Below are 57,671 nucleotides of genomic sequence, written 5' to 3'. Positions count from 1 at the left end.
CACGGCCCACACGGCGCCCCGCGGCCTCCTGCCCGACGACGAAGCTCGCGTTCGCCACGTGGGCACCCGCACCGGGATGGTTGGGCAGGTACTTCGCGATGCCGAGCACCTCACCGGTGACGTCGTCGACCGCGACGAGGACCCGGGCGGGCACGGGCAGCATCCAGGCCGTCCGCGCCTCGTCCTCGGTGATGTCGCGCGGGTAGGTATAGGTCTCCCCCGCCCGCAACGCCGGTTCCAGCACCCGCCAGATGCCGGACCAGTCGTCCGCAGTCGCCTCACGGACCCGGGTCGAGGTGCTCACACCGGGAGACTACCCGCGTCGAGAACCCGTGCCGTGGGACGCCGCCGTTCGGCAGGCGCCGCGGACCTCACCATTCCTCAGCCGCCGCTCGCACCCGCTCCGCGTCCGCTCGGTAGGTGCTCATCAGGTCCCCGGTCACCCGGCGGTGCCAGTCGTAGAACCACAGAGCGTGCTCCGCGAGCTGGAGGAGGAAGGCTCGACGCTCGACCCGCACCGTGGTGTCCCTGACCGTGAGGAGAACCCGTCCCGGCTCACGCCGGGGCACGCGAGCACAGATCGGCATCGATTGGTCCGGGAAGATGTGTTCGGCGCCTCCCTCGTCCACCAGGTCCAGACCGACCTGTACGAGCGTGTGCCAGAGCTGGTCGACATAGTCCCACTCGCGCGGACCGAACAGCGGCGTACCGCCGATCGACAGCTCCAGGTACCCCTCGGTCCAGATCCTCTCGTCCACCGGGAGCCCGAGGAAGTAATCCCGAGCCTCCGCCTCCTGCGTCACGAGGTCGATCCCGTAGTGCGCGGGACGAGCGACGAGATCCTCGAGATCGAGGACCGGCCGTCGCAGGTAGAAGGTACGCACGACCCACCGCTCCCACGCGGGGACGGCGTTCACCCCCGCCCGCTCGAGGGAGTCAGCGCGCTCAGGCGGCCGCACGCTCGGCGAGCGACTCCGCGACCCGGCCCAGGTTGGCGATCCCGGCCCGGTGGGCATCGACGCTCGCCGGTTCCGTGCGGGGCGCCGCGAGCAGCGTGAGAGCCCCCAGGCCTGCGGCCGGCAACCCGATCCGACGCCACGGCTCGGCCACGAGCTGGGCCAGCTCACCGAGCTGAGCACCTGCACACTGCGAGACCGTGGCGGGCGGCAGGCCGGCCCAGAGCGCCACCTCCCGCTCGGTCGCTCGGGCGACCAGCTCCCACGCCCGCTCGTTCCAGCCGCCCGGACCGACCGCCGACAGGTCCAGCCCGATCCCGTCGGCCCCGGCCAGCACGACGGGTGGGATGCCCACCCAGGTGCCGCCGAGGTGCACCACGGCCGTCGCGCCGACGTCGTGCACGGCCTGGATCACCGGGCGCAGGCCCTCGACCACCTCGGGTCCGTCGACTCCGCGGATCCGCGAGTAGCCGGAGAACGTGGGCAGCACGCCCGCATGCACCTGCCCCAGCAGGGGCTCGGCGAGCTGGACCACGACCTCGGCGCCGGGCACCTGGCCAAGCACCTCGGCCACGTGCTCGCGCAGGCCCGTCGCGAGCGCCAGCGCCAGGTCGGCTCGCGCACCGGCGTCGGCCAGCACCCGGTCGCCGCGGGCCGACCACAGCTCGGCGGCGAGGGTCCACGGTCCCGTGACCTCGACGGCCAACGGACCCGCGTACCCGTAGGCGGCGATGGCCAGCGCCCCGAGGTCCTCGCGGAGGAAGGCCCGCGCACGACGTTCGTCCGCACCCGGGCGGTCGGTGAGCTTCCAGCCGTGCGGACCGAGCTCGGCGGGCATCTCGGCCAGGAGGGTCGCGGTGCGACCTGTCGAGGCGGCCCCGGGACCGCGCTCCGTGAGCTGGGCGAGGAACGGGACGGCGTCGACGCCGGTCGGCAGGTCCGCCAGGTCCCCGAGGACGGTCTGCTGCGCCTCGAGCACGTCCCGCTCGCCACCCGGCCACGGTCCGTGGCCGCTGACCGCCGTCACGCCTGCCCCACCCGGAAGGTCGGTCCGAGGGCGCGCCCGCTGCGGGGGCTGTCGGGCGCCGATGTCTCACGGAACGTGGTCGAGGTGCTCACATCGGGAGACTACCTGCGATACCGACCCGCACCGTCGGTCACCTCGGTGCCGCTCACCATGCCAGCGCTGCCGCGCGGACTCGCTCCGCGTCTTCCCGATAGGTGGTCATCGGGTCACCCGTGACCCGACGGTGCCACTCGTAGAACCACAGGGCGCTCTCCGCGAGCTGGAACAGGAAGAGTTTGCGCTCCAGACGAACCGTGGTGTCCACCACCGTGAAGAGAACCTGTTTCGGGTCGCCCTCAGGAACACGAGCACAGATCGGCATCGACTGGTCGGGAAACACGTGATCGGCCGATCCCTCGTCGATCAGATCGAGACCGACCTGCACCAGAATGTGCCAGATCTGGTCCACATAGTCCCACTCCCGCGGCCCGAACAGGCGGGTGCCACCGATCGAGAGCTCAAGATACCCCTCGGCCCAGATCCGTTCGTCGGCCGGCAGGCTGAGGAAGTAGTCCCGAGCCTCCTCCTCCTGCGTCACGAGATCGATCCCGTAGGCGGCCGGACGGGCCACGAGATCCTCAAGGTCATAGACCATCCGCCGAAGGTAGAAGGTGCGCACCTCCCACCGCTCCCACTCAGGGACGACGATCGCGGCCCGTTCAGCACCGGGCCTGGGGCCCTGACTGCTGACCGCCGTCATGCGCGGACCGGCGCACCGGCCGGCGCGTCACGCCAGGCACGGGTGACGGTGGCCTGGCCGAGCACCTGCGTCCCGCGGTAGACGACGACCGACTGCCCCGCCGCGACGCCACGCAACGACTCGCCGAGACGGACCTCCAGGCCGTCCGTGCCGCCGTCGGCCCCTGAGGCAGCCGCGGCCCGAACCTGTGCCGGGACCGCCCGGCCGTGGGCCCTGATCTGTACCTCGCACGTGGTCCAGTCGACCGTGGGCGGAGCGAGCCAGACGGCTTTGTCCCCCGCGATGCGGTCCACGCTCAACAGCTCGGCAGGGCCGACGACGACGGTGTTCGAGCCCGTGTCCACGTCGACGACGTACCGGGCCTTGCCGTCCGCTGCCGGCCGGCCGAGGCCGAGGCCCTTGCGCTGGCCGACCGTGTAGGCGTACGCCCCCTGGTGCTCCCCCACGACGTTGCCGTCGGTGTCGCGCACCTGCCCGGGCTGCTCCCCGAGGCGTGAGCGCAGGAATCCGCGGGTGTCGCCGTCGGCCACGAAGCAGATGTCGTAGGAGTCCGGCTTCGCGCTGACCGAGAGCCCACGCCGTTCGGCCTCCGCCCGCACCTCGTCCTTGGTGGCGAACCCTCCGAGCGGGAACAGCGACCGCTCCAGGCGCTCCGGCCCCATGACCGCCAGCACGTAGGACTGGTCCTTGGCATCGTTCGGCGAGCGGTGCAGCTCACGGGTGCCGTCCCCGGCGGTCTCGATCCGCGCGTAGTGACCGGTGGCGACGGCGTCGAAGCCGAGCGCGGTCGCCTTGTCCAGCAGCGCCTCGAACTTGATGTGCTCGTTGCAGCGCACGCACGGGTTCGGGGTGCGGCCCGCGGAGTACTCGGACAGGAAGTCTGCGACGACCGTCTCCTCGAAGGTCTCGGACAGGTCCCACACGTAGTACGGGATGCCGAGCACGTCGGCGGCGCGGCGCGCGTCCCCCGCGTCCTCGATGGAGCAGCAGCCGCGCGAGCCGGTGCGGAACTGGTCGCGGTTGCGGCTCAGGGCCATGTGGACGCCGACGACGTCGTGGCCCGCCTCGACGGCGAGCGCTGCGGCGACGGCGGAGTCGACCCCGCCGGACATGGCGGCGAGCACCCTCATGCGACACCTCCTGGTCGTGCCGCGACGAGACCCGCGGCCCGGGCGCGGTCGGCCACCACGGGCAGCGCCGCGAGGAGCCGGTCGACGTCGTCGCGGGTGGACGTGGCTCCGAGCGAGAACCGCAGCGCCCCGCGGGCGTCCGTCTCACTGACCCCCATGGCCAGCAGCACGTGGCTGGGCTGTGGCACACCGGCCTGGCACGCCGACCCGGTGGACGCCTGGACCCCGGCGGAGTCCAGCAGATAGAGCAGCGAGTCGCCCTCGGCGCCCGGGAACGTGAAGTGCGCGTTGGCGGGTAGGCGAGCGGGTGGGTCGGACGGCCCGCCGGCCGCCGGGTCGGGGCCACGCAGCACGGCGTCGGGCACCACGCGGCGCACACCGGCGACGAGCTCGTCGCGCAGCGTGGACAGGACGGCGGCGCGCTCCTCGCGGGACGCGACCGCCTCGCGCAGGGCGACGGCGAACGCGCGGATCGCGGCGACGTCGAGCGTGCCGGACCGCACGCCACGCTCCTGGCCGCCGCCGTGCGAGACGGCCTCGAGCGGCAGGTCGCGCCGGGCGAGCAGCGCGCCGACGCCCACCGGCCCGCCCAGCTTGTGGCCGGTCACGGTCAGGGCGTCGACGCCGGAGGCGGCGAAGTCGACCTCGACCTGCCCCACGGCCTGGACAGCGTCCGTGTGCACGGGCACGCCGTGCTTGTGAGCGATCCGGGCCACGTCGCGGACGGGCTGGACGGTGCCGACCTCGTTGTTGGCCCACATGACGGAGACCAGCGCGACCTCGTCCGCGTGGGCGGCCAGCTCGGCACGCAGGGCGTCGAGGTCGACCCGACCCTCGCCGTCGACCGGCAGCAGGGTGATCTCCGCCCCGGCGTGGCCGGCCAGCCAGAAGGCCGGGTCCAGCACGGCGTGGTGCTCCACGGCGGAGACCAGCACACGGGTCCGCTGCGGGTTCTGCGTGCGACGCCCCCAGAAGATGCCCTTGACCGCCAGGTTGTCCGCCTCGGTACCCCCGCCGGTGAAGATCACCTCGCTGGGGCGGGCGCCGAGCGCGGCCGCGACCGTCTCCCTGGACTCCTCCACGGTGCGGCGCGCGGCCCGGCCCGCCGAGTGCAGGGACGAGGCGTTCCCGGTCCGGCCGGCCTCGGCGACGAAAGCCTCGAGCGCCGCCGACGACATGGGTGTCGTGGCGGCATGATCGAGGTAGGCGCCGGGCGCCTCGGCGGGTGTCACGGTCATCAAGTCTACGAACCACGCCGAGTGCGGTTCTCATCCCGCCCGTCGACACCCGGCTACCTCGGTGGGCTGTCAGCTGCGGAACTGCTCACCCGGCTCGGGGAGGAAGGAAGCGTGGTTCTTCGAGCCCTTGCCCCTGCCGCCGCGGCCAGGAGGGAACGGCCCCGGTCCGGAGTGCTTGCCGCCCTTGCCCGGCTTCTCGCCGGCGCCGGCGGGGAACACCTGGACGGTCGACGGACGGGGTCCGCGCCATGCGCCGGCCGGCACCTCCTCACCCTCGGCGAGGTAGTCGGGGAAGTACGACGTCTGGGCGGCGAAGGACCCGTCGTCGCCCGGGTGCTGGACGTTGACGTACGCCATCGAGTCGCGGACGTCGACGAGCGGACCGCAGGTCTCCGCGCTGCGGGGCACCGAGAGGAACTGCTCCACCCGACCGCGCTGCCTCCCGTCGAGCGTGACCTTGAACAACCCGTCGCACTTCTGGATGCTCGACGGCTGGCCGTCGGTGGAGATCCACAGGTTGCCGTCGGTGTCGAAGGCGACGTTGTCCGGGCAGGAGATCGGCGAGACCTTGTCGGCCGGGAAGCCCGAGAAGTAGGCCGTGTCGTCGACCTCGGGGTCACCGCACACGATGAGCAGGTTCCACGTGAAGGTCGTCGCCGTCTGGTCGCCGCCGTCCTCGATCATCTCGACGATGTGACCGTGCCGGTTGGAGCCGCGCGGGTTGGCCTCGTCCGCCGGGGCGTTCGTGCCGGTACCGCGGTCGGAGTTGTTGGTGCACGCCACGTAGACGCGTCCGGTGAAGGGGTTCGGCTCGACGTCCTCGGGACGGTCCATCTTGGTGGCTCCGACGGCGTCCGCCGCCAGGCGGGTGAACACCAGCACCTCGGCGAGCGACATGCCGTCCACCTGCGACTCGCCGTCGAGCACGAGCGGCAGCCACTCGCCGGTGCCGTCGAACGCGCCGTCGGAGGGCAGCGCACCGGAGCCGTCGATCTCCCCGGCGGAGTTTCCCTCGAAGCGTGCGACGTACAGGTCGCCCTCGCTGAGCAGCGTCTTGTTGAACGCCCGGGCCTCGGCGCTGTTGCCGGGACGCATCGCGTGCTTCGAGACGAACTTGTACACGTAGTCGAACCGCTCGTCGTCGCCCATGTACGCGACCACTTGCTTGTTCTTCGCGAGGATGACGTTCGCACCCTCGTGCTTGAACCGGCCCATCGCCGTGTGCTTCACGGGCGCCGCGTCCGGGTCGTACGGGTCGAGCTCGACCATCCAGCCGAAGCGGTGGTTCTCGTTCTCGTAGCCGGGGTTGTTGCCGTCGAAGCGCGGGTCGTCGTTCTCCCAGCCGTACCTCGTGGCGGCATCGCGCAGGCCGTAGCGTGCGTCGCGCGGGTCTGCCCCGTTGACGCGCAGGTAGCCGTGGAAGTTCTCCTCGCCGGAGAGCACCGTGCCCCACGGCGTGGTGCCTCCCGCACAGTTGTTCAGGGTGCCCCGCACGCGGGTCCCGGTCGGGTCCTCCACCGTGCGCATCAGCTCGTGCCCCGCGGCAGGTCCGTCGATGACGAACTCGGTGTCCATGTGCACCCGGCGGTTCCGGGACGCGATCCGCTCGTAGGTCCAGGGCGTCCCCTCCTTGCGGCGCGTGACCTCCACGATCGACATGCCGTGTGCCGCACGCTCGATCGCCCGGCGCGTCGCGGCGTCGTAGGACCCGTCGAACATGATGCCGGGGTTGGTGTACTCGTGGTTGGCGACCAGCAGCCCGCGGGTCCCGCGACGGGTCTCCACCATCGAGGTGATGTGCTTCGGGTCGTCGGGGAGGATGTCGAGGTAGTCGCAGTTGTAGCCGAACTGCTTGGCCTGCTTCTCCGGGGTCTGGGCCGCGGCGTCGAAGGCCCGCCCTCCCGGCAGGATCGGGTCGCCCCAGCGGATGATGGGCGACCACTCGTACCCCTCGGGCACGACGAGGTCGTCGATCGCCATCGGCTGCGGCTGGATCGCGCCGAAGGCCAGTCCCTTGCCCGGCTTGCCGGGCTTGCCGGCTGCGGTCGCAGGCTGGGCGCCGACCACCTCGGCGCCCGCGACGACGACGGCCGCGGCGGCGGCCATCCCGCCCAGCATCACGCGGCGGCTCAGCGCCTTGGACGCGACGTCGCGGAAGTACTCGTTGGCGCTGAGGTTCGGCGCGGGGTGGGCGCAGGCATCGGCGCACTTGTAGCGGCAGGTCGCGGCCGCGCGCTTGCCGCGCGCATAGTGCGGGCCGACGGTGAGCGGCAGGGTCGGGCGGGACTCGGGGGCGATCGTCATCGGGCACTCCAGGATCGGGACCGGGGGGCGCGACCGATGCTAGGAACGTTCGATGGACGCCGCGCGTCGTGGGGCCGTCGCCTCGGTAAACACCCGATGACCGGCGGGCTCGCCAGTCAGCCGAGCGACCCGACCCACTCGCTGGAGCCGTCCGTGAAGCCCTGCTCCTTCCAGATCGGCACCTCGGCCTTGAGCTCCTCGATCAGCTCGCTCGCGCACGTGAACGCGGCCTGGCGGTGGCCGGAGGCGACGGCGACGACGACGGCGACGTCACCGATGGCGAGGTCACCCACCCGGTGCACGACGGCGGCACGCACGGTGTCGCCGGTCGCGGCGGCCGTGCGTCGGGCCACCCGTTCGGCGACCGCGGCCAGCACGGCGGCGGCGTCCGGGTGCGACTCGTAGCGCAGCGTGGTCACCCCGCGGCCCTCGTCGTGGTCGCGGACGTGACCGACGAACGTGGCGACGGCCCCGCACGCGTCGTCGCGGACTTCGTCGCTGAGCCGTGCCAGGGCGTCGTCGAGCGAGGCCTCAACCACGTCAGCACGCACGACCGTGACGTGCCCCGCTCGCGCGGTAGTACCTCCGGTCGCGTGGTCGTGCCCCGCGGGTACTTCCTCGAGTCCCGAGGTACTACCGCGCGGGCCGGGGTGGGGGTGGTCGCCGCCGCGGAGCTGGTCGACGGCGTGCGGCAGGACGTCGACGAGCGCGTCGAGCCCGTCGATCACACCCCCGACGGAGCCCGGCAGGTTGACGATGAGCGTGCCCCCCGCCACCCCGGCGGTTCCCCGTGACAGCGCGGCCCCGGGAACGGCCTTCTTCCCCGGGTCCGTGGGGGCCAGCGACCGGGCCCGTACCAGCTCGGCGATCCCCGGCACCTCGCGCTCCAGCACGGCGCGCGTCGCCTCGGGGGTCGCGTCCGACGGCGCGAGCCCGGTCCCGCCGGAGGTGACGATCACGTCCGGGGCGACGCCGTCGTCCCCGTCGAGCAGGTCGAGCAACGCCTCGCGGACGGGTTCGCCGTCGGGCACCACGCGCACCGGCAGCACCTCCCAGCCGCGGTCGGTGAACCACGCAGCGGCGGCCGGCCCGGAGCGGTCCGGGTAGACGCCCGCGGCGGCGCGGTCGGAGGCGACGACGACGACGGCCCTCACGCGCGCTCCTCGCCGCGGACCCAGTCGCCGGACTTGCCGCCCGACTTCGCGACGACCTCGATGTCCGTGAGCACCGCAGCCTTGTCGACGGCCTTGATCATGTCGTAGAGCGTCAGCCCCGCGACCGTGACGGCCGTGAGCGCCTCCATCTCGACGCCGGTGCGACCCGTCGTGCGGACGGTCGCGACGATCTCGACGGCCTCGCGACCCGGAATGATCTCGAGGTCCACGCCGGACAGCGGCAGGGGGTGGCACAGCGGCACGAGGTCCGGGGTGCGCTTGGCGCCCATGATCCCGGCGATCCGGGCCGTGGCGATCGCCTCGCCCTTCGGCAGGTCGCCGGACGCGATCCGCTCGACGACGTCGGTGCGGGTGCGCAGCACACCGCGGGCGGTGGCCTGGCGCTTGGTGACATCCTTGGCGGAGACGTCGACCATGTGGGCCGCGCCGTCGTCGCGGTAGTGGGACAGGTCGCTCATCGGATCTCCCAGTAGTCGATGTCGTCGCCCTCTTCGAGGTGCGCGACACCGGGTGGCACGTGCACGAGGAGCGTAGCCGCCGCGAGGTGGGCCAGGAGGTGGGACCCGGGACCGCCCACCATGACGACGCGGCCGCGATCGTCGAGACGGCCGCGGCGCACCTGGTGCAACGCGGGCGGAGAGTCGAGGGGCTCTGCGAGAGGGGCGCGGCCACCTGCCCGGTGGGCCGGGGCGGCTCCCGTGGCCGCCGCGAGCGCAGGCCGCAGGAACAGCTCGAAGGAGACCAACGCGCTGACCGGGTTGCCGGGGAACGCGACGAGCGGCGCCTCGCGCGGTGCCGCCGGGTCACCGAGTGCGACGGTGCCGAGACCCTGGGGCCCGCCGGGCTGGACGGCGACGTGCCCGAACCAGGCGTCGGTGAGGGTCTGGCGCACCACCTCGTAGGCGCCGGCGGAGACCCCGCCGCTGGTGACCACGAGCGCGACGTCGTCGGGCGCCTCGGCCAGGACTCGGCGGAGTGCCGCCGGATCGTCCGGCACCACCCGGTGGGTGACGCGGGCCCCGACCGTCGCGAGGCCGGCCGCCAGCGCGGCGCCGTTGGCGTCATAGACCTGAGCGTCCCCGAGCGGGCCACCGGCAGGCACGAGCTCGGAGCCGGTCGAGAGCAGCAGCACATGCGGCGGCGCGGCCAGCTCGATCGTGTCCACGCCTGCCGCGACGAGTACACCGAGCTGGGCCGCGCCGAGCGGCGTCCCGGCATGGACCACAACATCGCCCGTGCCCACGTCGGACCCGCGGCGGCGCACGAAGGACCCGGGTACGACAGAGGCGTGGAACCGCACGGTGGCTCGCGAGTCCTCGAAGGAGGGGAACTGCGGCGGGTCGGCGTCCTCGATCTTCACCACCGCGTCCGCGCCGGCGGGGATCGGCGCTCCCGTCATCACCGGTGCGGCGGAGCCCGGAGGCAGCGGAGGCGGCTGCGTTCCGGCGGGCACCGGGGCGACGACGCGCAGCTCGGCAGGTGCACCGGCGACGGCGGCGACGAGGTCCGCCGCCCGCACTGCGTACCCGTCCATCTGGGAGTTGTCGAAGCCGGGCAGGTCGACAACTGCCGTCGCGTCACGCGCCAGGACCCGCGGCGCCCACCGCGCTCCGGCGGCGGCGGTCAGCAACACCGCCGGCTCGGCCGTCGTCCTGCGCCGCCGACCCACCGCCAGTGCGCGCCCCACCAGGGCGGCGACCATCTCCGCGTGTTCGGCCACAGGCCGTCGGGTCGTCTCGTGGTGCACGCGAGTCAGCCTACGGGGGCCCGCGAGAGCGGCGGGAGGACTCCCGGCCGGCTCGCTCCACCTCATCCGTGCGGAATCGAGGTGAGGCCCTCGGCGTACGCACCGCTACGCCGTCGAGGAACGCCGTCGTGACCCGCAGGAACGCCTCGGGCGCGTCGCGACGCACGAAGTAACGCGGCTCCCTCGACGACGGCGACCCGCGCGCCGTGCGTGGCGAGCATGCGCCGATGCTCAGGCGTCGTTCCCACGTCCGGCCGGTCGCCGGTCACCACGTGGACGGGAGTCCCGGCCTCCGAGAGCGCGGCGAGGAGGTCGGGCCACGGCGAGGTGGGGATGACGTGGTTCAGGGCACTCATTCGGCCCCCGCATGGTGCGTCGTCGTCATCGACCCCCATGATCCTCGCCCCTCGGGCGAGGACCGTCCTGAAAGCGGTGTCATCTTCGTTCAGCCGACCAGGCGGTTCCGACCGGACCCGGAGCCGACCGTACCAGTGGAGAGTCAGGGATGCCAGACCTCAGAAGATAACGGAACGCGCTTTCATTTCTTTCTTGACAGCGTTCCGTGGAGGTTCTAGCGTGCGGTGCGCAACGTCAGCACAACCCGTCTTCGACGAAGAAGAGAGGTTGACCGTGAGATCCCGTGAGCACCCCAGGGCGTCGGCGCCCTGTCTCCGGAACGGAGGTGCGCCCTGATGAGCACCTCTGTCGAGCCTCCGCGCGAGGTCGCGGCGACGGCGGCCGCGAGCCGGGCGACCCAGCGCGGGGCCCGCGGCTCTCGAGCCTCGAACCGCAGCTCCATCCGGGGCCGCGACTACGGGCTGGTCATCCTGGCCGCCCCCGCGGTCATCCTGCTCGCGGTCTTCGCCTACGGCCCGATGGCCGGGCTCGTGGTCGCCTTCCAGGACTTCAACGTGGCGGACGGGGTCTTCGGATCCCCCTGGACCGGACTCGACAACTTCGAGTTCTTCTTCACCTCGGGCAACGCGGGCCGGATCATGTGGAACACGCTGTTCCTCAACATCCTCTTCCTGGGCGCGACGCTCGGCTCGGGCGTCCTGCTCGCACTCATGCTCAACGAGATCCGCGGCCGGGTGACGAAGCGCCTGTTCCAGTCGGTGATCTTCATCCCCTACTTCGTCTCGCCGATCGTCGTGAGCATCTTCCTGCAGGCCTTCCTCGCCGGGCCGGGCGGCCGGGGCGGGCTGGTCAACGACTTCTTCGCCGTCTTCTCGCTGCCTGAGGTGTCGTGGTACACCCAGCCCGGCCCCTGGCCGTGGATACTCACGTTCGTCAAGGTCTGGCAGCTCGGCGGCTACATGAGCGTGATCTTCCTCGCGGCCATCACGGCGATCCCCGAAGAGGTCTACGAGGCCGGGGTCATCGACGGCGCGAGCCGAGCGCAGATGGCGCTGCGGATCACGACGCCGTTGCTCAAGCCCACGGCTGCCATCCTGCTCGTCCTCGGCGTGGGACGGATCTTCTACGGCGACATCGGCACCATCTACGCGATCGTCGGCGACAACGGAACCCTCTTCGAGACCACCGACGTCATCGACACCTACGTGTTCCGCGCGCTGCGCACCTACGGCGACTTCGGCACGACGGCCGCGATCGGGTTGTTCCAGTCGATCGTCGGGTTCGTGCTCGTCGTGATCGCCACCCTTGTCCAGCGGCGCTACGCGAGAGAGACGGCGATCCTGTGACCAGCATCGATGCCCCGGTCGCGCCAGCACTACGGCCTGCGACCCTCCCCGCAGCACCCGTCGGCCGACGACGACGGCGCACGCGGCCCGAACCGTTCACCGTCGCCAGCTACGTCGGTGTGAGCTTCTTCGGCCTGATCTGCGCCGTCCCGTTCTGGATGGTCATCGCCGGCTCACTCACAGACGAGAGCGTGCTGTCCCAGACGGGGTACTCGTTCTGGCCGTCCCCGTTCTCCCTCGCCGCCTACGAGACGATCTTCGCCGGTTCGCGAGTATGGCTCTCCTACGGCGCCACGCTCTTCATCACGGTGGTGGGCACCACCATCGCCGTCGCCGCGACGTCAGGCATCGCCTGGGTCATCGCCAGGGGACTGCCGTGGGCCAGCCGCTCCCTGGCCGTCTACGCCTACATCCCGATGCTCTTCACGGGCGGCCTCGTGCCGATGTACATCCTCATCACGCAGGTCCTGCAGCTCCGCAACTCATGGTTCTCGGTCATCCTGCCGCTCGTCATCGCGCCGTTCCTCGTGTTCGTCCAGGTGAGCTTCTTCCGCGGCACACCGCAGGAGATCCTCGACGCCGCCCGGATCGACGGCGCCGGAGAGCTTCGCGTCTTCTTCCAGATCGTGCTGCCTCTGTCGAAGCCGGTGATCGCGGTCATCGCGCTCTTCTACGCGGTGACCTTCTGGAACGAGTGGTTCCACGCCTTGCTGTTCATCAGCGAGCCGGACAAGTACCCCCTCCAGCTGGTGCTGCAGAACCTCATCACCAGCGTCGCGAACGCCGCTGATCTCGGCAGCACGGCGTCCGCTCCCGTCTACCAGATCCGCCTGGCCATGACGGTCATCACGATCGGTCCGATCCTCCTGGCCTATCCCTTCGCCCAGCGCTACTTCGTCAAGGGCCTGACGCTCGGCGCCACCAAGGGCTGAGCCCGTTCGACCGTCTGTCCCACCCATGAGAGGAAGCATCATGACTCCGATCCTCGACGGCGCCGCACCGGCGCGGCCCGTCTCTCGGCGCTCGTTCCTGGCAGGCTCCGGCGGTGTGCTGGCCGCCGCCGCCCTCGCAGCATGCAGCCCGGGCGCCGGCAGCGCCGGCACGACCTACGACCTGCTGCTGCCCGGCGACGTCCCCGCCCAGTGGGACCGCGTCCGCGGCCTGGTGAACGCCAAGCTCAAGGCCGACCTCGGTTTCGAGTTCTCCCCCGAGTTCATCAACTGGACCAACTACTCATCGCAGGCCCTGCTGAAGTTCACGGCCGGCGAGGACTTCCAGACGGCGTTGTCGGCACGCTGGCTCAACATCGCCCAGCTCATCGAGTCCCAGGCGCTGGAGCCGCTGGACGATGCCCTGGCGAGCGGCGACTACCCCCACCTCGTGGCGAGCGTCAACCAGGACGCCTTCGACGCCAACCGGTGGCCCGACGGCGCGATCTACGGCATCCCCGCCGTGAACAGTGCGGCCCGGATCCACCACCACATCGCCCGCGGAGACCTCGTCGACAAGTACGCGGGCGGGAGCATCGAGAACTTCGACCAGCTCGAGAAGTTCTGGTACGACGTCGTGCAGAAGGAAGGCATCCCCGGCTACATCAACCGGAACTCGCCGTTCGACGTCCTCGGCGCGCCGACCGGTGCGCTCTACGCCCAGGGGTGGGAGACACCCGACCTCCTGCCGCTGTACTTCTCGAGCGACTCGCTCATGTTCGTGCCCGCGCAGGACGCCGCGACGACAGGGTCGACGAACGCGGTCCCGTTCTGGGAGCACGCCCCGTACCGCGAGTCGCTGCACCGGGTCCGCAAGTACTACCAGGACGGCATCATCAACGCCGACCGGCTCAACGCCGACCCGGCCACCCTCAAGTCGCAGTTCGACGGCGGCGGGGCAGCGACCACGTGGGGGATCACGGACGGCCTCGACACCGCGGGCCACCTCGACCAGCTCGAGAAGGCGGTGCCGGGCGCCACGCTCATGACCCTGCTGCCGTTCCGGGACGGCCAGTCCACCAGGCCCCACCAGACGTTCCAGGCCGACAATCTCGTGGTGGTCAACGCCGCCGGCGCGGACACCGCGGCCGCGCTGCAGCTCCTGGACTGGGTGTCCATCCAGGAGAACCACGACCTGCTGCAGTACGGCGAGGAGGGTACCGACTGGGAGCCTGTCGGTGACGACGCCTACGAGCCCATCGGCGACTACGCGAACTTCCCCGGCTTCGCGCTGAGCTGGCGCATCCCGCTCGAGCGCAAGTACTCCCGGATGTCGGAGTCGGAGTCGAGCTGGTTCGAGTGGTCGAAGGACTACAACAACTTCACGCTCGACCCGTTCGCCTCCTTCATCCCGGACCTCACGGAGATCGAGACGGAGCACGCCCAGATCACCGCGGCCGTCGCGGAGTTCGGCAACCCGCTGTTCGCCGGCGCCGTCGAGGTGGACAAGGGGCTCGACAAGCTCAAGAAGGCCGTCGACCAGGCGGGGCTCGCCAAGGTCCAGGACGAGCTGAACAGGCAGGCGGACGCCCACCTGGCCGGTTCCTAGCACGTCCACCAGAGCGTTCCCGGGGCCGCCGTCAAGCTCGCCGGCCCTGGGAACGTCCGTCCCTCCCGTGAAAGGAAAAGTGTGTTCGAGTACGCAGTCGCCGTCGGGTCCGACCGTCTGGCCGAGCGCCTCTTCGGCGCGTCGTGCAAGGCCCTGGGCCGGGTGCCCGCACGTCGGCTCGGCGGCGTCCTGACCGAGCTCGACTCGGACCTCGCCCGCCGGGTGCTGTCCCGCGCCGAGGTCCTGCTCACGGGGTGGGACACCCCGCAGCTGCCCGCGAGCGTCCTCCGCCACGCGCCCAGACTGCGGCAGGTGATCCATGCGGGCGGTTCGGCCGCCGGCCTGTTCCCCGACGGTGCGCCGGGCATCGAGCTCGCGGACATGGGCGAGACCAACGCCATACCCGTGGCCGAGTACACGCTCGCGATGGTCCTCCTCGCCAACAAGGACGCGATGCGAGCCGTCAACCTGTATCGCGAGCGCCGCGCGCACATCGACCGCGAGCACGAGTTCGAGCTGTCCGGGAACTACGAGCGGACCGTCGGGATCGTCAGCGCATCCCGCACCGGCCGAGCGCTCATCGAGCTGCTGCGCTCTTTCCCCTCGTTGCGCCCGCTCGTCCACGACCCGTACCTGAGCGCTCGCGAGGCGTCTGCGCTCGGCGTCGAGGTGGCGAGCCTGTCTGACGTCATGCGGCGCAGCGACGTCGTCACGTTGCACGCCCCCGTCCTGCCGGAGACGATCGGACTCATCGACGCTGAGATGCTCGCTCTGATGCGGGATGGCTCGACGCTGATCAACACCGCGCGCGGCGCGATCGTCGACCACGCGGCGCTCGAGCGCGAGCTGTACACCGGGCGGATCAGCGCGGTGCTCGATGTCACCGAGCCTGAACCGTTGCCGGCCGACGCGCCGCTGTACGAGCTGCCGAACGTCGTCCTGACCCCGCACATCGCCGGGTCCATGGGTTCCGAGCTGCGGCGGATGGGCAACAATGTCGTTGCGGAGCTCTGCCGCTACGCCCAAGGCGCGGGCCGGTCCGGTCCGGCCCCCGCGATGGACGGCTGACCGGCCCATGTTGCGGATACGATCTGCACCGACGCACCAGGGAGGTGTGACACGACGATGACCGACCCGGGGCCGGTGCGAGCCGCGCGTCTCGCCGACGTGGCTCGCCTCGCCGGCGTCTCGGCGGCGACGGCGTCCCGCGCGCTCAACGGCAGCGACCGTGGCGTGCGGGAGGCGAACCGCGCCAAGGTTCTCGAGGCGGCACGGTCGCTGGGGTACACGACGAACATCGCCGCGCAGGCCGTCGCGCGCGGCCGGGCACGTGGAGTCACCCTGGTGGTCAAGGGCATGCCGGACGACTTCGCGAACCCCATCACTGCCGGAGTCGTCTCCGCCGCCGAGCGCCGCGGGCTACCGTTCACGCTGATCTCGGCAGGGACGGACCCTGCCGACCTGGTCGAGGCCGTCAGTCTTGCGAGGGGCCACCGTCCCGAGATCCTCGTGATCACCGGAGGCAGAGCGTCGCACGACGCGACCATCCCCGCGCTGGTCGAAGCGTTGCGGCACTACGAGGAGGAGGGCGGGCGCGTCGTCCTGATCTCCCAGGAGGGCCTGCCGTTCGATACCGTCGCCTACGCCAACCGGCGTGGCGGCTACGACATGGCCAATGCCCTCGTGGGTCTCGGCTACCGAAATTTTGCGGTCATCTCCGGGATGAAGCACGGGCGCACCCAACGCGACCGTACCGAGGGTTTCGTCGCCGGACTGGCGGACAACGGCATCGAGCTCTCGGCCGACCGGATCCTCATCGGAGACTTCTCCCGCGACGCCGCCTACGCACTGACCGGGGAGCTGCTGCGCCGCAACATCGAGGTCGATGCCGTGTTCGCCGTGAACGACTCGATGGCGCTCGGCGTGCTGACGTTCCTGCGGGACACCGGTGACGCGCGTCGCGTCGCGGTCGCGGGCTTCGACGACATCAAGGCTCTGCGTGATGTGACGCCATCCCTGACCACGGTGCACCTGCCGTGGGACCAGGTCGCCGAGGAGGCCCTGGCGATGGCCGTCGCACCCCGCCACGACACTCCTCGGACGACGATCATCGAGGGGCACGTCATCGTGCGCGAGAGCACACCCCCGATCGCCCACTGACCTTCGGCCCGTCGCGCTGCACGCACCTGGAACGGGCATGCCTCGGCTATAGCACGTGCTGCAAGCGCATTCCGTTATCCCCTTCTCATCGCCGACATGGCCTGTTAAGTTGGACGGCAATCGCTTTCCATCACTGAATACTCTGGGAGATCGCAATGTCGCGACCCGTCATGAGTGCCCCTTCCCCGAGACGAGAGCCAGCCACCCGCACGAGACCACGCCGACGGTCCGTCGTGCTCGGCGCCGGGCTCGCGCTCGCCGTCCTGTCCGGTGGCCTCGCGCCGGCTGCGGGCGCCGACCAGACCAGCAGCGCTCCCTCGCCGGCCACAGCGGCGCTCACAGCCGGCGAGGCCCCGGCGGGGGCCCTCGACCACCTGGTCCTCGGCGACCCGGCATCGGAGGCCGGGCACGAGTTCACCGGCGACGGGTCATCGATCGTCGACGGCGAGGACGGGCACACCGCACGCACCGCAGAGCCCACCGACCCGCCCTCGCGGAACCTGACCGACCTCACGTTCGAGATGGCGGTGGACCCGGCCGAGCAGAACTACTTCTCCCTGACCCTGTTCGGCGGGGACGCCTCGGCGTTCAAGACCGCTGTGCTCGTGGACGGCGAGCTGGTCCAGTACCTCAACGGCGGCGACTACCAGGCGCTTGACGTCGCCACGCAGGGCGGGCTGCCGGGCCGGTTCTTCCGCGCGACGGCGATGCTGCCGCTGGTCTCCACCCAATCTCACGAGCGGGTGCAGGTGACGCTGCGGACGTACCACCCGAGTACCGCCGGGACGGCGACGGCGTCGTCCCGGCCGTACTACGCGGTGACGACGCACCTGGAGCCCGCGCTCCTCCCCTCGGCGTCCGACGGGTTCGACACCGATCACGCCGTCACCACCCAGGCACGCGAGCCGCTCGAGCCGGCGCAACAGCAGGCGAAGATCGACGCCTACCGGACCCAGCAGGTCACGGACTTCGAGGACCTGACCGCCAAGGCGGACTCCGCCGAGACGGCGGTGCTCTCGATCACCAGGTACTCCGACGAGCTGCGGTTCTACGCCGAGTGCCTGCACCAGGACTGGTGCCCGGCCAGCACGTCGTCCGAGAAGCGTGCGGCGATCGACCGCATCCTGCGCTCGATCGACAACTACACCCGGCAGTACTACGGCGACGTCCGCAGCCTCGCCTCGGGAGGCCACCAGTCCGACTGGGGTGGGTATTACGGTGCGCTGGGCGAGGCCCTGTACATCGTCGAGCCGCTGCTCGCCGACCCTGACGTCATGGGCACCGACGTGTTCGAGGCCTTCCTGGACGAGCCCTTCACCACCGGCACCGCCGACAGCCCGAACAGCATCGTCGGCCTCGACCTCGACGGCGGCGAGCTGACCCGGCGCGAGGCCTACGAGCGGGTCCTCAAGGCCAACTTTGACTTTGCACGGTCGCGCCTGTCATACATCTCCAACCAGGTCTACTACACCTACGAGGGTGCCTGGAAGGCGCACGAGGGCCTGCGGGTCATCGGTTCGGACCACTTCGAGGGGACCGCGCGCAGCCACCAGATTCTCGGCGAGGCGCTCGGCCTGCGCCCCTTCCTGGGCGAGGAGGTGCTCGTCGGTCCGGACGGCGGGGACCTCGACCTCTATCACTCGCTCTTCTATCACGACGGTTCGGCTCAGCTCACCGACGACTACCTCCAGGTCGTGATGCGCGGCCTCGCCACCAGCAAGCGGGACGCCGACGGCGACGTGGTGCGCCGCCTTCCCTACGGCACCCACTATCCGTCGATCACCCCGGCCGGCATGTACCGCGAGAACGGGTACGTGGGAAGCTACGGGGAGACGCCGAACTACTATCCGTCCTGGTTCTGGCGACTGGCCGGTCACCCCGCCGACGCCGAGATCCGCGACGAGCTGCTGAAGCTGGCGCTGCGCAACCTGCACGCCCGCGGGCAGACCCGGTACCAGGGCACCGACGCCGACGGGAACCGGGTCATGACGATGGACCAGGTGGTCGACTGGCGGAACAACGCCTACCCGGGGAAGGTCGCGTACTCCACCGAGCCGAACACGCCCCAGATCTTCGCCTACGCCGGCCTCGAGAAGTACCTCGCGGAGCACGCGAAGGACTACGCGGGCGACGAGTGGGAGCCGTACTGGGAGTACGCGCGGGAGGCCACCGGCTGGCTCCAGCAGGCGCTGGTCGACAACCAGGTCTTTCCCTCCTTCGACAAGATCCTCTCCCAGCGCAACTACGACCTGCGTCTGAGCGAGGAGTACGCCTTCGTCACCGGCGGCCGCGCAGAGTATGAGTCGCTCGGGAAGGCGGCCGCGGGCCGTGTGCTCCCGCACACCGACCTCGCGCGGTACAGGGACGATGAGCTCGCCGCGCTCGGTGTCGAACGGGACGCGACGCCGGACTTCGCGTGGGTCGACGTCGACAACCTGTTCGTCACCTTCCGCGACGGCGACACCCAGGTCACCGGCACGCTGAACTACCGGAACATGGGCGTGACGTCGGCGGCGCGGCTGCACGCCCGCACACCCCACGCGGCACAGCACGCGCAGGTGCGCACCGAGTCCGTCGTGACGTCCTCCGAGACGTTCCTGCGCCCGCACTCGGTCGAGATGGACATCATCCAGGACCGCTACACGGTCCCCGGTGAGCAGATCCTGGCCATGACCGGCGAGCTGTCGCCGGTCAGCCTCCAGCCTGGCGTCGGGCCGATGAACCGCGACAACTTCGCCGTCGACACACCGTTCTCGAGCTACCCCGACCTCGTGACCGCCCGATACGGCGACTACCTGATCGCCGTGAACACCACCCGGGACGCCTACGAGAACGCCGCGTCGCACACGGTCGAGCTCCCGGCGGCCGTGACGGGCCGGGTCCGCGACCTGGTCTCCGGCAAGGCCGTCAAGGTGCGCGGCGGCACGGTCACCCTCAAGCCGTCGTCGGCCGTCGTCCTCGACCTGGGCACCCCGGCCAGCACCTCGCGGCCGAGCCAGGTCCTGGCGATCGACGCGACGGTCGGTGCCGGCGCCGGGGGTACCGACGCCGCAGCGCTCACCTGGGGACGGTCCGCGGGCGCGACATCATTCGACGTCGTGCGGGGAACCAGCTCCGACCTGGACGACGGCGTCGTGGTCGCCGAGGGTGTGACGGGGCAGTCGGTCGTGGACGAGGTGCCCGCCCCCGGCACCTACTACTACAGCGTCGTCGCACGGAACGATGCGGGTGCGGCTCCGGCCGCCCAGCCCGTCATCGTCGAGGTCCGCCCTGCCTCCGCCGGGCTGTCCGGTGCGGGCTGGCGGGGCGACCAGGTCGGCGAGACCGGCGGCACCGTGACGCGGGAGGGTGACTCGATCACCGTGTCCGGCGCCTCGGGCGCCGGCTTCGCCGGCGGCGACGAGGCGATCACCGAGCGCTGGAACGGCATCGGCCGCTACCAGCCCGACTCCCTGGTGCTCGCGTCCCGGTTGGTGACCGGCGACGCGCTGGTCTCCGCGGACCTGGGTGCCGACCCCGCGGACGGCGCCGGCGTCACCCTCCGGCAAGGCGCGTCCGACGTCAGCGAGTACATCTGGCTGGGTGCCGAGGACGGCCGGATCGTGCTGCGCACGCGGTCGCTCGACACCCGGGCGTACATCGGCCACGGCATCCCCGGGCACAACGCCGGCGGAGAGACGAGGAGCCCCTACCTGGTGCCGACGCGCACGCTGGACGCGGCCGACTACCGGCACGTCCGGCTCGTACGGACCGCGCACTCGCACCAGGTGGTGGCCTACGCGTCGACCGACGGCACCGACTGGGTGACGCTCGGCAGCGAGATCGTGCCCATGCTCGATGCCACGCTCGCGGGCGTGAGCCTGGCGGACGGCTCGGCCACGTTCACGGACGTCACCGTCACGGACCTGCCCGAGACGACGCAGGCGACCTGGGTCGTCGAGGGAGACCAGGGTGCGCACACCGTGCGCTGGACCAAGCCGGCGCGCGCCGTCTCGTTCGACGTCTACCGGTCGGCCGACCCCCAGGGAGCGACCACGGACCCGCAGGACTCGCCGTCCGGGTGGGAGCACCTGACCACGACGCGCGACCTGCGGCACGACGACGTCGTCCTGGCCGGCAGCGCCACCTATGCCGTGGTCGCGCGGACACTCGACGGGACGACCACGACCTCGATGACCGCGCGGGTCGACGCCGAGGGGATCGAGGCCGTCATCGATCAGGCGCGTGCGCTCGAACCCAGCGACTACACGGAACGGAGCTGGGCGTCGTTCGTCGCCGAGGTCGACGCGGTGGAGGCACTTCGGGACACCGACGGAGCAGACGAGGCGGACCTGGTGCAGCGGGTCTACGACGCCTACACCCTGCTCAAGCCCGTCTTCCGGCACTCGTTCGAGGACGACGAGCCCGACGTCTGGCTGCACGGCGGCCGTGCCCCGGGGACGTACTCCGCCGGCGTGGTCGACGACGGCGCATGGACCGGCGAGCGGTCGCTGCTGTTCACCAGCACCGACACCACGGGCGACGCCGGGCACAACGTGTGGGTGAAGTCCCGCAAACAGGGCGGCGTCTCCCCGGTGGTGGCCGAACCCGTGACCGAGTACCGGATCTCGTTCTGGTACCAGCTGACGGACTACACGCCGGGCGAACAGGTCGGGGCGTATGCGTTCTTCCGATCGTTCGCACAGGGCGCGGGCCTCGGGACCGAGCAACGCAACTGGCTGCCGGTCTCGGCAGCGACCGAACCCGGCGAGTGGGCGAGGTTCGAGCAGACCTACACGACCCTCGACGGCAACGTCGACAACATCGAGGTGTGGCTCGGACTGCGCGGCTCGGAGGGCACCTTCCGCGTCGACGACGTCACGGTCGAGCCGGTCGAGCCGCCGACGCTCGGTGAGCTCCTCGAGCAAGCCCGCGCCGAGGACCCGGCCTCGTACACGGACGAGAGCTGGGCCGCGTTCGTGGCCGAGCTGGACCGCATCGCGACCGCCGCGGACGAGCCCGGGGCCGACGAGGAGGATCTGCTGACCGAGCTCCACGACGCCTACGCCCTGCTCATGAGCACCTGGTCGCACGGGTTCGAGGCCGCCGACGCCGACGTGTGGCAGCTCGGCAGCACCCCGAGCACGCCCGGGACCTACACCGGTGAGGTGGTCGACGACGCCGCGGCCTCGGGCGAACGGTCCCTGCTGTTCACGAGCACCGACACGACCGGCGACGCCGCATTCCAGCACTGGGCACACACCCGCAAGCAGGCGGGCGTGTCGGCCGTCCGGGCAGAACCCGCCACCACGTACCGGATCTCCTTCCGGTACCAGCTGACGGACTATGCGCACGGCGACCAGGTGGGCGCCTTCGCGTTCTTCCGCTCGTTCCGCGGTTCGTCCGGCGTCGGGACCGAGCAACGCAACTGGCTGCCGGTCTCGGCAGCGACCGAACCCGGCGAGTGGGCGACGTTCGAGCGGGAGTACACCACGGTGGACGGCGACATCGACTCGATCGAGGTGCTCCTCGGGTTCCGCGGGTCCCAGGGTGCGTTCCGCGTCGACGACGTCCGCGTCGTCGAGGTGGCCGGCTAGGGCCGCCGAAGGCCCGGGCCTGCGGGAGCGTCGGCCCTGGCGCCGCACCCGCCGTCGATCTGGAACGGCGGGTGCGGTGTCCTCTGCGGAGGCCTTCCTCTCTTGTTCATCCGCATGTGCGGAGCTAGATTCACTTCTATGCCGCAGATGCGAATCAGTGAGGCTGCCGTCTACCTCGGCGTCAGCGACGACACCGTCCGCCGCTGGATCGACCGCGGCATGCTGCGGGCCACGACGGGCGCGTCGGGCCGCACGGTCGTCGACGGGTACGAGGTGGCCATGGTCGCCCGGGAGCACGCCACGCCGCCCGGTCTGCCGCCCGGGATGAAGAGCTCCGCACGCAACCGGTTCGTCGGACTCGTCACCGAGCTCCAGGTCGATACCGTGATGGCCCAGGTCGAGCTGCAGTGCGGCCCGTTCCGGGTGGTGTCGCTCATGAGCAGCGAGGCGGTCCGCGACCTCGGGCTCGAGCGCGGTTCCGTCGCGGTCGCCGTCATCAAGTCCACGAACGTCGTCGTCGAGACACCTGACCAAGGCGACGCATGACGGCGCAGCCTCACCGCGCGCGGGCCACCGCCGCGCTGCTGGCCGCGAGCGCCGCCGTCGGGCTCGCCGGTTGCAGCACCGACCCCGGAGCCGAGACCACCGTCACCGTCTTCGCCGCCGCGTCCCTGACGGAGGCGTTCGAGCAGATCGCCCACGACTTCGAGACCGCGCACGACGGCGTGGACGTACGGCTCAGCCTTGCCGGCTCGTCCGACCTCGTGGCACAGATCCAGCAGGGCGCACCCGCCGACGTCGTCGCCTCGGCCGATACCGCGAGCATGGACAGGCTCGTCGCGGACGGCCTCGTCGGCACCCCGCAGGACTTTGCGACCAACAGCCTCGAGATCGCCGTCCCGCCCGGCAACCCGGCCGGCATCGCGTCCCTGGAGGACCTGACCGATCCCGACCTGCACCTGGTCGTCTGCGCACCGCAGGTGCCGTGCGGCGCCGCCACGACCGCCGTCGTCAGCGACTCCGGCCTGACGCTGCACCCGGTGAGCGAGGAGCAGAGCGTCACCGACGTGCTCCACAAGGTGGTCGTCGGCGAGGCGGATGCCGGGATCGTCTACGTCACCGACGTCGCCCGCGCCGGTCCCGGCGTCGAGGGCGTCTCGTTCCCCCAGGCCGGCGCCGCGGTGAACACCTATCCCATCGCTGCCGTGACACAGACCGACGCGGATACCGACCACGCCGCGCTCGTCCAGCAGTTCATCGACGCCGTGCAGGGTCCGGAGGGTCAGCGTCTGCTCGCCGACCTCGGGTTCGTCGCGCCATGACCACCACCCGCGCCCCCGCCACCAGCAGGCGCACCACTCGCGACCCGGCCGAGGTCCCTGCCGGGCTCCCCCGGTGGGCCTACGTGCCCGCTGCCGCCGGCGGACTGTTCGTCCTGCTGCCGCTGGTCGCCCTGGGCACGCGGGTCGACTGGGCCGGCTACTGGAGCCTCGTCACCAGCGAGTCCTCCCGCGCCGCCCTGGCCCTGAGCCTGCAGACCGCCACCACCAGCACGCTGCTCTGCCTGATCCTCGGCGTCCCGATGGCGCTCGTGCTGGCCCGCGGACGGTTCCCCGGGCGGGACCTCCTACGGTCCCTGGTCCTCGTGCCGCTCGTCCTGCCTCCGGTGGTGGGCGGCATCGCGCTGCTGTCCGCGTTCGGCCGGCGAGGCCTCCTCGGGGAGTCGATGGAGGTGCTCGGCCTGCAGGTCGCGTTCTCCACGACGGCGGTGGTGCTCGCGCAGAGCTTCGTCGCCCTGCCGTTCCTCGTCGTCAGCCTCGAGGGGGCGCTGCGCACCGCCGGCGAGCGGTACGACGTCGTGGCCGCGTCCCTCGGTGCGAGCCCCACGACGGTGCTGCGCCGGGTCACGCTGCCACTGGTGTGGCCGGGGCTCGTCTCCGGCACGGTGCTGGCCTTCGCCCGCGCGCTCGGCGAGTTCGGTGCGACCATCACGTTCGCGGGCAGCCTGCAGGGCGTCACCCGCACGCTTCCGCTGGAGGTCTACCTGCAGCGGGAGACCGATCCCGACGCCGCCGTCGCGCTCTCCCTGCTGCTGGTCGCCGTCGCCGTCGCCGTCATCGGCCTCACCCACCGCCGAGGAGCGTCCCGATGACGTTCGAGCTGACCGCCGTGGTGCCGTCACGCGGGTTCGACGTCACGCTCGACGTGGACGAGGGCAGCACCCTCGCCCTGCTCGGTCCCAACGGCGCCGGCAAGTCCACGGCCCTGGGTCTGGCCGCGGGGACGCTGCGCCCGCACGACGGCGAGATCACCCTCGACGGGACCAGGCTCGCCCACGCCCGGGCCGGGCGCACCGAGGCCTGGGTCGCGCCGCATCGCCGCCGGGTCGCTCTGCTCGCCCAGGACCCCCTGCTGTTCCCGCACCTGAGCATCCGCGACAACATCTCCTTCGGCCCGCGTGCCCAGGGCCGTCCCCGCCGGGAGGCCGCCGCCGCGGCCGCCCGGTGGCTGGACGCCATGGACCTCGTCCACCTCGCCGACCGCCGCCCGGGGGCGTTGTCCGGCGGCCAGGGGCAGCGCGTCGCGATCGCCCGCGCGCTGGCCGCGGCACCCCGGCTGCTGCTCCTGGACGAGCCCCTGGCCGCCCTCGACGTCGACGTCACGCCCGCGCTGCGCCAGACGTTGCGGCGCCTGCTGGTCGGGCAGACCACGATCATCGCCACCCACGAGGTGCTCGACGCCCTGCTGCTGGCGGACGAGGTCGCCGTCGTCGACGACGGCCGTGTCGTCGAGCGAGGGCCGACGGCGGAGGTCCTGTCACGGCCCCGCAGCGCCTTCGCCGCGTCGATCGCCGGCCTCAACCTGGTGTCCGGGACGTGGACCGGCGACGGCGTGGTCACGGCGAGCGGCGGCGTCGTGCACGGGTACGCGTCGCATCCCGAGGTACCGGTGGGAGCCGCGATGACCGCGGTGTTCCGCCCCGCCGCCGTCGCCCTGCACCTGACCGACCCGCACGGCTCGCCGCGGAACACCTTCCGCGGGACGGTGCGGTCGGTGGAGCCGCGCGGCGACCTGCTGCGGGTGCGCACCGACCAGCTGGCCGCCGACGTCACGCCGCAGGCCGTGGCGGAGCTGTCCCTGGTGCCCGGGCGCGCCGTCGTCGGGACCGTCAAGGCGGCGGAGGTCGACGTCTACCCGGTGTGACCCTCAGGCCGCGCCCTGTCGGCGGCCGGGTCGCCCTCCACGTAGGCGACGAGCCGGTCGATGACGGCCTGCGCACGGTCCTGGGTGAGAGGTCCGCTGAGGTAGCACGTCGCACGGTCGCCCCGGGCGTGCACGCTGGGGACCTTCCGGCTCTTCGGCGCGATCATGTCCTCCTCCCCGCGCTCGCGCAGGTGCGTCGCCGCCACGGTCAGCGTGCCGTGCGCAGGCGCCTCCGGGCGCGGGTCGGCGGACACGGTGAGCTGCAGGACGACAAGCTCGTGCCCGGCGTACGACCCTCGAAAGACGTGGAGCGCACGGCCGAACGCCCCCGGGGTGGCGAAGTCCCGGAACGGCGCGTACGTCTCCCAGCCCTCGACGGCACCGTTGTCGATCAGCGCGTAGGTCAGCCCCCGCTCCCTGCCCCACGCCGGGAACGACGCGAGCTCCTGCTGCTGCGTGGCGGTCTCCCTGCGCATCGTCCACCGTGCCCACAGGAGGAAGCCCGCTATCACGAGGACGACGAGCGCGACGACCGCGCCGAGGACAGCCAGCACCGTGACGAGAACGTTCATGCCGAACGACGCTACCGCAGGTCACAGGCCGTGGCCCACCACGGCACCGGCCTCAGTCGTGGGTGTCACCCCCGGTGCGCGAGCTCCAGCCGGTACCCCCGCTTGACGACCGTCTTGATCAGGTCGCGGCGGCCCGCGGCCTCGCGCAGCCGCGCCACGGCCACCTCGACGGCGTGCCCGTCGCGGGAGACGCCGGGCAGCACGTCCAGCACCTGCTCGCGCGAGACGACGTCACCGCCGGCGGCGGCGAGCAGCCGCAGCACCTCGACGCCGGTGGGCGACAGGGGCAGCACCTGGCCGTCCAGCACCGCCACGCGGGCACGGATCAGGAGCGGTCCCGCGACGGTGCTCAGCGCGACGGACTCGATGTGCTCGTAGTGCCCCACCAGGGCGCGCACGAGTGCACCGAGGCGGCCCCGCTCGGGCTCGAGCGGCGTGATGCCGCGGGCAGCCAGCGGCCGGGAGGTGACCGGTCCGACGGACGCCACCACCATCTCCCCCGTCTGGCACCGGGACACCACCTCGTCGCGCACCCCGGCGGTCTCGACCGCTTCCATCCAGGCCTCCGCCCCGGGAGCGGAGGTGAAGACGACGGCGTCGATCTCGCCGGCTGCCGCCGCCCGGACCGAGGCCTGCACCGCGTCCGGGTCGGGCGCGGGGCCCCAGCGGTAGACGACGAGCGGGGAGACCTGGGCACCGGCCTTGGCGAACACCTCGTCGAGACCGTCGGCTCCGGCGCCGTGGTGCTGGATCGCCACGTGCAGCCCGCTCACGCCCTCGCTGAGCAGCACCTCGGCGACCTCGGCGGACGTCTCGGACTCCGCGACCCAGTCCGCGGCCAACCCGGCCGCCTGGACCGCGCCCCGAGCCTTGGGGCCGCGGGCCACGATGCGGGCGTCGCCGAGCACGCGCAGCAGGTCGTCCGCGAAGCCGTGGGCGTCGGCCGCCTCGATCCAGGCCCGGAAGCCGACGCCGGTCGTGGCGACGACGACGTCCGGTGGGTCCTCGATGAGGGCGGCCGTGGCCGCGACGAGAGCGTCGTCGTCCACGTGCGGGATCATGCTCAGCGCGGGAGCGTGCCGGATCGCGGCGCCGCGACGCTTGAGGGCGGCGGCGAGCTCACCGGAGCGACGGTCCGCGGTGACCAGCACGGTGCACCCCGCCATGACCTGCCCCAGGGCAGGCCTCGCCGAGGTGTCAGCCACGCGCGTCCCCCAGGACGACGTCTCGTCGATCACTCACACCCTCCAGCAGGCCCGGCGCCGCCACGTCTCCGACCACGATCACGGCGGGAGCACGGACCCCGAGCTCGTCGGCACGCTTGGCCGCCAGGTCGAGCCCGACGCGCGTCACCCGTTGCTCGGGGGTCGACCCCCGTTCCACGATCGCCACGGGAGTGTCCGGGTCCGCGCCGGCGTCGAGCAACCGGGTCACGATCGCCGGCAGCGAGGACACCCCCATGAGGACCACCAGCGTAGCCGCATGCTGCGTGACGCAGGCCACGGCGACGTCGTCGAGATCCTGCTCGCCGGTCCGGGTGTGCGCGGTGACGACGTGGAACGCCGTCGTCGTCCCGCGGTGCGTGAGCGGGATGCCCGCGAGCGCCGGTACCGACAGGGCCGAGGAGACGCCGGGCACGACGTCGACGGCGACCCCCGCCGCCGCGCAGGCCGCGTACTCCTCGCCGCCGCGCCCGAAGACGAACGGGTCGCCGCCCTTGAGCCGCACCACGTGCCGGCCGGCGCGGGCGTGGCGCACCAGCAGCGCGTTGATCTCGTCCTGCGGCACCTTGTGCGCCCCGGGCGCCTTGCCGACGTCGATCACCTCGACGTCGTCCCCGAGGTCCTCGAGGACCTCCGAGGGCACGAGTCGGTCGTGGACGACGACGTCGGCCCGGGCGATCGCGCGCCAGGCCCGGTAGGTGAGCAGGTCGGCCGCGCCGGGGCCGGCCCCGACGAGCGTGACGTGCCCCGGGGCGCTCATGTCAGGCCAGCCCCACGTGCACGACGCCGTTGCGCACCTCGGCGGCGAAGGACTCCAGGTGCACGCCCAGGCCCGGCTTCGGGGTCTTGCCGCCGGACTCGAGGCACGCTCCGGTGGCCAGGGCGAAGACCTGCTTGTAGATCGGCGAGGCGACCGTGGGCTCCTCGCCCCGGCTGCCGACGATGCCGCGGGACATGACGTTCGCCCCGGAGTACGGGTCGAGCTGCTGGACCGCCCACACGGTGTCGTCGAGCAGTCGGTAGACCGCAACCTGCACGGTGGAGCCGTCCCCGCGCTCCAGCAGGGCGGCGGCCCCGCGCTCGGGGACGAGCGCGTCGAGCCGGCACACGGCGACCCACCGGGAGACGGGGGCGGTCCCCTGGTCGGCGACGCTCACGGGGGCCTCCATGTCGGTCGAGATGGTCGGGGTGTCGGTGACGGCGCTCATGCGCGGACCTCCAGCGTGGCGCCGGCCACGAGGACCGGACCGGTGAGCGACGGGTCGACGGGGCCGTCCGGCCCTGCGGCGATCTCCTCGGCGGTGGCCGGGCGCTTCTGCCCGCGCTCGGCGACGTACGCGAGGGCAGGGTCCGGCGTCGTCGGCGCGTTGACGAACGAGCCGAAGCGGGCGAGCTTCTCCGGGTCCTCGAGGACGGCCTTCCACTCGTCCTCGTAGGCCTCGACGTGCCGGTCCATCGCGGCGTCGAGGTCGGCGCAGATGCCGAGCGAGTCCTCGAGGATGACCTCACGGATGGCGTCCAGGCCGCCCTCGTACTCCTCGACCCACGGCGCGGTGCGCTGCAGGCGGTCGGCCGTGCGGATGTAGAGCATGAGGAAACGGTCGATCGCGCGGAGGAGCTCGTCGGTGCTCAGGTCCTCGGCGAGGAGCTGGGCGTGCTTGGGCGTCTGGCCGCCGTTGCCGCCGACGTAGACGTTCCAGCCCTTGTCGGTCGCGATGACGCCCACGTCCTTGCCGCGGGCCTCGGCGCACTCGCGAGCGCAGCCGGAGACGCCGAGCTTGAGCTTGTGCGGGGAGCGCAGGCCGCGGTAGCGCAGCTCGAGCTCGACCGCCATGCCCACCGAGTCCTGCACGCCGTAGCGGCACCACGTGGAGCCCACGCACGACTTCACCGTGCGCAGCGACTTGCCATACGCGTGGCCGGACTCGAAGCCGGCGTCGACCAGGCGCTTCCAGATCTCGGGGAGCTGCTCGACGCGGGCGCCGAACATGTCGATGCGCTGGCCGCCGGTGATCTTCGTGTAGAGGCCGAAGTCCTTGGCCACCTGCCCGACGACGATCAGGCCCTCGGGCGTGACCTCACCACCGGGCATGCGCGGCACCACGGAGTAGGTGCCGTCCTTCTGCATGTTGGCGAGCATGTGGTCGTTGGTGTCCTGCAGCGCGGCCTGCTCGCCGGCGAGGATGTGCCCGTTGCCCTGGCTGGCCAGGATGGACGCGACGACCGGCTTGCAGATGTCGCAGCCGCGGCCCGGGCTCGACGCGCCGTCGGGCACGACACCGAAGCGCTCGATGATCTCCGTGAACGAGTGCAGGTCGGCCACCCGCACGGCGTCGAAGAGCTGCGCGCGGGACATCTCAAAGTGCTCGCACAGCGCGGTGCTGACCTCGATGCCGGCCTTGGCCATCTCGGTCTCGGTGATCTTCTTGACCAGGGGCAGGCAGGCGCCGCAGGTGGTGCCGGCGCGTGTGCAGCTCTTGACGTCTCCCACGGACGTGCAGTCGTGCTCGGTCACGGCACCACGGATGGCGCCGGCCGAGACGTTGTTGCAGGAGCAGACGTTCGCCTCGTCGGGCAGCTCGAGGTCGGGGGCTCCGCCACCCTCGGGCAGCAGGAACGCCGCCGGGTCACCGGGCAGCTCGGCGCCCAGCATCGGGCGCAGCGAGGCGTAGGGCGCGGCGTCGCCGACGAACACGCCGCCGAGCAGCGTCTTCGCGTCGTCGGACATGACGAGCTTCTTGTAGACGCCCGCGGTCGGGTCGGCCCACACGATCTCGATGCAGTCCTCGGTGCGGCCGTGCGCGTCCCCGAAGGACGCGACGTCGACGCCCGACAGCTTGAGCTTGGTCGCGGTGTCCGCGCCCGGGAACTCGGCCTCGCCCCCGAGGAGCTGGTCCACGACGACCTCGGCCATCGTGTTGCCCGGCGCGACCAGGCCGATGCAACGACCCTCGATGCAGGCGACCTCCCCGATCGCCCACACGTGCGGGTCCTCGGTGCGGCAGGTCAGGTCGACGACGGCGCCGCCGCGCTCGCCGATCGCCAGCCCGGCCTCGCGGGCCAGCTCGTCGCGCGGTCGCACGCCGGTGGCCATCACCACGACGTCGACGTCGAGACGACCGCCGTCGGCGAAGTCCATGCGGCCCACGTGACCGGTGCGGCGGTGCGGCTTCATCTCCTTGGTGGCGGTCTCGGCGCGCACCGCGATGCCCTTGTCGTTGATGAGGCGCTTGAGCGCCTGGCCACCGCCGAGGTCGACCTGGACGCCCATCAGGTGCGTACCGAACTCGATGACGGTCGCCTGGGCGCCGAGCGCCTTGAGGGCGCCGGCGGCCTCCAGGCCGAGCAGGCCACCGCCGATCACGGCGCCGCGGACGGGCTTCTCGACGACGCCACCCCGGGTCTCGACCGTGTTGGCCTCGCGCTTGGCCTCGACCCAGCCGCGCAGCTCGGCGACGTCGTCGATGGTGCGGTAGACGAAGACGCCGGGCAGGTCGTTGCCGGGGATCGGCGGGCGCGCCGCGTTCGACCCGGTCGCCAGGACCAGCTCGTCGTAGGCGTGGACGGTGCCGAGCCGGTCGGTGACCGTCCGGGCCTCGCGATCGATGGCGACGACCTTGCAGTCGCGGTGCAGCTCGACGAGCGGGTCGTCCCAGAGCGCGGGGTCGCCGAGAGTGAGCTCCTCGGCGTCGCGGACCTCGAAGTAGCGGGTCAGCCCGACGCGGTCGTACGGCTTGCGCGGCTCCTCGGCGAAGAGGCTGACGCGCCACTCACCGGCTGTGTCGCGGGCGCGCAGGGCCTCGACGAAGCGCTGCGCGACCATGCCGCCGCCGACGACGACGACGTGGCGCCGGCCGTCGGCCTGAGCTGAGGTGGGGGGCTCACTGGTCATGTCCCGAACCTAGGCAGCCGCCGTGACCGCACCGTCAGGGGGTGGTTACCCCACGGGAACATCTTGCTCACGCGTGCGCCGTGGTCCGTGAGAGGAGCCGGACACAGTCGTCGCGCGACGGTGGGCCCAGGCGCACTTAAACGCTTCAGCACCTTCCGCCTGCGGGCATCTTCCGGCACGGTGGCCCGTGCCAGGGACCCCGACCGGAAGGACCCACCCATGACCCGCCTGAGGACCCGCACCATCGCGGGGATCGCAGCCGCCACGCTCGCCGCCGGCGGCGTGAGCGCGCTCGCCGCCCACAGCGCAGCCGCCGACGACGCGCCCGGCATCCATGTCTCGGACGGTCGCATCGTCGAGGCCGACGGCACCGACCTGGTGCTGCGCGGTGTCAACCACCCGCACGCCTGGTACGCCCAACAGACCGGCTCGTACGCCGACATCAAGTCGGTCGGCGCCAACTCCGTGCGGGTCGTGCTCGCCAGCGGCGACCGCTGGCCCCGCACCGACGCCGCGCAGGTCGCCGACATCATCGACGAGTGCGAGACCCACCGCCTGATCTGCCTGTTCGAGGTGCACGACACCACCGGCTACGGCGAGCCCGAGCACGCGCCGGGCGCCGCCAGCCTCGACCAGGCCGTCGACTACTGGGAGTACCTCTACCCGACGCTCGCCGGCTCCGAGGACAAGGTGCTGGTCAACATCGGCAACGAGCCCTACGGCAACGACGCCGCGACGAACGCCGGCTGGGCGGACGACACCTCCGCCGCGATCCAACGCATGCGGAGCATCGGCTACGACCACGCCCTCGTCGTCGACGCCCCGAACTGGGGCCAGGACTGGCAGCGCATCATGTACGAGCAGGCGCCCACGGTGGCGGCGGCGGACCCGCAGGACAACACGATCTTCTCGATCCACATGTACGGCGTGTACTCCCAGGCGGCCACGGTCACGGACTACCTCGAGCACATGGTCGGCCTCGGCGTGCCCACCATCGTCGGTGAGTTCGGCTGGGACCACTCCGACGGTTCTGTGGCCCTCGACGCCATCCTGTCCGAGACGCGTCGGCTCGGGCTCGGCTGGTTGGCCTGGTCCTGGAGCGGCAACAGCGGGGGCGTGGACTACCTCGACCTCGTGGAGAACTTCGACGTGAGCACTCCCTCGCCCTGGGGCGAGCGGATCTTCACCGGGCCGGACGGGCTGTCCGAGACCTCGGTGGAGGCATCGGTCTTCGGTGGCGGCGGACCCACGCCGACCCCGACCCCGACGCCCACCCCGACCGAGGACCCGGTGGAGGGCGCCTGCACGGCCGCGCTGACGGTCGCCAACTCCTGGCAGGGCGGGTACCAGGCCCAGGTCACCGTGACCGCCGGGGACTCCGCCGTCGACGGCTGGAGCACCACCCTGCCCGGCGGCGTCGTCGTCGACCAGCTCTGGGGCGGAACGCTGGGAGCTGACGGCACGACCGTGACCCACGCCGCCTGGAACGGCTCGCTCGGTGCCGGGGCGACGGCGTCGTACGGGTTCATCGGGTCGGGCGCACCGCCGTCCGACGGCGAGGTCGGCTGCGAGGCCTGAGCCTGCTGCCGGGAGGATCCCGGTGCGCCCGACGGCGAGGGGACCGCGTCGGGCGCACCGGAGCATGAGAGCTACACGACCGCGAGGCCGGCCGGCTCGGGCTCGGCGTCCGACGCGTCGTCGGCGCCGCGCGTCGCGCCCAGCCAGTCGGCCAGCCCGCACACGGCCTCGCGGCATGTGCCGCAACCCGTCGTCGCGCGTGTAGCGGCCGCGATGTCGTCGGGCGTCCGGGCGCCGTCGTCCCAGCACCGGGTGATGTCGTGCTTGCTGACGCCGTTGCACCGGCAGACCGTCGCGTCGTCGGGCATGTGCTCGGGGGACGTCGCAGGCTCCGCGCTCGGCATGACCGGGGTCAGGAGCAGGAACGCCGGATCGACCGGCACCGGGGTACGGCGTGTGTAGGCCGCGGTGAGGTCGGCCGCGACCCGGGCGTCTCCGACGCAGGTGGCGCCCACGAGGATCCCGTCGGCGACGACGGCCTCGATGTAGCGGCCACCCGAGGCGTCGTGCAGCGTGACCGACCGTTCCCCGGCCGCCGGTTCGCGGGTGCCGCTCACGCCCATCGCGACGATGCTGAGCGCACCGGCCTTGACCTTGACGACGTCGGTGCCGCGGGTGTCGACACCCTGGTCCGTGGCCGCCCGGGAGGCCAGCAGCGTCCCCAGCCGCACCGCCATGGACGGCCGGGCACCCTCGTGCGGGAACCGCAGGTGTTCACGGGGCGTGTTGTCCCGCTTGGACTGCTCGGCCCGGACCGCCACCAGGGAGGTCAGATGCTCCGCCAGACGCCGCGCCTGGTCCCAGCCCTCGGCCACGAGGCCGCGAGAACCCTGCGGCGGCTGTGCGCAGTCACCGATCGCGTACACGTGCGCATCGTCCGGGCTCGCCAGATCGTGCCCGACGACGATTCCCCGATCCGTGGTCAGACCCGCGTCGCGGGCGATGCCGGTCTCCGGCACGGTGCCGGTGGTCAGCACCACCAGCCCGGCAGCGATGACCTCGCCCTCGCCGCCGTCCCCGGTGTCCAGCCGCACACCCACCACGCGGCCGCCCGCCACGAGGACCTCGCTCGGCAGGGTCTCGCAGCGCAGCGTGATCCCGGCGTCCCGCAGCCCCGCGGCCACGACCGCCCCGGCGGCGGAGTCGAGCTGCCGGGACATCGGGGCGGGCGACAGGTCCACGAGCGTGACCTGCAGTCCGCGCCCCGCGAGCCCGTGGGCCGCCTCCACCCCGAGCACCCCGCCCCCGACGACGACCGCCCGCGGGGTGTTGACGCTCGCGGCCACGATCTCGCGGGCGTCGTCGAGGGTGCGCAGCGCGTGCGCCCCGCCCGGCAGGTTCACCGATCCGGCGTCGTCGACCAGGCCGGGCAGGGGGAAGACGCGCGCCTGCGAACCGGTGGCGAGCACCAGATGGTCGTAGGCGTGCACCGCCCCGGCCGAGTCCGTGACGGTACGGGCGTCGCGGTCGACCGCCACGGCGGTCACCCCGCGCAACGTGGTCACGTGGTCGCCGGTCGGCTCAGGCATCGAGATCGCCGCGACGTCGGTCCGGCCGGCGACGACGTCGCTGAGGAGCACGCGGTTGTACGGCTCGTACGGCTCGGCCCCCAGCACGGTGATGTCAAACGACTCGGCGCTGCGACGCACCAGCTCGTCGACCAGTCGTGAACCGACCATGCCGTTGCCCACGACGACGATCTTCAGCGGAACGTGGAGAGTCATACCGAAACCTCCTGGGTGACGGGGGTGTCCTGCGCGGCGGGCGTGGCAGGGCTGATGCTGACCGCGCACACCTTGAACTCGGGCATCGAGGAGATCGGGTCGACGGCGTCGGACGTGAGCCGGTTGACGCTGCCGATCCCGCTCCAGTGGAAGGCCATGAAGACCGTGTCGGGACGCACGACGTCGGTCCATCGGGCGATGGCCTCCACCACGCCGCGTGCGGACTCGACCCGAACCAGAGCGCCGTCGGCCACCCCGAGGCGCAGCCCGAGCTGCGGGTGCATCTCGACAAAGGGTTCGGGCGCGATCCGGTCGAGCTCCGGCACCCGCCGGGTCTGCGCGCCCGACTGGTAGTGCTGCAGCACCCGGCCGGTCACGAGATACGTCGGGGCGTCCGTGCGGACGTCGTCCGTGGGGCCGCCGTGGTCGACCGGGACCATGCGTGCGCGACCGTCCGGCGTCGCGAACTTCTCCAGGAACATCCGGGGCGTGCCCGGATGGTCCTGACTCCCGGAGGCGGTGGGGGTCGCCGGGCAGGGCCAGAACAGCCCGTCGCCGCCAGCCTCCTCGTGGGCGTCCAGTCGCGCGTGCGACAGCCCCGAGTAGTCCGCCGGACCGCCCGCCGAGGCTCGCGCGAGCTCGTCGAAGACCACTGCCGGGTCCGTCGGGAACGCCACCGGCGAGCCGAGCCGCCGGGCGAGCTCGGCGAGCAACCACAGCTCCGAGCGCGCCTCACCCGGTGCCTGCGTCGCCTGCCGGCGCCGGATGATCCGGCCCTCCAGCGACGTCATCGTGCCCTCCTCCTCCGCCCACTGCGTCACGGGGAGGACGACGTCGGCCAGCCGCGCGGTCTCCGACGGCACGAAGTCGCACACGACCAGCAGGTCGAGCGCCTCGAGCCGCTCACGGATCCGGTCGGCGTTCGGGGCAGAGACCAGGATGTTCGACCCGTGCACGAACAGGACACGCGGACCGCCCGGCGTCGCCAGGGAGTTGAGCAGCGCGACGGCCGGCAGGCCCGGTCCCGGCAGGCTCGCCGGGTCCACGCCCCACACGCCGGCGACGTGCTCACGGGCAGCCGGGTCGTCGATCTTGCGGTAACCGGGGAGCTGGTCGTTCTTCTGGCCGTGCTCGCGCCCGCCCTGGCCGTTGCCCTGACCGGTCAGGCAGCCGTAGCCCGAGCCGTGGCGACCGACCAGGCCGAGCGCCAGGGCGAGATTGATCGCCGCGGTCACGGTCGCCGTGCCCTGGGCAGACTGCTCGACGCCACGTCCCGTGAGCACGTAGGCGCCGCGCCCACCGTGCGACGGCGCAGCTGCGGCAAGGCGGCGGGCGGTGACACGCAGCTCCTCGGCCGGGATGCCGCACACGGTCTCCGCACGCTCGGGCCACCAGGCCGCGACCGACCTGACGACGTCGTCCCACCCGGAGGTGCGCTGCGCCAGGTAGTCGCGGTCCACGAGACCCTCGGCGACCACGATGTGGAGCAGTGCGAGCAGCACCACCATGTCGGTCCCCGGCACGGGCTGCAGGTGGATTCCCTGACCGTCGTCGGCGAGCCGGGCCGTGGCCGAGCGTCGCGGGTCCACGACGACCAGACCGGCACGCTCGCGCGCCCCGGCGAGGTGCTGGACGAACGGCGGCATCGTCTCGGCCGGGTTGGAACCGAGCAGCAGCACCACCTCGGCACCGCCCAGGTCGGTCAGCGGGAACGGCAGCCCCCGGTCCGCACCGAACGCCCGGTTGCCGGCCGCTGCCGCCGAGGACATGCAGAACCGGCCGTTGTAGTCGATGCTCGGCGTGCGCAGGACGGTCCGGGCGAACTTTCCGAGCGCGTACGCCTTCTCGTTGGTCAGGCCCCCGCCACCGAAGATCGCTACACCCTGCGGACCGTGCTCCGCCTGGACCGCGCGCACCCGGGACACGATGAGGTCGAGCGCCTCGTCCCAGGTCGCGGCAGCCAGGTCTCCGTCGGCGCCGCGCACCAACGGGGTAGTGATGCGGTCCGGCACACCGAGCACCGTGGCACTGGTCCAGCCCTTCTGGCACAGCCCCCCGGCATTGGTCGGGAAGTCACGCGGCGCGACGGTCACCGGCAGGGGCTCACGCCCGCCGGTGCCCGGCCGTCCGTCCGCACCAGCGGACGACGTCGGGGCCCCGGCGGGCGTGAGCTCCATGCCACACTGCAGCGCGCAGTACGGACAGTGCGTCTTGGCAGACGTGGCAGGGATCGAGCTCATACTCGGGCAGCTCCCATGACGCTGCTGCGGCGGCAGTACACGAACCAGGTCGTGGCAGCCATCACCACGTAGGCACCGATGAACACCCACAGGGCGGGCACCAGGGATCCGGTCGCGTTGGTGGACATCGCGAACCCACGCGGGATGAGGAACCCACCGAAGGCTCCCACGGCCCCGGCGATACCGATGCACCCGGCTGCGGCCCTCGCCGTCGCTGCGCCGCCACCTCCCGCACTGGCGACCCGGAACGCCGCCGGGATCATCCGGTAGACCGACCCGTTGCCGATGCCCGTCGCGATGAACAGCAGCATGAACGAACCGAAGAACAGGGCGAACGAGCCGGTGCCGAGCGCCTGGATCGCGCCGATCGCGCCGACGATCATCACGGCGAAGCTGGCGATCGTCACGATCGCGCCGCCGAGCTTGTCGGAGATGATGCCGCCGACCGGCCGTGCGACCGATCCGACGAGTGCCCCCATGAACGCCAGCGAGAGGGTGACCTCCGGGAACTGCCCGGCCAGCAGCGTCGGGAACGCCCCGGCGAAGCCGACGAAGCTGCCGAAGGTGCCGATGTAGATGAACGAGATGATCCAGGTGTGCTTCTCCCGCAGGGCGACGCCGAACGACCGCGGGTCCGCCTTGGCCGTGCCCAGGTTGTCCATGAGCCGCCACGAGAGCACGACCGCGAGCAGGATGAACGGGATGAACACCAGTCCGGCCCGCTGCAGCGAGACCCCGGCGGCAGTGACGATCACCAGCGGCACCACGAACTGCACGACGGCGGTCCCGAGGTTGCCACCGGCCGCGTTCCAGCCCAGCGCCGCCCCCTTCTCCTTCTCCGGGTAGAAGAACGAGATGTTCGCCATCGAGGAGGCGAAGTTCCCGCCGCCGAGTCCGGCGAGCGCCGCGACCAGCAGCAGGACACCGAACGACGACTCTGGACGCTGCACGATGAACGCCAGGGCCAGCGTCGGGATGAGCAGCAGCGCCGCGGAGATGATGGTCCAGTTGCGCCCGCCGAACACCGGCACGGCCAGCGTGTACGGGATGCGCAGCGTCGCACCCACGAGCGCCGGGACACCGATGAGCCAGAACATCTGGTCGGCGGTGAGCTCGAAGCCGGCGGCGGGGAGCTGCGGGACCACGATGGACCAGATCGCCCACACGCAGAAGCCTAGGAACTCGGCGAAGATCGACACCACGAGGTTGCGGCGGGCGATGCTGCGCCCGCCGTTGCGCCAGAAGACGGGGTCTTCCGGGTCCCAGTGGTCGATCCATCGGCCGGACCGGTGGACCGGTCCGCGTGGTGGCGCGTCGACCGCTGCCACATCACTGACATCGGGGGTGGTGGCGGTACCTGTCGGCACCGCCTCGGACGAGGTGGTCCCACTAGTCGGAGCGACCATCGTCGTTCTCCCATCCGTGCTCGTGCCCGACGACGCCGGGCGGGGCCACGGCACCCGGCGGGTGCCGGGTGCCGGACCGGCTCGACGTCGGGCCGGTGAGGACGACAGTAGGAACAGGGTGTTTCGCTGTGCGGTGTAGGGGCGTGAATTCTCGATGAGGCGAATCTCTCAGCCGAGGGTACCTGGCTGTGAGTTCCGGGTTCGGCATGCAGGAGGGTCGGCCCTGCGCTTGACTTCCAACTGTCGGAACACCGAGTGCTCCCACCAGGAAGGTCGCGATGACGCACGCCTCCGCAGGCAGGCCCCGGACCTCGGATCGCGCCGCGGCCCCCGAGACCGACCCGCTCCTGCGGCTCGGACGGCACCTGCGCAGGGGTGAGACGAGCGAGGACCTGCGGCAGCTCTTCCTGACCGGCGGGCGCGGCGGTGACGTCTTCTACCGCGACCGCTGGTCCCACGACAAGGTGGTCCGCTCGACGCACGGCGTCAACTGCACCGGATCCTGCTCGTGGAAGGTGTACGTCAAGGACGGCATCATCACCTGGGAGACGCAGCAGACCGACTACCCGTCGGTGGGGCCGGACTCCCCTGAGTACGAACCCCGCGGCTGCCCTCGCGGGGCCGCCTTCAGCTGGTACACCTACTCCCCCACGCGCGTGCGCTACCCGTACGTGCGAGGAGTCCTCCTCGAGGCCTACCGGGCGGCGAAGGCCCGCACGGGCGACCCCGTCCTGGCCTGGGCCGAGGTCACCGGCGACGAGCAGGTCGCACGACTCTACAAGTCCGCCCGGGGCAAGGGTGGGCTGGTGCGCGCCACCTGGGACGAGGCGGCCGAGATCGTCGCCGCCGCCCACGTGCACACGATCAAGACGTGGGGCCCGGACCGGGTGGCCGGGTTCTCCCCCATCCCGGCGATGTCGATGGTGTCCCACGGTGTCGGCGCAAGGTTCGTGCAGATGCTCGGCGGCACCATGCTGTCCTTCTACGACTGGTACGCGGACCTGCCGGTGGCCAGCCCCCAGGTCTTCGGCGACCAGACCGACGTCCCGGAGTCCGCCGACTGGTGGAACGCCGCCTACCTGATCATGTGGGGCTCCAACGTCCCGGTGACGCGCACCCCCGACGCCCACTTCATGGCCGAGGCCCGCTACCGCGGTCAGAAGGTCGTCAACGTCTCGCCGGACTACACCGACAGCACCAAGTTCGCCGACGAGTGGCTCTCCGCCCACCCCGGCACCGACGGCGCGCTCGCCTTCGCGATGGGGCACGTCGTCCTGCGCGAGTTCCTCGTCGAGCGACGCACCGAGCGGTTCGAGAGCTACCTCAAGCAGTACGCGGACGCCCCGTTCCTCGTGCGGTTGGAGCGAGCGTCCGGAGCGAGCCTGCGAGGGCAGGACGATCGCGACCACGAGCACGGCGCGGCGTCCGGAGCGAGCCTGCGAGGGCAGGACGATCGCGACCACGAGCACGACGAGGCGCCACCAGCGAGCGCGTCCGGCACCACCCCCGCCGTCGTGCCCGGCAAGTTCCTCACGGCCGCCGACCTCCCCGACGACGTCGTGCCTGGCGCGGCCTCGCTGGCCAACGCGCACTTCAAGACCGTCCTGCTGGACGCCGACGGCGCCCCGGTGGTCCCGAACGGGACGCTCGGGCACCGCTACGGGGACGCCGACGAGGGCCGCTGGAACCTCGACCTCGGCGACGTCGACCCGCTGCTCAGCGTCGCGGACGGCGCCGAAGCGCCCGAGACCGTTCCCGTGCTGCTGCCGCGCTTCGACCTGGTGCCTGACGGCGACGCCGAGGTGCACCTCGGCGGCTCCGGCGTCGTCGTCCGCGGCGTCCCGGTGCGACGGGTCGGCGGTCACCTCGTGACGACCGTCTTCGACCTGCTGCTGGCCCAGTACGGCGTCGAGCGTCCCGACCTCGACCTGCCCGGTACCTGGCCCTCCGGCTACGACGACCCGAGCACGCCCGGCACGCCCGCGTGGCAGGAGGAGATCACCGGCGTACCGGCGGCGGCCGCGGAGCGGATCGGGCGCGAGTTCGCCCAGAACGCCGTGGACTCCGGCGGCCGCTCGATGATCATCATGGGTGCCGGGGCCAACCAGTGGTTCCACGGCGACGCGACCTATCGCGCGTTCCTCACCCTGACCACCGTGACGGGCTGCCAGGGTGTCAACGGCGGCGGCTGGGCCCACTACGTGGGCCAGGAGAAGTGCCGCCCGATCACCGGGTGGGCCCAGTACGCCGGCGGGCTGGACTGGGTGCGTCCCCCGCGTCAGACGATCGGTACGGGCTTCCTCTACCTGGCCACCGACCAGTGGCGCTACGACGGGCTGCCTGCCGACGCGCTCGCATCCCCGCTGGCGAAGGGCCTGCTGGCGGGGCGCACGACGGCGGACGCGCTCGTCGAGTCCGTCCAGCGCGGCTGGATGCCCGCGTACCCGACGTTCGACCGCAACCCGCTCGACCTCGTCGACGAGGCCCGGGCCGCCGGCAAGGATCCCGCCGCACACCTCGTGGACGAGCTGCGGGCCGGGCGCCTGCGGTTCGCCGTGGAGGACCCGGACGCGCCGGAGAACTTCCCCCGGGTGCTGAACGTGTGGCGGTCCAACATCCTCGGATCCTCCGCCAAGGGCAACGAGTACTTCCTGAAGCACCTGCTGGGTACCGACTCCTCCGTGCGCGCCGAGGAGTCGCCACCGGACCGCCGTCCCGCGTCGATGGTGTGGCGCGACGAGGCACCCCGCGGCAAGCTCGACCTGCTGGTGACCACCGACTTCCGCATGACGAGCACCACGCTGTTCTCCGACGTCGTGCTGCCCGCGGCGACCTGGTACGAGAAGCACGACCTCTCCAGCACGGACATGCATCCCTTCATCCATGCGTTCAGCCCGGCGATCGACCCGCCCTGGCAGTGCCGCACCGACTTCGCGATGTTCCACACCATCGCCCGCGCGTTCTCCACCATGGCGGCCCAGCACCTCGGCGTACGACAGGACCTGGTCGCGACACCCCTGGCGCACGACACGCCGGACGAGATGGCGATGCCGCACGGCACGGTGCCCGACGCAGGCAGGCCACCGACCGAGCGCGACCTCGTACCCGGCGTGACGATGCCCCGGTTGACGGTGGTCGAGCGCGACTACCCGGCGTTCGCCGCTCGGATGGCGGCACTCGGACCGCTGACCGAGACGGCCGGCATGGTCACCAAGGGAGTGAAGTTCTCCCCGCTCGAGGAGGTGGCCGCGCTCGGGCGGCGCAACGGGCTGGTGCGCTCCGGCCCCGCCGCCGGCCGCCCCCGCCTCGACCAGGACACGCACGCGTGCGAGATGATCCTGGCTCTGTCCGGGACGTCCAACGGCCGGCTCGCCGTGCAGGGGTTCGAGCACCTGGAGCAGCGCACCGGCCGGCAGCTCGCGGACCTGGCGCGCGACGAGGCCGGCAAGCGCATCACGTTCGCCGACACCCAGGCACGGCCGGTGCCGGTCATCACCTCGCCCGAGTGGTCGGGCTCCGAGCACGGCGGACGCCGCTACACGGCGTTCGCCGTCAACGTCGACCGGCTCAAGCCGTGGCACACCCTGACGGGCCGCCAGCACTTCTACCTGGACCACGACTGGATGGTCGAGCTCGGCGAGCAGCTGCCCGTCTACCGGCCACCGCTGGACCTGCACCGGCTGTTCGGCGACCCCGAGCTGAGCCGCACGCAGGGCGCCGGGAGCACAGGTGGCACCGGGCACGACGACGGCACGGCCGAGGTGACGGTCCGGTACCTGACACCGCACTCCAAGTGGTCGATCCACTCCGAGTACCAGGACAACCTCTTCATGCTCTCGCTCTCGCGCGGCGGGCCGAACATCTGGATGAGCCCGGCCGACGCGACGAAGATCGGCGTCGTCGACAACGAGTGGATCGAGGCGGTCAACCGCAACGGCGTCGTCGTGGCCCGCGCCGTCGTGAGCCACCGCATGCCCGAGGGCACCGTCTTCATGTACCACGCGACCGAACGCACCGTCGACGTCCCGATCGCCGAGGCCTCCGGGCGACGGGGCGGCATCCACAACTCGCTGACGCGCATCCTGCTCAAGCCGACGCACCTCGCCGGCGGCTACGCCCAGCTCTCCTACGCCTTCAACTACCTGGGCCCCACAGGCAACCAGCGCGACGAGATCACGGTGATCCGGCGGCGCTCGCAGGAGGTGCGGTACTGATGTCCCCACGCCGTGCGACCACGGGGGTGCAGCCATGAGGGTCATGGGCCAGATGACGATGGTGATGAACCTCGACAAGTGCATCGGGTGCCACACCTGCTCCGTCACCTGCAAGCAGGCGTGGACGAACCGGACCGGCACCGAGTACGTCTGGTTCAACAACGTCGAGACGCGCCCCGGGCTCGGCTACCCCCGCACCTACCAGGACCAGGAGAGGTGGCAGGGCGGCTGGACGCTCAACCGGCGCGGCAAGCTCACCCTGCGCGCCGGCGGACGCTGGAAGAAGCTCGCCTCGATCTTCTTCAACCCGAAGATGCCCGACATCCATGACTACTACGAGCCGTGGACGTACGAGTACGACATGCTGCTCAGCGCTCCTGCGCAGGAGCACACCCCGGTGGCACGGCCGAAGTCCCTGCTCAGCGGCGAGAACATGAAGATCTCGTGGTCGGCCAACTGGGACGACAACCTCGGCGGATCCACGGCCACCATGCAGGACGATCCCGTGCTGCAGCACATGAGCTCCCACGTCGCCGAGGAGTTCGAGCAGACCTTCATGTTCTACCTGCCGCGCATCTGCGAGCACTGCCTCAACCCGGCGTGCGTGGCCTCCTGCCCGTCCGGGGCGATGTACAAGCGCGCCGAGGACGGCATCGTGCTGGTCGACCAGGACCAGTGCCGCGGCTGGCGGATGTGCGTGACCGGCTGCCCGTACAAGAAGGTCTACTTCAACCACAAGACCGGCAAGGCCGAGAAGTGCACGCTGTGCTACCCGCGCATCGAGGTCGGGATGCCCACCGTCTGCTCCGAGACGTGCGTGGGGCGCCTGCGCTACCTCGGGCTCGTGCTCTACGACGCCGACCGGGTCGGCGAGGCCGCAGCGACGCCCGACGAGCAGGACCTGTTCGCCGCCCAGCGCTCGGTGCTCCTCGACCCGCACGACCCGGACGTCGTCGCCGCCGCACGCCGCGACGGGATCCCCGACGACTGGATCGACGCGGCGCAACGCTCCCCCGCGTGGCGGCTCATCCACGACTACGAGGTCGCGCTGCCCCTGCACCCCGAGTACCGCACCCTGCCGATGGTCTGGTACATCCCCCCGCTGTCGCCCGTGGTGGACGTCGTGACGTCGTCCGGCAACGACGGCGAGGACGGGCGCACGCTGTTCGCGGCGATCTCGAGGATGCGGATCCCCCTGGAGTACCTGGCCGGGCTCTTCACCGCGGGCGACACCCGGCCCGTGGAGCGCGTGCTGCGCCGGCTCGCCGCGATGCGCTCCTACATGCGCGACGTCAACCTCGGCCGGGAGCCGGTCGAGGCCACCGCGAGCGCCGTCGGGATGACCGGGGACGAGGTGCGCGAGATGTACCGGCTGCTGGCCATCGCCAAGTACGACGAACGCTACGTGATCCCCACCGCGCACGCCGAGATCGCCGACGACCTGGAGGAGATGGCCTGCTCGCTGGACTTCGAGGGCGGACCCGGCATGGGCGGGCAGGGGATGCAGGGCGCCGGCCCCTTCGGCTCCTCCTCGGGGCAGCCGACCCCGGTGGCCGTCGAGAACTTCCACGCGCTCGCCTCCCGGCAGACCGCGGACTCGCCCTACGGCCCCACGACTCCTGGGCGGGTCAACCTGCTCAACTGGGACGGCAACGGACGCCCCGACGGGCTCTTCCCGCCGGGTGACGGAACCGGCGACGGCACCGGCGGGTCGGCCAACGGCGCACCCCGGGGAGCGTCGTGAGACTCGCCTTCCTGCCGCGTCCCGGCGTGCGCGCCCGCAGGCTCGACGACCTGGCACCCGTCCGGCTCGACGACGGCGCCCGCGCCACCGCGCACATGGCCGCGTCGCTGCTGCTCGCCTATCCCGACGACGCGACGCTCGCCGCGGCGCAGGAGGTGCGCGCCGCCGTCGGTCACCTGCCCGCACCCGTGCGCGACCGGCTCGACGGGCTGGCCGCGACGCTGCTGACCGAGGACCAGCGTGACCTACAGGCGCGGTACGTGGCGACGTTCGACCTCAAGCGGCGCTGCTCCATGTACCTGTCGTACTACGCGGCCGGGGACACCCGACGGCGGGGGGCGGCACTGGTCCGGTTCGTCGAGGCCTACCGGGCGGCAGGGTTCGAGACCACCGGCACCGAGCTGCCGGACTACCTGCCCACGGTGCTCGAGCTCTCGGCGCGCGGCGGACCGGACGGCGCCCGGATCGCCGGTGCGCTGCTCGACGCGCACCGTGAGGGCATCGAGGTGCTGCGTTCCGCGCTCGCCGCGCTGGCGGTGCCGTGGACCGCCGGTGTGGAGGCCGTCTGCCTCACGCTGGCGCCGGTCGACGCCGCGACCGCCGAACGGGTCACCGAGCTCGTGGCGTCCGGCCCGCCGGTCGAAGCCGTCGGTCTGGACGGGTACGGGGCCGGGCCGGCCTCACCCGGCCCGCCCGGAGGGAGGGATCTGCCGTGGACGTGAGCACCACACAGATCGTGCTGTGGGTCGTGGTGCCGTACGCGTGCCTCGCGATCTTCGTGGTCGGCACCCTGTGGCGGTACCGGTACGACAAGTTCGGCTGGACCACGCGATCCAGCGAGCTGTACGAGAAGCGGCTGCTTCGCCTGGGCAGTCCGCTGTTCCACTTCGGTCTGCTGGCGGTCATCGCCGGGCACTTCGTGGGTCTCGCGATCCCGAAGTCGTGGACGGACTCCGCGGGAGTCTCCGAAGCGGCCTACCACTTCCTGGCGACGTGGCTCGGCACGCTCGGCGCGGTGATGCTCGTCAGCGGGCTGGTGATCCTGATCTACCGCCGCCGGACCACGGGTCCCGTCTTCCTGGCGACGACACGCACGGACAAGCTGATGTACGTGATGCTGGCCGCCTCGATCCTCTCGGGGACCTGGGCCACCGTGCACATCCAGATCCTGGCGGGCGGCTACGGCTACGACTACCGCCAGACCATCTCGCCCTGGTTCCGCTCGCTGTTCCTGCTGCAGCCGGAACCGGGCCTGATGCTCGGCGTGCCGCTGGCCTTCGCCGTGCACGTCACGCTCGCCCTGCTGCTGTTCGCGGTGTGGCCGTTCACGCGACTCGTCCACGCGTTCTCCGCGCCCGTGACGTATCCCCTGCGGCCCTACATCGTCTACCGGTCGCGCGACGCCGCCACGGGCGGTGGCTCGCGCACCCCGCGGCGGGGATGGGAACCGAGCACCGGACGACGGGAGAAGCGATGACGTCCGAGGCGCGATCCACCCGGCCCGGCACGGCAGGCGTCGACCCTCCCGGCTCCACGCTGCAGCTCACCCTGGCCACGGTCGGTTTCGCGATCTGCTTCTGGGCCTGGGCCCTGCTGAGCCCGCTCGGCAACAGCTACGGCGAGCTGTACGCCCTGACGGACTTCGAGGTGTCGGTGCTGGTCGCGGTCCCCGTGATCGTCGGCTCGCTGGGCCGGATCCCGATGGGGGCGCTGACCGACCGGTTCGGGGCGCGGGTCATGTTCCCGCTGGCTGCCGCGCTGACGATCCTGCCGGTGCTCTTCATCGGGTTCGTCGCCGACACCCTCCTCTGGCTGCTGGTCGGTGGGTTCTTCCTCGGCCTGGGCGGCACGACGTTCGCCATCGGCGTGCCGTTCGTCAACAGCTGGTACCCGCCGGCGCGCCGCGGGACGGCGATCGGCCTCTTCGGTGCCGGGATGGGCGGCACCGCGGTGGCCTCGTTCTCCACCGTGCCGATCCGGGACGCGTGGGGGGACGCCGCCCCGTTCGTCATCGTCTCGGCGGCGCTCGCCGTCTTCGCCGTCGTCGCGCGCCTCGTGCTGTGCGACTCACCGGCCTGGGTCCCGGGCTCCGGCGGGGGGATGCTCGCACGGACCTGGGCGATCGTGCGGCTCCCCGCGACGCTGCAGCTGTCCTGGCTGTACGCCATCGGGTTCGGCGGGTTCGTCGCGTTCTCGGTGTACCTGCCCACGTTCCTCGAGAACGCCTACGACCTGGAGCCGTCGGACGCGTCGTTCCGCACGGCGGGCTTCGTGGTGCTCGCCGTGATCATGCGTCCGGTGGGCGGCACGCTGTCGGACCGCTTCGGCGGGGTCGCGGTGAACGCTGTCTGCTACGCGGCGGTCATGCTGTTCGCCGCCGTCATCGTGCTCCAGCCCGCCCTGATGCCGGGAGCGACCATCGCGTTCCTCGGGATGGCCGCCGGCCTCGGCGCGTCGTCGGGGGCGACGTTCGCGCTGGTCGCGCAGATGGCGCCCGCGGACAAGGTGGGCGGCGTGACGGGTGTCGTCGGTGCGGCCGGTGGCCTCGGGGGGTTCATCCCGCCGCTGATCATGGGTGCGGTGTACAGCGTCGACGGCGACTACGACCTCGGTTTCGGCCTGCTGGCGGCGACGGCGCTGCTGACCCTGCTGTTCACCCTGGGGCCGGTGCGGCGCCGGACCCGCGCGATGGCGGGGTGACCTCTCAGTCGGTGCCGGGCAGTTGTGAGGTCGCCGCTGCACGGGTGACACATCCGCGGCCTACGGTGGCGGCATGACCGGTCCGACGCCGCGAACGATCGCGGAGCACCTCACGGCGACGCTCGCCCGCGTGCGCCCGCTCGAGGTGGTCGACGTCCCGCTCGTCGAGGCGGTCGACGCGCTCGGGCTGGTCCTCGCGCGCGACGTGGCGGCGACCGCACCGGTGCCGGCCTTCGACAACTCCGCGATGGACGGCTACGCGGTACGCCGGTCAGAGCTCCCCGAAGACGGCACGGAGGTCACGCTGCCGGTACTGGCCGACATCCGCCCCGGCCCCACCTCCGATGTTGTGGGCGCGATTCTTGGCCCGATTCGTCCCGGTTCGCGGGACGAATCGGGCCAAGAATCGCGCCCACAACCTCCCGGGGTGGTGCGGATCATGACCGGGGCACCGCTGCCGGCAGGGTTCGACGCCGTGGTGCCCGTCGAGCGGACCTCGACCGGCCGGTTCGTCGCAGGCCGCCCGACGACGGAACGCACGGTCACGCTCGCCCGGCAGCCTCGTGATCACGTGCGCCGCGCCGGGACGGACGTCGCCACCGGCGACCGGCTCGCCTCCACCGGCGGGGTGGTCACTGCCGGCCTGGTCGCCGTCGCGGCGGCCGCCGGACTCACCACGCTGGCGGTGCACCGCCGCCCCCGCGTCGCCGTCGTCTCCACCGGCTCGGAGCTCGCCGCCCCCGGTTCCACCGCCCCCGGCACGATCCCCGACTCGAACTCCCTGATGCTGGCCGCTCTCGCCCGCGAGGCGGGTGCCGACGTCGTCCGCGTCGGGGCCGTGCCGGACGACGCCGCCGCACTGACCGCCACCCTGGACCACGTGGCACCCGGCGTCGACCTGGTGGTGACCTCCGGGGGCGTCTCTGCCGGGGCCAGCGACGTCGTGCGCGAGGTGCTCGCGACCGGATCGCCCACGGACGTCGAGATCGCGGCGGTCGCCGTGCGGCCCGGCCGCCCCCAGGCCCTGGCGAGCTGGCGCGGCGTGCCGTGGATCGCCGTGCCGGGCAACCCCGTCAGCGCCCTCGTGTCGTTCACGCTGTTCGCCCGGCCCGCCCTGCGGCGGCTCGCCGGGCACCGCGGCGCACCGACGGTCCGCACGGCGCGGGCCGCGGTCGGCTGGCCCAGCCCGCCGGGGGCGGAGCAGGTGCTGCCCGTCGTCATCGGGCCCGACGGCGTCACCCCGGCCGCGTCCGACGGTCACCACCTCTCCGGCCTCCCCGCCGCCGACGCGCTGGCGGTCGTCCCCGCCGACGTCGCGCAGGTCTCGCCCGGCGACGAGGTCACGGTGCACCCCCTCGGCGAGGACCGGTCATGAGGTACGACGCCGTCGTGCTCGCCGGGGGCCGCGCCGCACGGCTCGGCGGCACCCCCAAGCCGGGCATCGTCATCGGGCAGGCCACGCTGCTCGACCACGCCCTGGCCGCGAGCGCCGGAGCCGAGCTGACCGCCGTCGTCGGACCCGACGTCGCTCCCCGCAGAGGTGGTCGGCCGCTCGTCGTCACGCGCGAGGACCCGCCCTTCGGGGGTCCCGTCGCCGGGATCGACGCCGGTCTGCGTGCCCTCGACCGGCCCGGGGCACCGCCGTGGGTGCTGCTGCTCGCCGTCGACGTGCCGGGTGCGGGTGCAGCGCTGCCCCCGCTGCGTGCCGCCGTCGCGAGGACGCCCGACGTCGACGGCGCCCACCTGGTCCGCGCGGGCCGCGCCCAGTGGCTCGTCGGGATCTACCGGCGAACGGCCCTGTCCCGTGCCCTGAGTGAGGTCGAACCCCACGGCGCGCCCGTCCGCCGGCTCGTGGCTCCGCTGCGCCTCGCCGCGGTGACGGACGAGACAGGTCTGAGCGACGACGTCGACACCTGGGAGGATGTGGACAGGCTCACCGCGCGGCACGCGGCGAGCGACGCCGAGGAGGGAACACGATGACCCAGGACACCCCGACCGTGCTCGCCCGTTGGGTCGCCGCCGTGGAGGCCGAGCTCGAGCTGCCCTCCGGTAGCATCGACGTCACCGAGGTCCTCGACCTCGCCCGCGACGCCGCGCACCACGTCGCCCGGCCCGCGGCGCCCGTCACCACCTACCTCGTCGGCTACGCCCGAGGTCTCGCGGCAGCCTCCGGCCGGCCCACCCCCGACGAGGCCATCGCCGAACGTGCCTCTCGCCTCGCCCTGGGCTGGCAGCCCGACCCGACCTGAGGAGCCCCGTGACGCCCGTCGACCTCGGGATCCCCGTGATCCCCACCTCTTGGCAGGGAGCCCGCCTGCCCACGGACCGGCCCGCCACGGCCGGGCTGGTGGACCGGTACGGGCGCGTGGCCACGGACCTGCGCGTCTCGCTGACCGACCGCTGCAACCTGCGCTGCACCTACTGCATGCCGGCCGAGGGTCTGCCCGCCCTGCCGCGCGACGCCGTGATGACGCGCACGGAGATCGCGCGCCTCGTCGGGGTCGCGACGCGCGAGCTCGGGGTGCGGCAGGTGCGGTTCACCGGCGGTGAACCGCTGCTGCGCGGCGACCTGGTCGACGTCGTCCGCGACGTGGCCGCCCTGGAGCACCGGCCCGAGATCAGCCTCACCACCAACGCCGTCGGGCTCGACTCGCGGGCCGACGCGCTGCGTGAGGCAGGGCTGGACCGCGTGAACGTCTCGCTGGACACCCTCGACCCGGACACGTTTGCGACGCTCGCCCGGCGCCCCTTCCTGGAGCGGACGCTCGCCGGCATCGCCGCGGCAGCCCGCGTGTTCGACCTGGTCAAGATCAACGCCGTGCTGGTGCGCGGGGTCAATCTCGACCACGCCGCCGACCTGCTGTCCTGGTCCCTCGAGCGCGGGTTCGAGCTGCGCTTCATCGAGCAGATGCCGCTGGACGCGGACCACTCGTGGGACCGCTCGGCGATGGTCACCGCGGCCGAGGTGCGCGAGCTGCTGAGTCGGCGCTTCGCACTCGCTCCCGACGACGAGCCCCGCGACGGCGCCCCCGCCGAACGGTTCGCGGTGCGCTCGCTCACCTCGGGCGAGCGTCTCGGACGGGTGGGCATCATCGCATCGGTCACCGAGCCGTTCTGCGCCGACTGCCGGCGCACCCGGCTCACCGCCGAGGGCGGTGTGCGCGACTGCCTGTTCGCGCACACCGAGTCCGACCTGCTCGGCCCCTTGCGGGCAGGCGCCTCCGACACGGAGCTGGCCGACCTGTGGCGCACCGCCATGTGGGGCAAGGGCGCCGGGCACGGGATGAACGACCCGTCGTTCACCCAGCCCGCACGGACCATGAGCGCGATCGGAGGCTAGGACATGGTGGAGCTGCGCTACTTCGCGGCGGCACGGGCTGCGCTGGGACGCTCCGAGGACGCCCTGACGCTCGACGACGGCGCCACCGTCGGGGACGTCGTCGCGCACCTCACCAGCGGCGCGCCCGACGCCGGGCCGGTGCTGGCGCGCTGCTCGGTGCTGCTGAACGGCCGCCGGGCCGCGCCGGGCGACGTCGTGCCGGACGGGTCCCGGCTCGACCTGCTGCCGCCCTTCGCCGGCGGCTGACCTCTGTCAGGGACGAAGCGACCGTGGCGAGACGGCCGTCCAGCCGTCGTCCGCGAGCAGCGCGGCAGCCCCACGCGACCGCAAGCCGTACGGGCACACGACGACGACGGGCGCGTCCTTCGGGTGCGACGCGAGCACGTCGGGGTACTCCCCCGCCGCCAGGTCCTCCAGCCGCACCCACACCGCGCCCTCTTGCCCGCCCCCCGGCGCGAGCGACACGTCCACCACCAGCTCCCCGTCTGCTCCCGCGCTGCCGACAGCACCAGAGCCGCCGGACCGGAGCACCGCCTCGACCCCCGACGCCTCGACGGCGGGAGCCAACAACACCTCGTCCCACCTCGACGTCCGCGCGTCATACGACAGCAGCCGCCCCAGCGCCACCTCACCGGTCCCGGTGAGGAGCTTGACGGCCTCGACGGCCATCGTGGCGCCGACGACGCCGCACGCGGGCGACAGCACACCGACCGTGGCGCACGACTCACCCTCGACCGACGGCTGCGGGCCGAAGACGTCCGGGTAGGTGATGGCCCGGCCGTCCGGTGCGGCGGACCACCACACGGCGACCTGGCCGTCCCAGCCGAGCACGGTCCCCCACACGACCGGCAGGCCCAGCGCCGTGGCGGCGTCGGACACCGCGTAGCGGGTCGTGAACGTGTCGCAGCCGTCCACGACGACGTCGTAGCCGGCCAGGATCTCGCGCGCGTTCGAGCCGTCGAGGCGCTCGCGGTGCTCGACCACGTGCACCGCGGGAGCGAGGCGCCGCAGGGCGTCCGCCGCGGACGACGTCTTGGGCGACCCGATCCCGTCAGCCCCGTGCAGCACCTGCCGCTGCAGGTTCGACGGCTCCACGACGTCGTCGTCGACGACGCCCAGCGTGCCGACGCCGGCCGCCGCCAGGTACTGCAGCACCGGCGAGCCGAGCCCTCCGGCACCGATGACGACCACCCGCGCACCGGCGAGCCGCCGCTGCGCGTCCGGCCCGAACCCGTCGAGCAGGAGGTGCCGCGCGGCGCGCCGCCGCTCCTCGGCCGGCAGCGCGCCGGACGACGTGACGGGCACCACCGGGTCGAGCGGCACTACTGGTCCTTGTGCGCCCGGATGATCGCGGCGGCCTGCGGGAGCACCTCGGTCAGGTCACCGACGACGGCGAAGTCGCAGATCTCGAAGATCGGCGCCTCGGGGTCGTTGTTGACGGCGACGACCACCTGGGAGGCCTGCATGCCGCCCCGGTGGTGCGGGGCACCGGAGATCCCCGCGCCGATGTACAGGCGGGGCGCGACGGTCACGCCGGTCTGCCCGACGTACCGGTCGAACCAGCCCTCGAACACGGCGTCCCGGGAGGCGCCGACCGCCGCGCCGAGCGCGTCGGCGAGCTCGTTGACCGGACCGAAGTCGCCCCCGGTGCCACGGCCGCCGGCGACGACGACGGCCGCCTCCTCCAGGGTGGGGCGGTCGGAGTCCCGCACCGTGGGAGTGCGCTCCACGACGGTCGGGACCACGCCATCGACGGCGACCGCGAAGCCCTCGACCTCCGTGGCGACGGCGGCGTCCGCGGGCTGCGGCACGACGGCGTTCGCCCGGACGGTGAGCACGGCCACCTCGGTACGCACCGTGCTCGTGGTGTCCCACGACCCGGCGAACACGCGCTTACCGGCCACGACCCGGCCGTCGCCGTCCTCCGTGACGCTCGCGGCGTCGATGACGACACCCGCCCCGAGCTCACGGGCGGCCAGTGCGGCGGCCTCCTTGGCGGCGAACGACGACGGCGCCAGGACGACGTCGGCGTCCGTGAGCCGCACGGCGGCGGCGAGGGTCGCCGCGACGACGGGAGCCAGGTGGCGGGCATCGCCCTGGGTCGCCGGCGCGAGCTCGGCCTGGTGGACGGTCTCCACGCCGAAGGCGCTGAGCTGGGCGAGCGCCTCGACGGTCGGCGCCTCGAGGGTGACCGCCTCGACGCGCCCCAGCGAGCGAGCGATGGTGAGCAGCTCCAGGACGCTGGAGCGGACCTCGGTGGCAGGGTCGAGCAGGACCAGCACGGTGCGGTTGCGGGTGGCTTCAGCCATGGTTCGGCGCCTCTCAGACCAGGTCGTTGCGGATGAGGTACTCGGCCAGGGCCTGACCGCCGGAGCCCTTGTCCTGGACGAGCTCGACCTCGGGCTTCTCGGGGCGCGGGGAGGCCTGCGTGGTCTCCGTGCGGGCGCCGGCGGCACCTACCGCGGCGAGGTCGAGGTCCAGGTCGGCGGCGGACCACGCCTCGATCTGCTTGGTCCGCGCGGCCATGATGAGCTTGAAGTTCGGGAACCGCGGGGTGTTCGCGGTGTCCGCGACGGACAGCACGGCAGGCAGGGGCGCCGTCAGGGTCTCGGTCGCCTCGTCGGTCTCGCGCACGATCTCGAGCGTTCCCGCCTCGACGGCAACCTTCTTCGCGAAGGTCAGCGCCGGCCGGTCCAGCTCGGCTGCGACCAGCGCCGGGACCACGGAGCCGAGCCCGTCCAGCGCGGCCATGCCGGTGACGACCAGGTCGACCGGCCCCTCGGCCTCCAGGCGACGCACCGCGGCCGCCAGTGCCGCTGTCGTGCCGAAGTAGTCCGAGCCGGCCAGGGCGTCGTCGGAGACGCGGATTCCGCGGTCCACGCCCATCTGGAAGGACTTGCGCAGCGCGAGGTCCCCCTCCGGCGGTGCCACGGTGAGGGCCACGACCTCGCTGGCCTCACGCTCGGCCTCGGGGAGCGCCTCGACGATCCGCAGCGCGGCCTCGAGCGCGTTCTCGTCGAGCTCGTTGAGCGTGCCCTCCGCCGGGTCGCGCACCACACGACAGTCGGCGAACCGCCGCTCGGCGTTGATGTCCGGCACGTACTTGACGAGAACGGCGATGCGCACGGGGAACCTTCCGATCCAGGTGCTCGACGGATGGACGCAGGCGGCACGAGGCCACCTGGCCAGAGCCTACTCGGCCACGACCGGGTGTCCCGCCGTCGTCCGCATCGTGCGACGCGCCCTCGCACGACGCCGCACGACGCCGGTCTCACCGTGCCGGGTCGTGCTCCCGGGCGACCTGGAGCCAGGTCGCCAGGCTGGTCTCGTCGTCCACGCTCCCGCCGTCCACCTCGACCCACCGCGGCCCCATCGGTCGCCCGGCTCCCATCTGCGCGGGCCGGGCGCCCGGGAGGGCGAGCAGCTCGTCGTACCTGGCCGGGGCGACGTGCACGAGCAGGTCGCCGTCGCGGCGGACGGCCACGTGCATCCGGTCGTCGACCATGAACGCCAGGCTGCCGAACATCGAGACCTCCCGGGCGTCCGTCCCGGCGAGCAGGGTGCGGACGCGCTCGGCCAGGGACTCCCACTGCTCCACGATCAGTCCCTCACTCGCCCGGGGGCGGCCCGTAGGAGAGTCGGTCGAAGACGAGCACGTTCTCGACGAGCAACCCGTCGCGCACCGTCAGGTACTCCGCGGCGGCCGCACTGCGGGTGGCGGCGGTGTGGGGGTAGTAGAGCTGGACGACGTGGCCGGCGCCGTCGGCGAGCCGGGACACCTCGGTGACGCCGGTCAGTCCCGGTGCGAACCCGGCCAGGTAGGCCCGCCAGGCCTCCTTGCCGTCGAGCCGCTCACCCGGGGCGTGGCAGACGAAGTCGTCCGCCACCAGCTTCAGGGCGCGGTCGACGTCACCGCCGGTCCAGGCACGGTGGTACTCCTCGACGATGGCGAGCGTGTCGTCGTCGACAGACATCTTCTGCTCCTCTCATGAGCCCGGACGCCGGGCGGCGTCCGGAAGCGGTACCCAGTCGTCGCGGCCGGCGTCCCCGCCGGTCGCGACGACGCGGAGCCGAGGCAGGAAGTGGGCCCAACCGTCCGCGTGCCCCTCGAGGTCGGCGTCGGGCAGATCGGCGTGGGTGAGCATCACCCGGGTGCCGGTGGACGTGGGGTGCAGCGCGATCTCGACGCGGGAGGCCCCCGGTGGCAGGTCGTCGCTACCTGCGACGCCCCAGGACACGACGACGCGGTGCGGCCTGTCCACGACGAGGTAGCGCCCCCGGACGGCGTAGCCGGCGATGTCGACGGCGAACCCGCCGCCGGTCCGTGGATCGAGGACGGCGTGCTGGCCCATCCACGCCGTCATCCCCGCCTCCGTGACCAGGTGGTCGAAGACCGCGTCGGGCGGCGCGAGGATCTCCACGGACGTGGTGAACTCGGCCATCAGTCGACCTCCCGTGCCTCGACGGCGGCCTTGAGGGCGGCGAGCCGGTCCGGCCAGAAGTCGTCGAGATAGGCCTTGACCGCTGCCAGCCCGTCGTCGCGCACAACGAACAGGTGGCGCGTGCCGTCTCTGGTGGCACTGGTGAGGCCGGCGTCGCGCAGCACGCCGAGGTGGTGCGAGGTCGCCTGCTGGGACAGCCCGACGCGCGCGGCGATCTGGCCCACCGACCAGGGGCCCGATCGGATCAACGCCAGGATGGCCCGCCGGTTCGGGTCCGCGAGGGCGCGCAGCGGCCGATCGAGCTCCGGGACCGGGTCGACGCTCAGGGGAACCACCTCCTCACGGCACGCTAACACAAATGATGACTTGTACATGGCGTTCTTTGTGAAATGCTTCGACCGCTCCCTGCGGACGCGGTTAGTCCCTGCGGGTCTCCCTGGTCCAGGATGGGCCCATGCAGGCCCGCCCCAAGGTCACCCCGCTGACCCGCCCCAACCGGACGCGCAGCCACGTCCCGCCGCTCGGTGTGCGCATCACGTCCGACGGCGGCATCGACGCCGCCGTCCTGGCGTCGCACGCCGTCGGCGTCGAGCTGTGCCTCATCGACGTCGTCGCCCCCGAGAAGGACGAGCACGACCCGGCGCGGTACGCCGAGCGTCGCGTCCCTCTGGACGGCCCGACCTACGGCGTCTGGCACGGGCACGTCCCTGACGTCGCGCCGGGCCAGCGCTACGGGTTCCGCGTCGACGGACCGTGGGACCCCGGCGCGGGGATGCGGCACAACCCGGCCAAGCTGCTGCTCGACCCGTACGCCCGCGGCTACACCGGTGACCTCGCGTACGTCCCGGCGACGCTCGGGGGCGGCGCGACCCGCCACGGCGGCCCGGACGGTCAGGACTCGCTGCCCTTCGTGCCCCACGCAGTCGTCCTGGCGGACCCGCCCGACCTGCCCCCGAGGTCGCGTCCCCGGGTGCCGTGGGCGGACACCGTCGTCTACGAGGCGCATGTGCGAGGCCTGACGAAGCAGCACCCGGAGGTTCCCGAGGAGCTGCGCGGCACCTATGCGGGCGTCGCGCACCCGGCGGTGATCGAGCACCTCAGGTCGCTCGGGGTGACGACGCTCGAGCTGCTGCCGATCCACGCCTCGACGGCCGAGCCGTGGCTGGCCGGCAGGGGGCTCACCAACTACTGGGGCTACTCCACGATGGGGTTCTTCGCCCCGCACGCGGCCTACGCCACGCGTGCCGCCCAGGAGGCCGGCCCGGCCGCGGTCCTGGACGAGGTACGCGGCATGGTCCACCTGCTGCACGAGGCCGGGATCGAGGTGCTGCTCGACGTCGTGTACAACCACACCTGCGAAGGTGGGGACGACGCACTCTTCCTGTCTTGGCGTGGCCTGGACAACCCGTTGTACTACCTGCACGACGGCGGCACCCCGGCCGCGCTCGCCGACGTCACCGGGACGGGCAACACCCTCGACTTCCGGCGTGCTCGCGTGGTGCAGCTGACCCTGGACTCGTTGCGCTACTGGGCCGAGGCCGTGGGTGTCGACGGGTTCCGCTTCGACCTGGCCGTGACCCTGGGCCGGGACCACGAAGGTTTCACGCCGGACCACCCGTTCCTCGTGGCCCTGCAGACCGACCCGGTGCTCTCCGGTCTCAAGCTCGTCGCGGAGCCGTGGGACGTGGGTCCGGGCGGCTGGCAGACGGGGCAGTTCCCCGCGCCGATGGCCGAGTGGAACGACCGCTTCCGCAACGCCGCCCGCTCGTTCTGGCTCGAGGCGCCGCAGCGCGGCTCCCACGGTGAGCCGATGCACGGGATGCGCGAGCTGACCACCCGGCTCGCCGGGTCGGCCGACCTGTTCGGTCGCTCCGACCCGCCGCTGGTGCGCGGGCCCGTCGCGTCGATCAACTACGTCACCGCGCACGACGGCTTCACGCTGGCCGACCTGGTCGCGTTCGACCGCAAGCACAACCGGGCCAACGGTGAGGACGACCGCGACGGCACCGACGACAACCGCTCCTGGAACCACGGGGTGGAGGGTCACGCGCCCGGGGGCGACGACGCCACGACCGAGCCGTGGTCCGCCGTCGTGCCGCTGAGGCGCCGTTCCCAGCGCAACCTGCTGGCCACGCTGCTGCTCGCGGCGGGTACGCCCATGCTGACCGCCGGGGATGAGATGGGACGCTCCCAGGGTGGGAACAACAACGCCTACACCCAGGACTCCCCCGTCTCCTGGCTCGACTGGGACCTCGACTCGGCGGGCCGCGACCTGCTCGCCACGGCGCAGTTCCTCACGGGTCTGCGGGCCGAGCACGCCGCGCTGCGGGCCGAGTCGTTCTTCCTGGGGACACCTCGACCGGGTGAGGAGGCCCCCGACCTGCTGTGGTTCGACGACGGCGGCGCACCGATGGACCACGACGCGTGGAGCGCGCAGGGCCGGCGGATCATCCAGATGCTGCGGCCGGGGCCGGGCGGTGACGAGGCCGACGTGCTGCTCGTGCTCAACGGCGGGCTGGAGGACTTCGACGTGACGCTCCCCGAGTCGCTGGCCGGCGCGGGGGCCTGGGAACGCGTGTGGAGCTCGACCTGGGACACGCCGGCCGGGCCCGACCAGGCGGACGACGTCGAGGAGCCCGGGCACGTGACGCTGGAGTCGTTGAGCATCGACGTGCTCGTCGCCCGCCGCTGAGTGACCGGTGATGCAGGTATGGATCAAGGCGGAACGGCGGGTCGCGGCGCGCCCCATCGTGGCGGGCGTTGTCCTGGCACTCGGGGCAGCGGTCGCAGGACTCCTCCTCGGACGCGACGACCCCGAGGCTCCACTCGTGATGTTCGCCTTTGCCGTCGTCGGTCTGCTGCTCGGTGTCGGCCGCGCAATCCTCTGGCTGGCCCTGGCGGGATGGACGACGGTCGAGGTGCACGACCACCAGGTGATCATCGAGACGGCAGTCCGTCGTACCGTGCTGCCCCGGGACGAGGTGGAGTCGCTGGAGATCGAAGACGGGGACGATTGGCCGGAGCTGTCGCGGTGGGCTCTCCTGCCGCGGGTCGTCGTCACTACGCGTTGTCGCCAGCGCCGCACCGCCAGGATTCTGA

At 72.3% G+C, this 57,671-nt stretch carries 49 protein-coding genes (2 of these 49 cut by a window edge); 23 read left to right on the top strand and 26 right to left on the bottom strand.

The window, feature by feature from the left end:
* The 11 genes from PZC42_RS17930 to PZC42_RS17880 form a co-directional block, all read right to left on the bottom strand.
* Positions 1-304, bottom strand: the 5' portion of a protein-coding gene (locus PZC42_RS17930; RefSeq protein WP_277212993.1) for a GNAT family N-acetyltransferase. It extends 200 nt beyond the left edge of the window; the window shows 304 of its 504 coding nt (coding positions 1-304); its start codon is at positions 302-304; its stop codon lies off the left edge, out of view.
* A gap of 67 nt (positions 305-371) precedes the next feature.
* Positions 372-917: a hypothetical protein gene (locus PZC42_RS17925; RefSeq protein WP_277212992.1), complete on the bottom strand. Its 546-nt coding sequence runs from the start codon at positions 915-917 to the stop codon at positions 372-374.
* Positions 918-945: 28 nt separating this feature from the next.
* Positions 946-1,983, bottom strand: coding sequence for a uroporphyrinogen decarboxylase/cobalamine-independent methonine synthase family protein (locus PZC42_RS17920; protein WP_277212991.1), 1,038 nt, complete (start codon positions 1,981-1,983; stop codon positions 946-948).
* A 145-nt stretch (positions 1,984-2,128) separates the two neighbouring features.
* Positions 2,129-2,722, bottom strand: a complete 594-nt coding sequence (locus PZC42_RS17915) for a hypothetical protein (protein WP_277212990.1) — start codon at positions 2,720-2,722, stop codon at positions 2,129-2,131.
* On the bottom strand, positions 2,719-3,852 hold the full coding sequence (gene mnmA, locus PZC42_RS17910; RefSeq protein ID WP_277212989.1) for a tRNA 2-thiouridine(34) synthase MnmA: 1,134 nt from the start codon (positions 3,850-3,852) through the stop codon (positions 2,719-2,721). The genes PZC42_RS17915 and mnmA overlap by 4 nt, the downstream gene beginning before the upstream one ends.
* The gene (locus PZC42_RS17905) at positions 3,849-5,090 is read right to left on the bottom strand and encodes a cysteine desulfurase family protein (protein ID WP_277212988.1); all 1,242 of its coding nucleotides are present in this window, start codon (positions 5,088-5,090) and stop codon (positions 3,849-3,851) included. Before PZC42_RS17905 ends, mnmA begins: the two co-directional genes overlap by 4 nt.
* 69 nt (positions 5,091-5,159) lie before the next feature.
* Positions 5,160-7,394: a PhoX family protein gene (locus PZC42_RS17900; RefSeq protein ID WP_277212987.1), complete on the bottom strand. Its 2,235-nt coding sequence runs from the start codon at positions 7,392-7,394 to the stop codon at positions 5,160-5,162.
* 116 nt (positions 7,395-7,510) lie between these two features.
* On the bottom strand, positions 7,511-8,548 hold the full coding sequence (locus PZC42_RS17895) for a molybdenum cofactor biosynthesis protein MoaE (protein ID WP_277212986.1): 1,038 nt from the start codon (positions 8,546-8,548) through the stop codon (positions 7,511-7,513).
* Positions 8,545-9,027: a cyclic pyranopterin monophosphate synthase MoaC gene (gene moaC / locus PZC42_RS17890; RefSeq protein ID WP_277212985.1), complete on the bottom strand. Its 483-nt coding sequence runs from the start codon at positions 9,025-9,027 to the stop codon at positions 8,545-8,547. Before moaC ends, PZC42_RS17895 begins: the two co-directional genes overlap by 4 nt.
* Positions 9,024-10,316: a molybdopterin molybdotransferase MoeA gene (locus tag PZC42_RS17885; protein ID WP_277212984.1), complete on the bottom strand. Its 1,293-nt coding sequence runs from the start codon at positions 10,314-10,316 to the stop codon at positions 9,024-9,026. Before PZC42_RS17885 ends, moaC begins: the two co-directional genes overlap by 4 nt.
* Positions 10,317-10,378: 62 nt before the next feature.
* A complete protein-coding gene (locus tag PZC42_RS17880) occupies positions 10,379-10,672 on the bottom strand; it encodes a hypothetical protein (RefSeq protein ID WP_277212983.1) in 294 nt (97 codons plus the stop codon).
* Positions 10,673-11,008: 336 nt separating this feature from the next.
* Here PZC42_RS17880 and PZC42_RS17875 point away from each other — a divergent pair, with 336 nt between their 5' ends.
* The 10 genes from PZC42_RS17875 to PZC42_RS17830 all read left to right on the top strand — a co-directional run bounded on the left by PZC42_RS17875 (position 11,009) and on the right by PZC42_RS17830 (position 25,497).
* Entirely contained in the window at positions 11,009-12,019 is a 1,011-nt protein-coding gene (locus tag PZC42_RS17875) for an ABC transporter permease (protein ID WP_277212982.1), read from the top strand.
* Positions 12,016-12,951 carry a carbohydrate ABC transporter permease gene (locus PZC42_RS17870; RefSeq protein WP_277212981.1) on the top strand — a complete coding sequence of 312 codons (936 nt, stop codon included), beginning with the start codon at positions 12,016-12,018 and terminating at the stop codon, positions 12,949-12,951. The genes PZC42_RS17875 and PZC42_RS17870 overlap by 4 nt, the downstream gene beginning before the upstream one ends.
* A 40-nt stretch (positions 12,952-12,991) precedes the next feature.
* Positions 12,992-14,557: an ABC transporter substrate-binding protein gene (locus PZC42_RS17865; RefSeq protein ID WP_277212980.1), complete on the top strand. Its 1,566-nt coding sequence runs from the start codon at positions 12,992-12,994 to the stop codon at positions 14,555-14,557.
* 81 nt (positions 14,558-14,638) lie between these two features.
* Positions 14,639-15,625, top strand: a complete 987-nt coding sequence (locus PZC42_RS17860) for a hydroxyacid dehydrogenase (protein ID WP_277212979.1) — start codon at positions 14,639-14,641, stop codon at positions 15,623-15,625.
* A gap of 57 nt (positions 15,626-15,682) precedes the next feature.
* The gene (locus PZC42_RS17855; RefSeq protein WP_277212978.1) at positions 15,683-16,717 is read left to right on the top strand and encodes a LacI family DNA-binding transcriptional regulator; all 1,035 of its coding nucleotides are present in this window, start codon (positions 15,683-15,685) and stop codon (positions 16,715-16,717) included.
* Between the two features lie 233 nt (positions 16,718-16,950).
* Complete coding sequence (locus tag PZC42_RS17850; protein WP_277212977.1) at positions 16,951-22,293, top strand: carbohydrate binding domain-containing protein; 5,343 nt, start codon at positions 16,951-16,953, stop codon at positions 22,291-22,293.
* Positions 22,294-22,431: 138 nt separating this feature from the next.
* Positions 22,432-22,839: a TOBE domain-containing protein gene (locus PZC42_RS17845; protein ID WP_277212976.1), complete on the top strand. Its 408-nt coding sequence runs from the start codon at positions 22,432-22,434 to the stop codon at positions 22,837-22,839.
* Complete coding sequence (gene modA / locus PZC42_RS17840; protein WP_277212975.1) at positions 22,836-23,615, top strand: molybdate ABC transporter substrate-binding protein; 780 nt, start codon at positions 22,836-22,838, stop codon at positions 23,613-23,615. Before PZC42_RS17845 ends, modA begins: the two co-directional genes overlap by 4 nt.
* Entirely contained in the window at positions 23,612-24,445 is an 834-nt protein-coding gene (locus PZC42_RS17835) for an ABC transporter permease (RefSeq protein ID WP_277212974.1), read from the top strand. Before modA ends, PZC42_RS17835 begins: the two co-directional genes overlap by 4 nt.
* A complete protein-coding gene (locus tag PZC42_RS17830) occupies positions 24,442-25,497 on the top strand; it encodes a sulfate/molybdate ABC transporter ATP-binding protein (protein WP_277212973.1) in 1,056 nt (351 codons plus the stop codon). The genes PZC42_RS17835 and PZC42_RS17830 overlap by 4 nt, the downstream gene beginning before the upstream one ends.
* Here the strand turns inward: PZC42_RS17830 and PZC42_RS17825 are convergent.
* From PZC42_RS17825 to nirB, 5 genes are all read right to left on the bottom strand, one after another.
* Positions 25,485-26,069 (bottom strand): hypothetical protein, encoded by a 585-nt coding sequence (locus tag PZC42_RS17825; protein WP_277212971.1) that lies wholly within the window; start codon positions 26,067-26,069, stop codon positions 25,485-25,487. The genes PZC42_RS17830 and PZC42_RS17825 overlap by 13 nt on opposite strands.
* 65 nt (positions 26,070-26,134) lie before the next feature.
* On the bottom strand, positions 26,135-27,235 hold the full coding sequence (locus tag PZC42_RS17820; protein WP_277213028.1) for a uroporphyrinogen-III synthase: 1,101 nt from the start codon (positions 27,233-27,235) through the stop codon (positions 26,135-26,137).
* A 31-nt stretch (positions 27,236-27,266) separates the two neighbouring features.
* Entirely contained in the window at positions 27,267-28,052 is a 786-nt protein-coding gene (gene cobA / locus PZC42_RS17815) for a uroporphyrinogen-III C-methyltransferase (protein ID WP_277212969.1), read from the bottom strand.
* A 1-nt stretch (position 28,053) separates the two neighbouring features.
* Positions 28,054-28,461, bottom strand: coding sequence for a nitrite reductase small subunit NirD (gene nirD, locus PZC42_RS17810; protein ID WP_277213026.1), 408 nt, complete (start codon positions 28,459-28,461; stop codon positions 28,054-28,056).
* Positions 28,462-28,496: 35 nt separating this feature from the next.
* The gene (nirB, locus tag PZC42_RS17805) at positions 28,497-31,184 is read right to left on the bottom strand and encodes a nitrite reductase large subunit NirB (protein WP_277212968.1); all 2,688 of its coding nucleotides are present in this window, start codon (positions 31,182-31,184) and stop codon (positions 28,497-28,499) included.
* Positions 31,185-31,403: 219 nt separating this feature from the next.
* On the opposite strand from nirB, the gene PZC42_RS17800 reads away from it, so the two are divergent.
* On the top strand, positions 31,404-32,762 hold the full coding sequence (locus PZC42_RS17800; RefSeq protein WP_277212966.1) for a cellulase family glycosylhydrolase: 1,359 nt from the start codon (positions 31,404-31,406) through the stop codon (positions 32,760-32,762).
* 71 nt (positions 32,763-32,833) lie between these two features.
* On the opposite strand, the gene PZC42_RS17795 is transcribed toward PZC42_RS17800, so the two are convergent.
* The 3 genes from PZC42_RS17795 to PZC42_RS17785 are packed head-to-tail and all read right to left on the bottom strand — an operon-like array spanning position 32,834 to position 38,132.
* Positions 32,834-34,486 carry an FAD-dependent oxidoreductase gene (locus tag PZC42_RS17795; RefSeq protein ID WP_277212964.1) on the bottom strand — a complete coding sequence of 551 codons (1,653 nt, stop codon included), beginning with the start codon at positions 34,484-34,486 and terminating at the stop codon, positions 32,834-32,836.
* Positions 34,483-36,663 (bottom strand): molybdopterin oxidoreductase family protein, encoded by a 2,181-nt coding sequence (locus PZC42_RS17790; protein WP_438802971.1) that lies wholly within the window; start codon positions 36,661-36,663, stop codon positions 34,483-34,485. Before PZC42_RS17790 ends, PZC42_RS17795 begins: the two co-directional genes overlap by 4 nt.
* A 59-nt stretch (positions 36,664-36,722) precedes the next feature.
* On the bottom strand, positions 36,723-38,132 hold the full coding sequence (locus PZC42_RS17785) for an MFS transporter (RefSeq protein WP_277212961.1): 1,410 nt from the start codon (positions 38,130-38,132) through the stop codon (positions 36,723-36,725).
* Positions 38,133-38,410: 278 nt separating this feature from the next.
* Between PZC42_RS17785 and PZC42_RS17780 the strand changes: the two genes are divergently transcribed.
* From PZC42_RS17780 to PZC42_RS17735, 10 genes are all read left to right on the top strand, one after another.
* The gene (locus PZC42_RS17780; protein WP_277212959.1) at positions 38,411-42,346 is read left to right on the top strand and encodes a nitrate reductase subunit alpha; all 3,936 of its coding nucleotides are present in this window, start codon (positions 38,411-38,413) and stop codon (positions 42,344-42,346) included.
* A gap of 34 nt (positions 42,347-42,380) precedes the next feature.
* Positions 42,381-44,090 (top strand): nitrate reductase subunit beta, encoded by a 1,710-nt coding sequence (gene narH / locus PZC42_RS17775; RefSeq protein WP_277212958.1) that lies wholly within the window; start codon positions 42,381-42,383, stop codon positions 44,088-44,090.
* Complete coding sequence (gene narJ, locus PZC42_RS17770) at positions 44,087-44,812, top strand: nitrate reductase molybdenum cofactor assembly chaperone (protein WP_277212955.1); 726 nt, start codon at positions 44,087-44,089, stop codon at positions 44,810-44,812. Before narH ends, narJ begins: the two co-directional genes overlap by 4 nt.
* On the top strand, positions 44,809-45,567 hold the full coding sequence (narI, locus tag PZC42_RS17765) for a respiratory nitrate reductase subunit gamma (protein ID WP_277212953.1): 759 nt from the start codon (positions 44,809-44,811) through the stop codon (positions 45,565-45,567). The genes narJ and narI overlap by 4 nt, the downstream gene beginning before the upstream one ends.
* On the top strand, positions 45,564-46,790 hold the full coding sequence (locus PZC42_RS17760; RefSeq protein ID WP_277212951.1) for an MFS transporter: 1,227 nt from the start codon (positions 45,564-45,566) through the stop codon (positions 46,788-46,790). The genes narI and PZC42_RS17760 overlap by 4 nt, the downstream gene beginning before the upstream one ends.
* A gap of 73 nt (positions 46,791-46,863) precedes the next feature.
* Positions 46,864-48,165 carry a molybdopterin molybdotransferase MoeA gene (locus PZC42_RS17755; protein ID WP_277212948.1) on the top strand — a complete coding sequence of 434 codons (1,302 nt, stop codon included), beginning with the start codon at positions 46,864-46,866 and terminating at the stop codon, positions 48,163-48,165.
* Positions 48,162-48,770 carry a molybdenum cofactor guanylyltransferase gene (mobA, locus tag PZC42_RS17750; RefSeq protein WP_277212946.1) on the top strand — a complete coding sequence of 203 codons (609 nt, stop codon included), beginning with the start codon at positions 48,162-48,164 and terminating at the stop codon, positions 48,768-48,770. Before PZC42_RS17755 ends, mobA begins: the two co-directional genes overlap by 4 nt.
* On the top strand, positions 48,767-49,039 hold the full coding sequence (locus PZC42_RS17745; RefSeq protein ID WP_277212943.1) for a DUF6457 domain-containing protein: 273 nt from the start codon (positions 48,767-48,769) through the stop codon (positions 49,037-49,039). Before mobA ends, PZC42_RS17745 begins: the two co-directional genes overlap by 4 nt.
* Positions 49,040-49,047: 8 nt before the next feature.
* Positions 49,048-50,130, top strand: a complete 1,083-nt coding sequence (gene moaA, locus PZC42_RS17740) for a GTP 3',8-cyclase MoaA (RefSeq protein WP_438802970.1) — start codon at positions 49,048-49,050, stop codon at positions 50,128-50,130.
* 3 nt (positions 50,131-50,133) lie between these two features.
* Entirely contained in the window at positions 50,134-50,376 is a 243-nt protein-coding gene (locus PZC42_RS17735; RefSeq protein ID WP_277212941.1) for a MoaD/ThiS family protein, read from the top strand.
* A 6-nt stretch (positions 50,377-50,382) separates the two neighbouring features.
* Here the strand turns inward: PZC42_RS17735 and PZC42_RS17730 are convergent, their stop codons facing one another.
* The 7 genes from PZC42_RS17730 to PZC42_RS17700 form a co-directional block, all read right to left on the bottom strand.
* Entirely contained in the window at positions 50,383-51,453 is a 1,071-nt protein-coding gene (locus tag PZC42_RS17730; protein WP_277212940.1) for a ThiF family adenylyltransferase, read from the bottom strand.
* Positions 51,453-52,439: an electron transfer flavoprotein subunit alpha/FixB family protein gene (locus tag PZC42_RS17725; RefSeq protein ID WP_277212938.1), complete on the bottom strand. Its 987-nt coding sequence runs from the start codon at positions 52,437-52,439 to the stop codon at positions 51,453-51,455. The genes PZC42_RS17730 and PZC42_RS17725 overlap by 1 nt, the downstream gene beginning before the upstream one ends.
* 13 nt (positions 52,440-52,452) lie before the next feature.
* Positions 52,453-53,256, bottom strand: a complete 804-nt coding sequence (locus PZC42_RS17720; RefSeq protein WP_277212936.1) for an electron transfer flavoprotein subunit beta/FixA family protein — start codon at positions 53,254-53,256, stop codon at positions 52,453-52,455.
* 145 nt (positions 53,257-53,401) lie between these two features.
* Entirely contained in the window at positions 53,402-53,728 is a 327-nt protein-coding gene (locus PZC42_RS17715) for a TfoX/Sxy family protein (RefSeq protein ID WP_277212934.1), read from the bottom strand.
* Positions 53,729-53,738: 10 nt separating this feature from the next.
* On the bottom strand, positions 53,739-54,104 hold the full coding sequence (locus PZC42_RS17710) for a nuclear transport factor 2 family protein (RefSeq protein WP_277212933.1): 366 nt from the start codon (positions 54,102-54,104) through the stop codon (positions 53,739-53,741).
* Between the two features lie 12 nt (positions 54,105-54,116).
* Positions 54,117-54,572 (bottom strand): SRPBCC family protein, encoded by a 456-nt coding sequence (locus PZC42_RS17705; protein ID WP_277212931.1) that lies wholly within the window; start codon positions 54,570-54,572, stop codon positions 54,117-54,119.
* A complete protein-coding gene (locus PZC42_RS17700) occupies positions 54,572-54,907 on the bottom strand; it encodes an ArsR/SmtB family transcription factor (RefSeq protein WP_277212929.1) in 336 nt (111 codons plus the stop codon). The genes PZC42_RS17705 and PZC42_RS17700 overlap by 1 nt, the downstream gene beginning before the upstream one ends.
* 119 nt (positions 54,908-55,026) lie before the next feature.
* On the opposite strand from PZC42_RS17700, the gene glgX reads away from it, so the two are divergent.
* Together glgX and PZC42_RS17690 are read left to right on the top strand one after the other, a co-directional pair.
* Positions 55,027-57,264 (top strand): glycogen debranching protein GlgX, encoded by a 2,238-nt coding sequence (glgX, locus tag PZC42_RS17695; protein WP_277212927.1) that lies wholly within the window; start codon positions 55,027-55,029, stop codon positions 57,262-57,264.
* Positions 57,265-57,271: 7 nt separating this feature from the next.
* A protein-coding gene (locus PZC42_RS17690) for a hypothetical protein (protein ID WP_277212925.1) crosses the window boundary here: on the top strand, positions 57,272-57,671 show its 5' portion. Its footprint extends 89 nt past the window's final position; the window shows 400 of its 489 coding nt (coding positions 1-400); its start codon is at positions 57,272-57,274; the stop codon falls past the right edge of the window.

It is taken from the genome of Isoptericola croceus (assembly GCF_029382255.1).
GTDB classification, from domain to species: Bacteria; Actinomycetota; Actinomycetes; order Actinomycetales; family Cellulomonadaceae; genus Isoptericola; species Isoptericola croceus.
Note: the sequence above shows the minus strand (reverse complement) of the source record. Positions and strands in the feature narration are given on the sequence as shown.

Coding starts and splice junctions, on each gene's coding strand:
- PZC42_RS17825 (WP_277212971.1), bottom strand. CDS start 26,069: ATGAACGTTCTCGTCACGGTGCTGGCTGTCCTCGGCGCGGTCGTCGCG.
- PZC42_RS17785 (WP_277212961.1), bottom strand. CDS start 38,132: ATGGTCGCTCCGACTAGTGGGACCACCTCGTCCGAGGCGGTGCCGACA.
- mnmA (WP_277212989.1), bottom strand. CDS start 3,852: ATGAGGGTGCTCGCCGCCATGTCCGGCGGGGTCGACTCCGCCGTCGCC.
- nirB (WP_277212968.1), bottom strand. CDS start 31,184: ATGACCAGTGAGCCCCCCACCTCAGCTCAGGCCGACGGCCGGCGCCAC.
- PZC42_RS17905 (WP_277212988.1), bottom strand. CDS start 5,090: ATGACCGTGACACCCGCCGAGGCGCCCGGCGCCTACCTCGATCATGCC.
- PZC42_RS17760 (WP_277212951.1), top strand. CDS start 45,564: ATGACGTCCGAGGCGCGATCCACCCGGCCCGGCACGGCAGGCGTCGAC.
- nirD (WP_277213026.1), bottom strand. CDS start 28,461: ATGGAGGCCCCCGTGAGCGTCGCCGACCAGGGGACCGCCCCCGTCTCC.
- PZC42_RS17845 (WP_277212976.1), top strand. CDS start 22,432: ATGCCGCAGATGCGAATCAGTGAGGCTGCCGTCTACCTCGGCGTCAGC.
- PZC42_RS17800 (WP_277212966.1), top strand. CDS start 31,404: ATGACCCGCCTGAGGACCCGCACCATCGCGGGGATCGCAGCCGCCACG.
- modA (WP_277212975.1), top strand. CDS start 22,836: ATGACGGCGCAGCCTCACCGCGCGCGGGCCACCGCCGCGCTGCTGGCC.
- mobA (WP_277212946.1), top strand. CDS start 48,162: ATGAGGTACGACGCCGTCGTGCTCGCCGGGGGCCGCGCCGCACGGCTC.
- PZC42_RS17705 (WP_277212931.1), bottom strand. CDS start 54,572: ATGGCCGAGTTCACCACGTCCGTGGAGATCCTCGCGCCGCCCGACGCG.
- PZC42_RS17900 (WP_277212987.1), bottom strand. CDS start 7,394: ATGACGATCGCCCCCGAGTCCCGCCCGACCCTGCCGCTCACCGTCGGC.
- PZC42_RS17735 (WP_277212941.1), top strand. CDS start 50,134: ATGGTGGAGCTGCGCTACTTCGCGGCGGCACGGGCTGCGCTGGGACGC.
- narH (WP_277212958.1), top strand. CDS start 42,381: ATGAGGGTCATGGGCCAGATGACGATGGTGATGAACCTCGACAAGTGC.
- glgX (WP_277212927.1), top strand. CDS start 55,027: ATGCAGGCCCGCCCCAAGGTCACCCCGCTGACCCGCCCCAACCGGACG.
- PZC42_RS17725 (WP_277212938.1), bottom strand. CDS start 52,439: ATGGCTGAAGCCACCCGCAACCGCACCGTGCTGGTCCTGCTCGACCCT.
- PZC42_RS17880 (WP_277212983.1), bottom strand. CDS start 10,672: ATGAGTGCCCTGAACCACGTCATCCCCACCTCGCCGTGGCCCGACCTC.
- PZC42_RS17830 (WP_277212973.1), top strand. CDS start 24,442: ATGACGTTCGAGCTGACCGCCGTGGTGCCGTCACGCGGGTTCGACGTC.
- PZC42_RS17755 (WP_277212948.1), top strand. CDS start 46,864: ATGACCGGTCCGACGCCGCGAACGATCGCGGAGCACCTCACGGCGACG.
- PZC42_RS17915 (WP_277212990.1), bottom strand. CDS start 2,722: ATGACGGCGGTCAGCAGTCAGGGCCCCAGGCCCGGTGCTGAACGGGCC.
- PZC42_RS17790 (WP_438802971.1), bottom strand. CDS start 36,663: ATGGAGCTCACGCCCGCCGGGGCCCCGACGTCGTCCGCTGGTGCGGAC.
- PZC42_RS17780 (WP_277212959.1), top strand. CDS start 38,411: ATGACGCACGCCTCCGCAGGCAGGCCCCGGACCTCGGATCGCGCCGCG.
- PZC42_RS17875 (WP_277212982.1), top strand. CDS start 11,009: ATGAGCACCTCTGTCGAGCCTCCGCGCGAGGTCGCGGCGACGGCGGCC.
- PZC42_RS17710 (WP_277212933.1), bottom strand. CDS start 54,104: ATGTCTGTCGACGACGACACGCTCGCCATCGTCGAGGAGTACCACCGT.
- PZC42_RS17745 (WP_277212943.1), top strand. CDS start 48,767: ATGACCCAGGACACCCCGACCGTGCTCGCCCGTTGGGTCGCCGCCGTG.
- moaC (WP_277212985.1), bottom strand. CDS start 9,027: ATGAGCGACCTGTCCCACTACCGCGACGACGGCGCGGCCCACATGGTC.
- PZC42_RS17865 (WP_277212980.1), top strand. CDS start 12,992: ATGACTCCGATCCTCGACGGCGCCGCACCGGCGCGGCCCGTCTCTCGG.
- PZC42_RS17795 (WP_277212964.1), bottom strand. CDS start 34,486: ATGACTCTCCACGTTCCGCTGAAGATCGTCGTCGTGGGCAACGGCATG.
- PZC42_RS17855 (WP_277212978.1), top strand. CDS start 15,683: ATGACCGACCCGGGGCCGGTGCGAGCCGCGCGTCTCGCCGACGTGGCT.
- cobA (WP_277212969.1), bottom strand. CDS start 28,052: ATGAGCGCCCCGGGGCACGTCACGCTCGTCGGGGCCGGCCCCGGCGCG.
- PZC42_RS17835 (WP_277212974.1), top strand. CDS start 23,612: ATGACCACCACCCGCGCCCCCGCCACCAGCAGGCGCACCACTCGCGAC.
- PZC42_RS17820 (WP_277213028.1), bottom strand. CDS start 27,235: ATGGCGGGGTGCACCGTGCTGGTCACCGCGGACCGTCGCTCCGGTGAG.